The following is a 44,113-nucleotide window of genomic DNA, read 5'->3' as shown; positions in this document are numbered from 1 at the left end:
CGAGGCCAAGCCATTGTTGAGCGTGTAGGTGTAGGTGCCATTGCTGTTGAGGTGCAGCGTGCCGTAGGTGCCGACCAGGTCGGCGCCGACATTGCCGGCCGAACCGTTGACGGCGGTGACGCTGCGGGTATCGCCAGTGTCGACATCGGTATCGTTGGTCAGCACATTGCCGCTCACCGGATTGGGCGCCGTGTCCTCTTTCACCGAATTGATGTCGGCGACCGCGACCGGGTTGTCGTTGGTGCCGTTGATGGTGACGGTTAGATTGGCGGATGACGTGCCGCCATGGTTGTCGGAGTTGGTGTAGCTGAAGACATCGGTGACGCTGGCGCCTGCGGCCAACGCCTGCACCGAGGCCAGGCCATTGTTGAGTGTGTAGGTGTAGGTGCCATTGCTGTTGAGATGCAGCGTGCCATAGGTGCCGACCAGGTCGGCGCCGACATTGCCGGCCGAACCGTTGACGGCGGTGACGCTGCGGGTATCGCCAGTGTCGACATCGGTGTCGTTGGTCAGCACATTGCCGCTGACCGGATTGGGAGCTGTGTCCTCTTTCACCGAATTGACATTAGCAATGGCGACTGGCGCGTCATTGGTGCCAGTAATGTTGACGACGATGTTATAACTCGCCGTGCCATCCGCCGACTTCACGGTTAGAGTATCCGTAACGGGCTGGCCCTGAGTCAGCGGGTCGGCGAGAGTCTGGTTGAGCGTATAGGCCCACACGCCAGTCGTCGTGTCGAAGGTGAAGGTGCCGTAAGTGCCCTGCAGGCTCGGGGGGGCTTGGAAATGGTTCTGGCCGACATCGGGGTCGGTGATGATCAGCTGCCCATGCGCGTTGGGATCGTTCAGTGTGCCATTGGCAACGCCGCCGGCCTCCACCACAGTCAGGTCGGCGCCCGGAACGGCTGTGATGATCGCGCCGTCATTGGTGCCTTGAATGTTGACCGAAACGCTGGCCCAACTCAACGTTCCGCTGCCGAGCTTTATCGCATAGGTGAAGGTCTCGTTGATCTGGTCGCCCGCACCCATGGCCTGCAAGCTTAAGAAGCCGTGCGCCGCAAGATATCCGCTAAGGTCCATCTCGACCTTACCGTTGTTGATGCGGATGGAAACCCCGCCGCCGATGCTTTCCCAAGCTGAGACGCCGGTCGCCGCAACGTCCTGAGTCGTCAGATCGATCGGCGCGTATTGTTTCGTGGCTGTCGATGCGGAAATCCCGTCGTCAACCGAAAAGAGGGACTTTGCGTTTCCACCCTGGTCGTTGGCCATCACATCGAGAACTATGATGGTTTGCGAACCTGAGGCGAGGACGACCGTATCCTCGGTGAGATTGAAAACGTCGTCATTCGCCTGCGGCGTGTTTGAAAAAGACGCTGTGGTTCCACCTGCATCGGCGATTTTAGAAGCCATTTTCAACCCCCTAGTTACTAAAAGGCAGACGCCCAACCATCTGCTTCATTGACATTACTGCACGGCCGGCTGCTTCCAGCCGTAGAAAGTCGCGCGAATCCGGGGCAGGCATGAATTGTCGCTGTCATCCAGGCACACCCCGGCGCTTAGAACAGCAGCCTCAAGCTGGCCGTTCACGGACGGATATTGACCCGATGCTGATGGACGCGACGACTGGTCGTCGCGCTGCGTTCCCTACCCAAATTACATCGTCAAACTCGTGGTTACCGACCACGAGCTTTAGATTGCCCTTATATTAGGAGATTATTAACTCTTGTAGAGAGGAAGCGTCAACGTGCAAGTTTGGAAAACAGTTAATCGTTGAGCATAACGGGGCATGAGCTGTGATATTGGCGGCTCGACCAAAGGTTGGCAGCCGAGTGAGTAAGAATTCTTAGCCTAAACACCGCAAGCCGTGCCCCAAAGCGCGCGTTGATACCAACCGCCGATATCCGGCGCGACATCGTACTCCATACATTTTAGGATCAGACCGAAAAATGATGCCCATCGAGCGGAAAAACCCGCAGGCCGATCGCTGAGCTTCGGAAGGCGCAATCGACAGTTTTACGAAAAGCCTGAAGTTTCGCCATTAGCTAAATCGATCGGCGTTTTCGTGGATGTCTGCTTTTCGGCAAGACCCAAGACACGCTGAATGACCGAAACGGGGCGCAAAGACGCCGTTCATCTCGGATCGTAGGCCTATGCTTCAGGAAATGCGCCGTCGCGCGCGAAGCAATTGGCGATAGCCGCACTCGATCACCTAAGCCCGTCGCGCACGAGCCGATACGTCTGGTAGAAAAGTGGAGTCATGCCAGTCGGCGGCGCTGACCAGCCGCGGACCGAACAATGCGGTCGCGACTTCAAAATGGGATGCCTGCTGGGCGCGGCCATCAAGGCATCGCAGCATGTGGCCTAGGCACCATCATCACCCTAGCTCCACGCGCCGAAGGCGCGCCAGGCAGCGAACGATGATGCAGGCTGCTCGAATAGCGAGCCTATCGACTGATCGCCTGCGGGCCAGCCGGAGGCTGATCGCTTATCGCTTCATGCGTGAGGCACCGCAGATCGGCCAAGGCCGAACGGATGTGCGGCAGCGGAAATTCGCAAAGGTCGGTATTGTCAGTCGCCTCCCGAAGGATGACCGCGAGCTTCGCGACTACGCCCGCTAAGGATTGAGCAGGTGTCGCGGCAATCTCAGCGAGCAACGTGTCGGCCTTTTCAGCGTCATCCTGCTCTTGCTTCGGGAAATCAGGCCAGTCGCGGGAGGCGCCAGCCCCATCCCCGGGGCATTCACTTCGCCGACAGGCAAGAGCGCGCCCCTCTCCAGCAGCTCCCCCTCAACCTGCTGCTGCTGGACACAGGAGGCCAGCATCCCAACGTGAACGTCGATCCAGGCAAGGGACAGGAGAAGTGCTGGATCGGCCGACGGCTGATCCGGCTGTGCTCGCTCCTTTCCTAGCGCCGACCGAACACGAGTGCCACACGTCGTGAATTGTGTGGAATGGCAGTCGTTAGACGAAGCGTTTGTGCGGCAGGGCCGCGCGCCTGGGTCAGGAATACAGATCAAGCCGGTAGCTTGGCGTATTGGTGCGGTATCAGGGATTGGATTAGCGCCGAGTTGGCCTCTGTCGGCTCCTCTCAATTGCGTGGCAGCTTGTGAATTTCCAGCCTGACGGGACCGCCCCCGTCACAACTCGTGCAAAAAAGCGCGCGCTCGACCGAACGTAATAGAGCACCTTTTCCATAGCGCTCGATGAGGGCGGCAGGCTTCAGCTCCCCGTCCCTGCTGAAGGCGTCCAAGCCGCGAAAGAATGCCCCCGAGGCAAGATGCCAACTGTGGACGTGATCAATCGAATGACGAGCGCCTTCGAGCATTTGAGCCTTGACCGCAGATAAGCGATCGGAACGAAAATGACCTGTCGGCGTTCTATGCGTCGTTGCTAATAACCATTCGCCAAAGGGAGGGTCGGCGTGCAGTTCAGCGGGGGCAGCGAGAAGATCACGGAGAGGTTGGACGAACTCAACGCGCTTTATGTGCTGACAGATCGACTGTACCGTGCAAAGACGAACCACGAAGCCTTTGAAGCCGGCCTGGATGCCATTCGTGACGGTCTGGGGTGCCGTCGCGCTTCCATGTTGCTCTTTGATGAAGCAGGCGTCATGCGCTTCGTAGCCTGGCGCGGTCTGTCCGAAAGGTACAGAAAGGCGCTTGAGGGGCATTCGCCTTGGGCTGTGGGCGAACGCAGCCCCAATGCTATCTTCATTTCGCACATTGCTGAAACGGATGAAGCTGCCGCCGTTAAAGAGATCATTGCCGGCGAAGGCATCGTTGGTTTGGCTTTCATTCCATTGACAGTCCAAGGCGAAGTAGTGGGAAAATTCATGACCTACTACGATCAAAGGCATTTGTTTGTCAGCCACGAGATCGATCTCGCTACGACCATTGCCAAACAGATCGGTTTTTATCTCGAGCGGACGCGGGCGGAAGAGGCCCGAAGAGTTGCCGAAGAAGAGTTGCGAGGGTCAGAGCAACAGTTTCGCCTTATGTCCGAACACGCTCCGGTGATGATCTGGACCTGCGACGCTTTGGGCAAATGCACAAATCTGAACATCATGCTCAGGGAGTTCTGGGGCATCGAGAACGAGGATATCCCGACATTCAATTGGCACCCAACCATTCATCCCGATGATGCTGCCGACATCGGGGCCCGCATGATGCAAGCATTGGCAACACAATCGGCCGTCACGGTTCAGGGTCGCTACAGGAATTGCAAGGGGGAGTACCGCGTCCTGCTCACAACTGCTTGTCCTCACTTCTCCCCAAGTGGGCTATTTCGCGGGTTGATCGGGGTAAATGTCGATGTCACACAAAGAGAACTCCTGATGGCTGAACTCAACCACCGCGTGAAGAACACTCTGGCGGTCGTCCAGGGTATTGCGCATCAGACGTTCAGGGGAACGAAAGCCACTGATGCTCATGCCGCGTTCGAGGGCCGTCTCATGGCCCTTTCGGCAGCGCACAACGTCCTCACGCAGACCAGTTGGGAACATGCATCATTGCAGCAGCTAGTTTGCGACAGTCTTCAGATCCGAGGCGCGTTCTCCAACCGCGTGTCCACAGATGGACCTGCAATTCTATTGCAGCCCAACCAAGCTCTTTCCCTAGCACTTGCGTTCCATGAATTGCTGACCAACGCTGTAAAGTATGGCGCCCTTTCCAACGAGGCCGGCAAGATTTCCGTCGAGTGGTTTCGGACTGCCGAACCCCATCCGAGACTCAAGCTGGTTTGGAGCGAGCTAGGTGGTCCCACGGTTTCAGTTCCGGCAAGGCGAGGCTTTGGCTCCCGCCTTCTTGAGCGGGGCCTAGCCGCCGATCTTGAGGCTGAGGTCGCGATGGATTTCCAACCTCAGGGTCTCGTCTGCAGGATCGATGCCCCCTTGGCAGAGGGGAGTGTCCCCCAATGACAGAGTTGTCAGGCCGACGTGTGCTCATTGTCGAAGACGAATCCCTCATTGCCATGCTGGCGGAGGATTTTTTGATTGAGCTCGGGGTCACTGTTGTCGGGCCCGCCACGACCATCGAAGGCGCGATAGCGATGATCGGAAGCCAAGAAATCGACGCGGCTGTATTGGATTTAAATATACGTGGTGAGCGGAGCGACCGCGTTGCCGAAGCTCTACGGCTTCGGGGCATCCCGATTGTGTGCGCCACTGGATATGGTGAGGGGGCGTCAGACTTCGCGAGAGGATCGACGATTATCGCCAAACCTTATTCCAAGGAGAAGCTAGACCATTCGTTGCAGTTCGCTCTCTCAGATGAGCCAGGCAGGACCGAACCCTTCGGCATGTGACTTGAGGTTTGCTGTCGGACCGAAGCCGGGACTACGAGCATGATATGGATTGATAGCCTGTGGCCAATACGAGTCGAGATCTCACCCACGCCGGGCGTTCCCAGCGTGGCCTCGTTGATGCAACCGATGGTAGACATGATCTGCCCCGGTGTGAAATAGCCGTATTGAAAGGCATCTTGGTCGACATAAGCCTGCTGGACGGGATGGAGTTCGCCGCCGGGTCGAAACCAGGCCTTCCACCGCGGTGATCTCGCGGCCCTGGTTCATGACGGCGAAACTCAGGCACGAGAGCGCGCGTTTTCCGTCGACGAGAATGGTGCAGGCGCCGCACCGCCCGTGATCGCAATCTTTCTTTGTGCCGGTCAGGCCAACATGGTTGCGCAAAGCGTCGAGCAGGCTGGTGCGATGGTCGAGCGCGAGGTTGTAGGGCTGTTTGTTGATATGCATTGAGACCGCCGACAATTCACCTGGTTCAGCCGGTTTGGCGGCCGTCGGCTGGTCAGCGCTCTTTGAGGAATTGACAAGCGGCATTGCCGCTACCACCGAAACAGAGGACGTCATGAACATGCGTCGGCTCGGGTCATTGGCAATCTTGGGTTCGTGCATGGCTGGCTCCGGCAGGCCGAGGCTCAAGCGGATCCAACCAACCGCAAGGATCAAAGTGCCCTCTTCACCTCCGTGAGATCGCTGTTTGTCCGCAGCATGGAGGCATCCAGAACTTCAACTGGCGAGCGAACGGTTGTCCTTCGAACGCGCGAAGGAGCGATGATCGGCATGGCACGTACAGCTACGATCGGCCTATATTTTAGGCGGACAAGCGCGCAGGGCGAGATCATCCGCGAACGCGCAAGCGTTCGGATTTACTGTAAACTGCCATCCCGTTCTCCTCTCAACTATCAGAAGTGGCGAGGTTGGGAGGTTGTCTGAATTGCGCACCGGGGCCGATCCGCCGGCGCCATGCCGATCTGATTGGTCGTTCTTTGACGTCCACGAATCCATCTCGGAACAAAGCTTTTTGGTTGAAGTTCTACCCGTTGAAGGGACCGTTTTTCTCAAGGAGAATTTCCTATGAAGCATGTCCTCATCACCAGCATGCTGGCGATCGGGCTCGGCTGTGGAACGGCGATGGCGCAGACACAGCAGCCCGCTGAGAGCCAGTCAGGCGCAGACACCAATTGCACGTCTGGAAAGGCCAACTGCCAAACTGGTTCCAAGATGGGCGAACAGGAACAGCGCAAGGCCAAAGCTCAGACCGGTCAGCAGGCTCAAGGCAAGGTTGGCGCAACCACAGACCAGCAGGCGCAGGGGAAGGCCAAGGTCCAGACCGGTCAGCAGGCTCAAGGCAAGGCTGGCGCAACCACAGACCAGCAGGCGCAGAGAAAAGCCAAGGTCCAATCCGATCAGCAGGCTCAAGGAAAGGATGGCGCCACCACAGACCAGCAGGCGCAGGGAAAAGCCAAGGTCCAGACCAATCAGCAGGCTCAAGGCAAGGCTGGAGCCACCACAGACCAGCAGGCGCAGGGGAAGGTCAACGTTCAGAGTGATCAGGCGCAGGGCAAGACCTCTACGCAAGATAAGACTTCGACTAGTTCCATCACCAACGTAACGATTGAGCAGAAATCGCAAATCACACAGGTGATCAAGGAGACAAAGGTCGAGCCGGTTGCCAGTGTAGACTTCGACATCAACGTCGGCGTTGAAATTCCGCGTCACAAGATCAGGCTGCATCGCTTGCCGGCGCGCATCGTCAAGATCGTCCCAGCCTACGAGAGCTACGAGTATTTCCTGCTCGCCGACGGTCGGATCGTCATCGTGGATCCGGACACCCTCAAGATTGTGTTGATCCTCACCTAGCATTTCTTGCCGGTGGTCCGCCCTATCGAGTGACAGGGCGGACTGACCATACCCGTGCGGGTATAATTCCGAGCCAACGCACAACAGCCGAAATCAACCTGCTTGCGATCCTGATGTGATTTGGAAGAACGAGCTGGCGAAGTCGTACCACCCATCTTGATAGACGCCTTGAACATCTATACTCGAGTGTTATTACGCATTCTGGATTGTTATTTTGATCTTGGTCGTTATCAACCGGCCGTCGCGGGCAAGGTCATTCGATTGATCCCACATTCTCTTGATCCTCCGATTCGAAAAACTGGCCATTCTCATTCGATACCAGGCTATCATTGCCCGACCTTCTGGCACCACGCTCCGAGGTGCTCGACATGGCGGCAGGCCGTTTGACATCCTGATGGCGCCCGGTGGCTCTGTCGACGGCCCAGATGGCGGCCCGCTCTTTTTCGGCCTGGATGCCATTCTCGGTGACGTTGCTGTTGGAGCCGATGCCGACATAAAGCAGCCAGCCGTCGGCACTGGCGACTAAAGAGTTGGTCCAATGATGGTGGATGGGGCCCCAGGCAGCGTCGTCAGCACCGTACCTGGGGCGGTGATCCTGATGTCGCCCGCAGTGCAGGCGTAACGCACGATGGCGTCGGTGTCGGCGACGCAGGAATCGTTGCCGATCAGGCCACGCCAAAGGGCGAATTGAGATGATCGAGGAACACGTCCTGAACGTCAGGCGAACCATCGCCGTCGTGTCGGGCAGCAGCGTGATCCGTTTGCTTCCTTCGGTGCCGCCGCCGAGGTCGCCATGGATTCGATCCAGCCCATGATGAGATCTTTCGACTGCTTGTTTGCAGCACCAGGGGCCCCACGGACTCGGCCACGAGAATGTCGCCGTTGGGCAGCGTGAAGAGCGAGCGGGATTCTTTAGTCGCCTGGCGAGGCGCGGATTTGCAGGGCCTATGGCAACCGTCGGCGTCTCGCCCTGCTTGCAGCCGATAACCGAGGCGACATTCATCGGGGGGACCAGATACTTGGACCGGCTCAGGCAGTGTCTGATGTGCTCCGACTTGGGCACTTGATTCCAGCTCGTTGTCACTGCATGCCGGCGAAACCTGCGATATGGTCACTGGCAGCAGTATATGGGCGTCGAGCACCGTTGCATTACCCTTGTGACGAGCTTGCCGAGCCCAGTCCCATCGACGAGAAAGATCCCGAGACCGGCGTCAAAAAGGATTTATTGGTTCGCGCTCAGCGAGGATCGGCCGCTGTTCTTCTTCGCAGGCCTTTGGACGCGCTGGCACGGCGTGCGGAAGCTCAGGAAGGCCCGGGCGAGCACGCCCAAGCCGAACGCCCTCATCGCGCGCAGCCATGAGAACGCAATGCCGAATCCTGACCACTCGGAAAGAGACCGGGACATAGCTGATCTCGCCTTGGTCCGAGGCGAAGAAGTTACAGCGGACCGCGCCGGACGAAACGCTGATGGTCGTCGAGAAGCCGGCTACGCAGATCAAGATCCCGCAGTCGGCACGGGCACAAGGTTCGCTAAATTAAAGGTACTGTCATGGCAGACCGCACCATCACTCTCTTCAGCCGCCAGGAGGCGGCCTTGCAGGCCGTCGCCGACAAGTTCGCCGCCTTGCACAGGGCGAAACGATGAAGGCACTCAAGGAAATGATTGTTCTCAACGGCCGTCTTCAGGAGCAACTCGACAAGCTCAATGCACCGTCCGTCGGCAAGCGCTACGAATGAGCGACGCAACCGCAATAATCCGGAGGTTTGCCTAGTAAGGCTGCTGACCGAGGAAGGAAAGAGATCCTTCACGCTGACGAACACGGCGCGCGCATGACGGTGACGGCGATGCGCTCGTTCTCGACCCCATCGACGTGCGAGATCTCACGTGAAGCCGAAGGTCGAGCCACTGACAGCTTCGGGAATAGGGCGTACCGCTTCTCGATGGTCTAACGCTTCGGCGATGACTTCAAACACGCTCGGGCCTTCCTCGCTGATCTCAGTGCTGGCAATCCCCTTCTTATGAGCCGCCTCCATCGCTCGGCCCGCAGGGACGCCGATCGCCATCGGATCATCCGTCGCGGTTTCCGGTAGTTCTTCTGCCATCCGATACTGCGTGTGTTCGTCGAGCCTTGAGTTCGCTTGCAGTCTTAAGTTCCACCTTACTCGTGTGACTCGCGCTGTGCGCCAATGCCACCGCCCAGACCAAAGTCTGATACGAACGCGCAAAGGTCCTGGCTCCGGGAACATTTCGTGCAAACAGAGATTTACGGCGGCCCAAGCTGATGCGAGCCCTGCCATGCCGTTGTCGTTTGAATTGCGCGATCAACTTTTCGAACTCCGTTGCCCGACCTGTTCTCATCCAACCCTCAGAAAAGGTTCCTGGGTGACGACCATCCGCAATTTCAAATGCGCAAGCTGCGGAGCAAAGGTTCAGCTCGGCTACCAAGAGAAGGTCAAGATGTTCGAGCAGTGCGCCAAAGAAGCGGTCAACTCGTCAGCTGGCCAACAGTCCGCCAACGAACCTAAACCCGCGTTGGACAGCTCGCTATGACAAAACTATCCGATCTCGGACCGCCGCTCCCCGGCAATCTGCACGGCGGCGGACCGGCCAATGAGGGTCTCGACCATTTCTACAGCCGCGCCGGCGCAACTTTCGCCAGGTGATGTGGCACGAACAGCCAGAGCACGAGCCGATCTCGAGGACGGGGGCAACAATCCTGATGTTAGCCGGAATTAACCCCTGAAGACAAAAAAGCCCGCCGGCCGGAGGTAGCGGGCTTTCGGGCAGTAATTTGCTCGTCTCAGCCTGGGGGGATGACGACAACCACTGAAGGGGTGGAAACTGCCGTAACCTTCGAAAGACGTTTGCGCTTAATCAGCGTAGGCTTTTCATACGACTTTTTCATGTGGTGTCCTCGCTTTTTACCCTCAATGCGAAATTTGTTCGAGCCGGCCATTTGTCAATCCGGGCTCGCCTCCGCCAATGCCGGCATTCCGGGAGACGAAAGCTCGCAGTCACTGGCTCCTGTTTGTCCGGGGCGGTCGAGGAGCCGCCCTCGAGTTTGAGGTGGTGTCGCTACCCCCCTGCTACGTCGAGGCCGCACAGGCGGTGTGCACGCCGGCAGGCGCTACTCGTTTTGTAATATCTCGGTAACCTTGGCTGTTAGCTTTTCCATCACGAACGGCTTGGTGAGCACGTGCATGCCTGGGGCGAGATGTCCGTTTCCAACTGCGGCGTTCTCCGCGTAGCCGGTGATGAAGAGTATCTTCAAGCTGGCGTGGACTTCTCGCGCTGCGTCCGCGAGTTGACGCCCATTCATGCCTCCGGGAAGACCCACGTCGGTGATGAGCAGATCGATCGCTTCGCCGGCATGAAGGACCTGCAGGCCGGTGGCGCCATCTCCCGCTTCGATCGCGCGATAGCCGGAATCGGACAGCACTTCGCAGATCAGCATTCGAATGAGGGGCTCATCGTCCACCACCAAAACCGTGCCGCCGCTACCTTGATGGGCAAGCTCATCAACCATTTGTTCGCCTTCCTCTGCCTTGCCGCTGAGCCAATGACGCGGGAGGTACATCGCCACGGTCGTGCCGTTGCCGACCTCTGTATCAATGCGCACTTGCCCGTTGGACTGGCGGACGAAGCCATAAATCATGGAAAGCCCAAGCCCCGTGCCTTCTCCTGTGGGCTTTGTCGTAAAGAATGGATCGAATGCACGAGCCGCGACGTCTGGAGGCATGCCTGTCCCGGTGTCGCTCACGCTGACCTGGATGTATTGCCCGGGGCGCATATCGCGCTCCTTTGCTATCTTGTCGTCTACCCACTTGTTGGCCGTCTCGATCGTAAGCCGCCCTCCATCCGGCATGGCGTCCTTGGCGTTGATGCAGAGGTTCAGGATTGCATTCTCAAGCTGGTTTGCGTCGCAGATTGTCATCCAGAGACCAATGGCAAGCGCCGTTTGCATTTCGATCGTCGGGCCGATCGTGCGGCGGATCATCTCCTCCATGCCGGTGATCAGATCATTTGCATTGGTGGGCTTGGGATCGAGCGTTTGCCTTCGGGCGAAGGCCAGAAGCCGATGGGTGAGCGCGGCGGCCCTTTTTGCCGCTCCCTGAGCCGACGTGATGTAACGAGGAAGCTCATCGACACGCCCTTGGGCCAAACGTGTTTTCAACAGGTCCAGGCTTCCCGAGATTCCAGTCAGCAAGTTGTTGAAGTCATGCGCGAGACCGCCGGTCAGTTGACCGATCGCCTCCATTTTCTGCGCCTGGAACAACTGCTCTCGGGATTGTTCCAGCTGGCGCTGAATTTCCATTCGTTCTGTTAGGTCCCGTGTGACCTTTGCGAATCCGACAAGCTGGCCACTGTCGTCACGAATGGCGTCAACGATCACGTTCGCCCAGAATTGGGTTCCGTTCTTGCGGACTCTCCACCCTTCAGCTTCATAACGGCCGTCCCTGGCCGCCGCCTCTAAGACTCGTTGCGGCAGGCCAGCCTCGCGATCCTCAGCTGTATAGAAGGTCGAAAAATACTGTCCCAATATCTCAGCGGCGCTATAACCTTTGATGCGTTCGGCCCCGGTGTTCCAGTTCGTGATCTTGCCTTCTGGGTCAAGCATGTAAATGGCGTAGTCTGTCACGCCTTGCACCAGGAGCCGAAAGCGGCGCTCGCCCTCCAAGGCCGCGAGCTGCATCTCACGATTGCGCGTGATATCGCGGGTGACTTTGGCGAAGCCGACGAGCTTCCCGGTCTCGAAAATCGGGTCGATTACCACCATCGCCCAGAACCGCCTGCCATCTTTACGAACGCGCCAGCCTTCGGCGTGAAATCTGCCCTCCTCTGCAGCCTGCTTCAGCGCCACCTCCGGCACTCCCGCGGCCCGATCCTCTTCTGTGTAGAAACGCGAGAAGTGTTCGCCGATGATCTCACCGGCGGTGTATCCCTTGATGCGCTCCGCGCCAGGGTTCCAACTCTGAATCCTCCCGTCGGTATCGAGCATGAATATCGCGTAGTCTACGACACTTTGAACCAGCTGCTCTGCAGCGGTCTGGGAAAGCTTTAGGTTTCTGTGGTCGTTGTTAGGCATCTCACTCAAATCTAGCGCTCTGTGATCACAAAGCCACCTCGCGGCAGACGTCCCAATCAAAATCCCGCGCAGCAGCCGGCTGGCTTCCAGTGCGCGCTTCCTGCAAGGGAGGTTCGCAGCGGTGCAAGGGTTTACGGTCTCCGTGGGGTGCCAGGCAATGGATCGGGAAGCCTGTCGATTTGGACCAGATCATCCAGCATCCGGACGACAGCTTTCGCCGCTTCTGATTTGCACGCATAGTAGCGGCGCGCTCCATCCACCCGCGGCTCCACGATCCCTTGCTCTGTTAGAAGCGCCAGGTGCTGAGACGTGGCTGATGCGGAGAGACCGATGAGCCCGGCCAACGCGCCCACCGTTTTTTCACCGTCAATCAAGTGAACCAGCATCAATAAACGCTTGCCGCTGCCCAGGGTGCTAAGCCAACGGGCAATGTAGGCAGCATCGCTGCGGACGCTCAGACAGGTCGCCGACCGGCGCCGCAACGCCGGGTCCGCCTTAATTTCTGCGAGCCGCTTTCTGACGTAAGACACTAACCGGCGACCATACGAATTCAGTGCAGACGAGCCGCGCACTGGAAAGCCCGCCACCGCGTTAAGGCAGTGACGGGCTCTTTGTTTGTCCGCTCGGTCGAGGGGACGCCCGAGCATTTGCAAAACTTCACTGGCCTCGATCGGTTCCACAAAAAAGCCCGCGACCAGCGGAGCAAAAAGCCCGCCACCTTGAGGTGACGGGCTTTGTTAGCGACCGGCGATGCGCTTTAATCAGTTTGCGCCGCCGAGCTGCTTGGTCATTTTGCAGAAATTGTCATGCGACTTGGCAATGGCCTCGTCTCCGCATTCCTTCATAATCCCCGCGCGGTCTTCTTCCTTCATGGCCATCCAGGCTGCCTTGAATTCCGCCTCGGACTTCATGGTCTTCATGCCGGCATCTGTGAAGAACGGCGACATTTTCGCCGGATCGTCGAGCGCCGAGGTCCCGGTGCTGCCGCCTGCGAGCGCCGAGCCTGTAATCATTGCGAGCGCGATTGCGTCCATAGTGAGCATCTTGATGTTCATGGAACATTCCTCCTGCTGAGGACCGCCCATAGAGCGGCTTGTTCCATCAACTCCGTTCTCGATGAAAAGTTTCGCCCGCGATAACGCGAAAACCAGTTCGACGCGGGCATCTGAAGTGGGCCCGTCCCAATGGCGGAAGAAGCGGGCCCGACCAGGAGCGAATTTCCTTAGCCGCAGCGGAGGGGATTGCTGCACTTCAATAACCAGCCGACGAGTATCAAGTTCCGCTGATGAACAAAAAAGGCCCGCTGCTCTTTGGGGAGAACAGCGGGCAGGTTCTGGAGTCATGCTGGGATCATCCAGCATCGACCAACGAGCGGCGGCAGGGTTGGTTGCGGGAAGCTTGATCCGGCACCGGCCGACACTAGGTACATGCCGTCAGCCCAGCGCAACACGGTCGGCATGTCCTCTTTGCTTCGTATTCTAGAATACGCCGTGCTCATCGCGATCATCGCATCGCACTATGGGTCTTCACCAAGATCGGCGAGACAGTAATGATCTGAGTTCTCCGGACCATTATGCGGTGCGCAGGCCTATGTTTCCAATCAGTCGCCCTACGAGCGAAGCAACCGCAGCGGCCGTCATCCGCGTTATTCCCAAGGCGCCAAGCCCCATCAGCTTCCAGCGTGTCACCTCGGCCGTCACTTCCTTGAACGCTGGTCATGCCGGCAATACGTGCCGCTCGCCCCGGTCCACTTCACCGCCCCGGTCAGGTGCGTGTCGTGGGTCACCGCAGCGATCGGCATCGGGTTGCCGGCGTTGGCGATCGGTTTCTGTTAGGTTCATGACGGCGAAACGACCTCAAAATCAGATGTTGTCAGCCGTTCGTGGCTACGCGCTCGACATGGAAGGCGATGAGCCACGGCCGGCTAGGTGCATTATAGGCCTATTGACCGAGGACGGCGTCGCTTCGTTCGCGCTGAGCAAGGAAGGCGCCAAGATTATGATGCTGGCGCGTCAAACCTTTCTCGACCGAACTGAAGGAGCGAGGGCGCCAAAAAGCCTGCCGGCGGCCGCTAAAAGTCGAACAGGCCAGACGGATCCCGGCCGATCTCCGCAATATTGTCGAGCCCGGTGCGAGTGCCTGATAGCGACGTTGAGAACCAGGGCGTGCCGCCTTCGCGGTGGTCCATTGCTTCAGCGATAACGTCGAACACGCTCGGGACTTCCTCGCTGATCTCAGTGCGGGCAATCCCTTCCTTAGGGGCCGCCTCCGTCGCTCGGTCCGCAAGGACGCCGATCGCCATCGGATCATCGGTAATGGTATCTGGCAGTTGTTCCGCCATCCATCTGTCGAGAAAATTGATACCGCGCGCGCTCATCGAGCGTTAAGCTCGCTCGCCGAATTGAGTATTAGCAACACCTGCTGGGTTGCCTCCTCGAGCCGCAACTCTCTTAGCCGCGCGGTCTTTGCTTCTCTCGGCTGCCTCTCCGCGTCGATCACCAACCTGCTCTCGCGGTCTGCTCTCTTGATCCTTTCGCGATCCACTATGTGCCGGCTCATAACAGCCTCCCTTTGGTCTGATGGGCCAAAAAAGTGCTGATCTGCGAAAATTTTCCCGGCGAAATTTTCGGGTTTCACATCATTCTTTATTGTGATGAAGGCCTAGGGCAAAGCCGACTCGTCAACTTCGGCTTCCATCTGGTCACTGACCGGCCTGGCCTTGACTTCACTATCCAACAGCACGCCGTCGAAGCCCTGCAGCCGACGCGCTCCTTGCCGTCCTTGCGCGCTTGTGCGCCGTACATCCAAGCGTAGTTCGCGCGTTCCTGGTCCTTCTTTGCGACTGCCATGATTGACCTTCAGTGCTATCGCCCGAGCGGCAACTTCGACAGCGAGATCAGTTCAGATTCGTCCCTGACGCCGGCCATGTAGTTTGCGATAATCCGCGATGCGACCGCTTCGTGCGCGACCGACGACCTAGCCTCGGGCTTCAGCCTATCGAAAACCCTGCCGAGAAGCGCCAGTTCCGCCTTGTCGAAAATGCCTACCTCAGGCGCCTTTCGTCGAATCGGCATGATCTTCCTCCTCGAAAGTCTTGGAGCGAAGCTTGCCGTAAATCATCCTCGACGCGCAAGGGCTTCACCCGGCCGGAAGGCCGACGAATGCCCTGGGGCTGGATAAGTCCTTCGGCTCTAGTGTCGGGGGTTCAACAATTTGGCCTCTCGTACGAGCGATGACCAGCTGAGCCCAATAAAGGTGATAAGCTCGATAGCCTGCGCCTCGGTAATGCCGGTTTCCGCTACGAGGCGTTGCACTACGGCCATATTTTGCACCGCGCTTGGCGATGTCGCTACGATTTGAATCATGTTGGATGTTACCTTCCGACTGACCCAACGGCAGGGACAGGGAATAGTTCCGGCGCTGCCGGCGGCGTGCATTAACCACCTCGGTCGATATAATGTACCCCGAAGCAGGTACTGAACGTTGTGCCTATATGGAAAATCACCAGCACAGATTCTACTGCCACCACGAAGGCAAGGGCACTTGGGCCGTGTGGGACTGCGTCACCAACGCACCTGCAAGGTTAGGTGGCGGGGATCTCTTGGGGTGCACTGAGCAAAGAGCCGAAGCCGCCGAGCGCGTGCTAACCACGATTTACGACGCCGGTTTGGATGCCATCGCCATGCGGCTCTCCGGAATTGTGCGGCTCCAAATCTAGCTTTTCTCTTCCATCGGCTCTGTCGGCGCTGGCTTCGCAGTCGTCTTTGTCTCAGCCGCCTTTAAAGTTCCGTCTGAAATATGGGTCGCCGCCGCCAACGGAGAGCTGGCCCTGCGTGATCGGCTTGGCGACGATTTCAGCCGCGCGCGTGCCCACGGCGTCTTCGTACCTTTAAGTCCCATCGGATCCGACAGCAGTCTCGACTGTTGCGTTCATATTTCATGGGCCAATACAAGGTAGATGGCGGGGATTAACATCAACCAGGCGCCGATTCCCAGTATCACCCAAATAGCCGTGCGCTCGGTCTGCCTGATAAGATCGCTAATGTTTTCCTCGTCACTCAAAGATACGGCGTCTTGCCACCAAGGCTCAGGCGCATGATTGTCATTCGCAGGTTCGTTAGCGTCGCCACCCCCATTCGATTTCTGGGCCGACGCCAATTGAGAAATAGAGGACCGGCCAGACCAACTTAGCAGCCTGCGGGTCCTATCAGCACAGGAAGGGCCGTAGCTGTGCCGATCCATGAGATGTCAAAGCATAACGCCCATCACCAGAAAGGTGACGGCTGTCGCGAAAATGGGTGCTAGCAACCAGCGTGCCTGACCAACACTTTTATCCATTCACTTTCTCCGCATTTAGATAAGCAACAACCTGCGCTCTGAGCCGTTCCGCCTAGTCTCGATAGGTAAGACTTTTGCGTTTTGCGAACAGACTTTGGTCTTCGCCGAGATCAGACTGAAGTCCCGGCAGAGGAACGTTTGGCCCATCGACTTGTTTGGATCGCTGGCGCACAGCGGCCCCAGCTGTCGCCAGTTCACAAGAGGAGAAAATGTATGAGAATGCACCTAACCAGCGCCGCTGCGGCGCTCGTTCTGTTTGCCGGCGTCAGCGCAGTGGCGGCCCAAGATGTTATCATTACACCTGAGCAGGACACCGTCGTGCGCGAATACGTGAAGAAGCAGCCTCTCGCTTCAGTCAAGATTCCGGGAGTGGAGCTGAACGTCGGCACGGCTCTGCCGGACACGGTCGAACTCCACGAGGTTCCAAACGTAAAATACCGTTATGTGGTGGTCGACAAACACACAGTTCTTGTCGACCCGGGCACCCGCAAGATTGTCAAGGTCTACGACTAAACCCGAACGAAAGCACGCCCCGCCGCCAACCGTTGCGGCGGGGCAGATCACCAACCGGACAAATGAAGATGCAGAACCCAGAGGTCGAAACGACTGAATCCCTGGTCGCGCGCGTGGCCGATCTCCAGGCGAGAATGCGGGCAGCGCGTATAACCGACGCCGAACTTAAGACCTTTCAAAAGGTCGCGGCCATCATGGACGTCGGTCACGGTCAGATTGCTGGCGACGACTTGATCGCTGCGTCTTTTCTCTCCGAAAGTGCTGATCAATGAGCAGGATGGAGTAACAATCACAAAGCCAAACGACCTGGCCCACCGATGCCCGGCAAGCGTCACGGTGCCCCGGTACCTGACGAGCGCGACCATTCTATCCGTCAGGGCAGATGGTTGACCAGTGCGACCCATGACCAAGAGGTGAGAGAAGTCGGATCGGCGCTCTGGCAAGCGGGTGAAGCGACTATCTCTTTCTGGCGACGACTATGAAATTCTGAGCAAAGCGGGCAAGGATACCGGCTATCCTACTTATCGTCTCAACTGGCCCGACCAACGTTTCACAAAGCCTTGGCAGCAGCCATCCGGGCCGTGGCAAAAACCCATAGCCGATGACCCTTTGGACGACGAAGCCGTTGGAAACGAGCATCTGGCAATATGCTTCAATGCTCAACGTACTCCGCACGACGCGCCCCTGACATCTGTTCAGAAATCGGCAGACCAGCCCCATTGGCGAGGTTGCGTTCATGTGAATGTTCGAGATCAGCAACCCGCCGTGGTTCAAATGCTCATGAATAGCCGACAATGCGTCCCGCCTAAGAGTGTCTTCAGCGTTCAAGAAGAATCGAAAGGCTGTAACCACATCGAATCTTCTAGAAAGGGGGGGCAACCGTCAGATCGGCTTTCACCAGCTTGACGCTGCCCGGAACCCGGGCGCAAGCAAGCATGGATTGAGACACGTCGACGCCAACGACCTCACCAAACAATGGAGCCGCAACAGTTATCACGCGGCCTGTGCCGGAGGCGAAGTCGAGGCAACTGCGACCCGCCCCGCCAAGAGGTCTAAGAATGCTTTCAACCAAGGGGCGTTCGACACGCAACCATAAGGCAGCGTAGTAGCCGGAACAGAAGGTTTTGGTGTAGTCGGTGCCGTAGTCTGGAGTCTGGTGGCTCGATCGGTAATCGCTATAAGCGCTCGCCTCGAATGACCGCCTGGCCAACACATCACTGTGAGAACCGCCCATGACAACAGCCTCCATGCTGGAGCCTGCCAGTAAGACTCACTCCTCCTGATCAATCTTCATGCGTTCACATGACAGGCCGCATAAGCAGCCGGGGCAGAATTTCGAAGTCCTCCAGCGATTCGAGAGAAGCCAGAGCCCCCTGCATGGTCTTCGCAATGTGCCGGAAGATGCGCCAGATGGCTCGATCGGAAGTTAGGGCATGCCGCCCCCATGATGAACGATGGCTTCCAGCACGGTCTCGTACACGCTGCCCGTCTCTTCTTCGATTTCCGTGCTGCTGATCTCCCTAGCTTTCGCGTCCGCGAAAAGCTTTTCGATCGCCTCGGCGACGGATATCACGTCGGCGCTCGCGATGTCCCACAGGTTATCGCTTATCCATTCATGCAGGAAGTTGGCGCCGCGCGTGCTCATCAGAGCAAGAAGCCCAGGATAGAAATTAGGTTCCGCTAATACTTGACGGTCGTAGGAGGCGCCCCAGAATCAGGGAATGGCGCAGGACAGCATCAAAGTCGGCGACGAGGTGGCCATTATGGCGACCGTCATCAAGCGGGTGACGGGAGACCGGGTGAGCGTTTCGATCCCAAGTTACAATTTCCCTTACTCAATCTTCGACCCGACAACGAAGGTTGTGAAGGGACAGCAAATCGAACTGATCGGCGACGTTGCCCGGATCGATGAAGGCAAGGTGACGGTAACATTGGAAACGATGGTCACGGTCGATCTCGACAGGGTGCGCCCGGTTCAAAGCTACGTACCGCCGAAGCGAAAAAGGGCACTGATCGATCAACCGGATTGAAACGAGATGACGAAGCTCTCAGACCTAGGGCCGCCCATCCCTCGCAAGGGCCTTACCGAAGCGCCTGCGCGGGAAGAGGACAATTTCTACCCTTGCCCCTATTGTGGCCAGATAGTCGAACAGCGCGATCTGCGCCAGGTAATGTGGCACGAAGGCCCGGGCCACGAGCCGCTAAAGCCGGATGACGGCGCAACAATCCTGATGTTCGGGCGTAATTTCGTGACTCAGCTTGGGGGGATGACGACAATCACTGAAGGGGTAGAAACTGCCGTAACTTTCGAAATACATCCGCGCTTCACCAGCGTAGGCTTTTCATATGACTTTTTCATGTGGTGTCCTCGCTTTTCCCTCGATGCAAAATGTTTTCGAGGCCGCCATTTTTTTCAATCCGGCTCGCCTCGGCCGATGACGGCCCGCCGCCACTGGAACGCCCGCCACCGCGTGAAGCGGTGACGGGCTGTCCGGTCGAAAACTTGCTTGGAGTGCCCGGCCGGACGAAGCACAATCTGCTGTTTTGCTGATGGCTCCCGGATGGATGGCCCGCGCCACTCGGGGGAGCGCGGGCCGACCAAGATTTGGGTCTTTGGTCAGCGGCCGCCCGCTGGAGACGCCCGCCTCTAGTCAAACAAGCGGTAAACACCGAGGTTCCACCTCACGACGAAAAAGCCCGACACCTTTCGGCAGCGGGCTTGCGCGGTCAGTCGCCTCAATGGCGCGCGATTAGCAGACACTGCTGCCGCAAATCTCGGTCATAGCTCTGCAAGGACATAAGCGCAGCGCTTCTTCATGCGAGCAACGTGGGTGTTCGACGTCTGGGCGACAACGGCTGGCAGGCGGGAATTACTGGTGTTTGCCGGATTGGACGGATCCCCTGGATCGACACCAGGGTCAACTCCTAAGCCAGCACCAGTCGCTCCCCCGACTCTAGCACCTAGACCGGCATTCACGCCGTTCGTGCCACCAATGTTGGCTCCGGCGTCCGCGCTGACGCCGCTGGCTCCGCCAACGGAAGCGCCAGGTCCGGCACCGGCGCCGTTCGACCCGCCCACATTTGCGCCGGCACCAGCATTGACAACGCCGCTGCCGCCGACGGAAGCACCGACACCTGCATTATGCCACAGCCTCCGCCAATCGAAGCGCCGGCGCCCGCGTTGATACCGCCGCCACCACCACCAACTGATGCACCTGCTCCGGCGCCAATGCCCATTGTGTAAGCCGGAAAAGACAATCCAACACACCGCCGGCCAAAGTCTTGGCTAGACTTTTATTGAAGAAATACATGCGATTCTCCTTGTTGCCTAACCGTCGGCAAAGACTGCGTAGGAGCAACTTGCGAGAGGCCTGTTAGACCGATCTTGTAGGACCTTATCCACGGAGATGGCTTGCAAGGCGTTACTGAAACGGAATCAATTTGAACCAACTGAGGAAAGGTCCGCCACGCTATGTCCAAGCCGTAGAATATCAGGTTCTACGCAAAAAAGCCCGCTGTCCTTGGCGAGAGCAGCCGGCAAGTTTGGAAGTGCGCTGTGATCACCAGCGTCGATCAACGAGCCGCGGCGAGGTTGGTTGCGGGAATATTGATCCCACACCGGCCGACCTTAGGTACCTGCCGTCATCCAGCGGAAAGCAGTCGGTATGTCCTCTTTGTTTCGTATTTTGGAATACGCCCTGCTCATCGCGATCATCGCATTCGCGCTATGGGTATTCACCAAGATTGGCGAGACAGTAATGATCTGATTCTTAGGGCTATTCCCCATTCGAAACGCAGGCCTATGTCTCCCGGCAGTAGCGTTCAGGCAAACTCATTCATGCCCAATCCACGTCTTCTAATCGAGTACGCAGCAATCGCTGCGATGATCGCGCTGGCAATATGGTTTGCCCTTCATTATTGGCGGCCTGAACAGTTGATGTGAGGCGCTAGCGGGTGACGAGCGAGGCAACCGCAGCGGCCGCCATCCCTGCTACCCCCAAAGCGCCAAAGCCATGACCTTCCAGGACGTCAACTCGGGCCGCGATCGGTTCCACAAAAAGCCCGCGATCATACGCAGGAGCAAAAAGCCCGCCACCTTTCGGCAGCGGCATAGCCAAGAGCGAGATGCACTCACTGTGGCTGCGCCTGCTTCCGTCGCAACCCTTCAATCTCCCGCTTCATGTCCTAAGTAACATCGCGCGTGCCGCAGACCGCACCGAGGTTGTTGACACCTGCGCTACGAGAGGCGTAAGTCGCGGTTCGCACCCCGCGTCCAGGGCGCGCTTTTACCCGACGAGGTACAGAAAATGGACGACAAATATTCCGATGCTCGTGAACACTTCTTCGCTGCGATCCGAGCGCTGGCAGCTTCCGACGATAGCATTCAGGCCAGGCTGATCGAGGCGAATGGGAACATCCTGAATGTCACGATCGACGAATTCAACGGCGACCGCGAACTCAAAATCAAATTTGCAAGATTGCTGGACCTTTTAGCTATCGATCAGGATGATTTGGAAACGGTCGCTATTGAGAACGCGGCGCACATGACCGACTTCGAAGCCGTGAAAGTCGCCGATCTGATCTGCGATTTCTATTATGAAATCACATAACCGCGATGCGTTGGCTAACCGCCACGCAGCACGCGGCAGATGTCATGCCAATAGGCGGTAATCAGCGACGCCAGCGCCGCCGGTGCCACGCCCGTTACACCCAAGGCACCAAGCCCCATGAGCTTCCAGCGCGTCACCTCCGATGTGACTTGCTTGACGCTGGTCATGTCGGCATTGAGCCTGCTGACCGCGCTTTCCGTGGCGCTGACGCGCTCCACCAGCTCGTCGGTCTTCTGATGCATCTTCGCCCGGCTGGCGGCGGCGCACTGTTCGGATTGCTCGTAGCTTAGGGCGGCGCGGGAATCGCTGTCCTTGATGTCGCGACGGATCTCAGTGATGTCGCGTTGCATGTTCTGCGTCGCCTCAAGGAGACCGCCGATCATCATTTCGAGGCTTCTGTTGGATCGTCCCGGCATGTCCCGCCCCTTCGTTGCGCTATTTCAGTTCGGCACGGCGCGCGGCGCTGGCCTTGGTTTGCAGATCACATCGGCCATTGCCCTGTGACGCCCGAAGTCGAACACGCCGCCAGCGTCAATGCACTCGTCAGAGATATGCGAGCGTCGATGCCCTTGTGAATCGCATCCTGATTTCCTCTCTCGATTTTGGCGCGGACCTCGTCGGCGCCTTTGTGCTTGATGAATTCGTAAACCCCGAGCGCAGCGCCCGAGGCGACAAGGGCGATGGCCGCCCAACCGATGACGCCGCCGACCAGGCGCGCCTAGCTGGTCGCCAAGGAGCGATTACCAAACTCGTTGGCCGAGCCACCAACAGTATGCAATCGCAATGGTGATGGCCGAGGAGAGGATGTGGAACGATTTTCGCCACCACCAGGAACCGCTTGAAGCTGGCGAAGTTCACATCTCTGACACAACAGGAGTGATTCACCGTGAACACCTTAAATACAGACGATCTCTCGGGATCAGGAAATGCCAACGAGAACGAATGGCAGGGCAATTCGGCGACTGAACGTGGCGCGGCCACCAAGGAAGCAATCGGCAATTTGAAAACGAGTGCCGCCGAAACCTCGTCGCATCTGAAAAGTGCCGCCGCGTCGGTGTCAAGCGACGCCAAAGACTACGCTGGAACTGTCGCGTCGGGTGCCGCCGATGCCTTCAAGGACGCTGTCGAGGCCAACAAGACCGCAGGTGCCGATGCGATCGCCAACATCGCCCATTCCGTGAAAGACGCGGCCGATGGCATCGAAAAGCAGTCGCCTCGGATCGCAGGTATGGTGCGCAACGCAGCCGAAGGCGTCGAGCGCGTCTCAAGCGATATCAGAGATCGCAATGTGGGCGAGTTGCTCGATGCCGTCACCAAGTTCGCGCAGCGCCAGCCAGCCGCCTTTTTTGGCGTTGGCATACTCGCCGGCGTGGTCCTAACGCGGTTCATGCGAAGCTCTGATAGATCCTGAAAAGGGCCACTCAAATGGATGATGGTACGCATCACCGGCCGTTCGGGAGCGTGCTCGGTGACGCGATAGGTCAATTCGCTTCATTGATGCGACTTGATCTTCGCCTGCTCGAGGCAGAAATGCGAGCCAAGACCACACCGATCGTGTCATCGGGCGCATGTGGCGTGGCGGCTGCGCTTTTCTTCGTTCTGGCTGGGTTCGCGCTGGTTGAGTTCCTTATTCTTGCGATGATCCATTTCGGGGTCGACGCGATGTTCGCATGTCTCACCGCCGGTGCCGTTCTAATCGGCGCAGGAATGCTGTCCCTATATCTGGCCAAGCGCGCGCTGGTCGGATGGACCATTACCCCTGTTGAGACCGTAAACCAGGTGCGGATAGACCTCGCGGCCTTAAAGCAGGGGATAAGGTATGGCTCAACCCAGCAATGAAATTCGTGACATCTTGGTCCAAAGTCGCGCTGGAAGGCAGGCTCTGTTTGGTCCGGTAAGCGAGTTGAGCCGCAGGCTCCAACCCAGACATTTGGTGCAAGTCTCTACAGACTGCGCCAGACGACAATTCGCAGGGGCAATCGATCGCGTCTCAGGCGCGATCAAGGAAAATGGCGGCACTGCGGCGGCGGTGGCCTTGGGCGCCCTCGTTGTCTTCGATGCCGGAAGGAGAAGTGTGGACGGCAATGCCGGTGGCGACGACGGTGGCACCGACTTCGAAACATTTGCACGCGGAGGGAATTCCGATTCAAGGCCCGGCCGTCACGTTGCGGCAGCGCGCCGCGAGGTGACAGCACTCGATCGAGCGAAGGTAATTGCCGGCTCTGCCATGGCGCTTTCGCTCGGGCACGTCATCGGGCGAGCTTTTCGGACTACGGCCAAAGAACGCGCCCTATTCGGCGCCGCTGGAGACACAGTTCGCGACACGGCCGCCAAATTTGTCCATGAACACAAGCGCGGCGCCAAACTGGCCGCTGCGGAGGCTTTCGGCTTCGCACGATACGGCGCCACGCTCTTGGCAATCCTAGCGGTGGCCAGCGATCATTTCGTGCGAAGCGACGATATTAGAAGTCCGCCTAGCAGTTGCTCGGACTGAAGATTGTGCGGCCGACTCGTTTCCTAGCGGATACTGATCTTGGAGGAAGTGGTGTGGACAAGCGTAGAAAGCAAGGGACAGATTACCATCTGTGGATGGCGACGCATTCCCCCCATCAGAAAGCCAACATCTGCGCTCAAATAAACAATTCTTATGAATTTGGCAAAATTGGGCGAAAAATTTCTTATTAACCTTCGCACCTCACTTTTACCTTCGCACCTAAACTATATAAATAAAGACTATAATGCCTATTGTAACCGGAATTGGCAGATCATCCCCGCGTTGTCGCGGCATTGCAGCGTCATTCGTTAGCGGAGCCTGGCGACACCCCAAAGCACGCTAGTCTACTAGAGGCGCTGCAAGACTTCACTGGCTGCAGATTACGGTGTTTTCCTCTGCAAGGGCGGTCATCGGCCCCGGAAATATTCGGTGCCCGCGCGGCATTGCAGAGAGGCGCTCCGAGGATCAATCTCGCGGCAATCTGCTTTCACCTGAGCACTTAAGATAAGACGCCAGTTAGCTTTGGGGCGTTTCTACGGCATTTGGTCGTCTATGGCGAACCGCTCCATCTGAAGAGTGACCGCAGGGCGCAAGATCCGGCTCATTGCTTGCAGCATCGCAATCTCATTGCGTTGTTATCTTGCGGCCATTTGCGCGCTGACGCCTTCACAAGAGGCCGAATGGCGCATCCAGCTCCTAACAGAATTCTGGCGTCTCGGATGGATAGGGCGAGTGAGTGCGCAACGATTCACGCGGACGAAGGCGCTGCAACTCGATTACCTTCTGAGGCCGAAGAAACTCAGAACTGCGAGGACAACCACGACTAGCCCCACAATGTAGATTATGCTGTTCATTGACTACTCCTAAAACCAGATCAAGCGGCCTGGGCTGCCCTAGTGAACATTTAGACCCGCCTAATGTTCCATCTCGCTTCTCGAATTCCGATTAATTCCGCGCGGCTGGCCGCTACATGTCGACGTAAGACTGGCTCCCTGTCGAGCCGCGCTGAAAGATGATCAAGAGCAATCGACTTTTTATTGCTGGCCTTTCTTGAGCATTCGGGCTTCGCGCATCAGCGACGAATGATCGTAGCGGACCATCAAAATCAATTCCGGCACCTGTTTCTCAGAAATACCTGTCTCCCGTGCGACCCACAATTCGGCTTTCGGATCCAATGTCTTTGGGTTCTCAGGTTTCGATAAGCGTTCGAAACAGCTTAGCGTTCCGCTCGGATACGAAAACCACTCACGGCCAGCACCGTAGGCGTCGTGCGGTTGAGTCGCGGTGCTCAGCTTCTCGATTGGGCGCGAACCCAGAATGTTTAGCGATCGAGACGGATGTAATCCCTGCACGATCGCCGTCAACCAAAACGATCTCGGTATCGATGTCGTGCGGTAGGCGCGGGGACCGGGCTATGGACTTCGCTTTCAAGGGATTGTTAGCATGGAGGTGCCAATCGCCATCAATAGTGCTGGTATCGAAATGCCTCGCGCGGCCCGCGTCTCTTTGGACCGACCAAGCCATTCTAACGACATCTTAAACAAGTCAGCTCGCCGCTGCGGAGCGTTTGAAGACGATGGTGACTTTTGTCCCTTCGATCGCGCTGGATTTGACTTCGAATTGCGCTTTGGCGTTCTCGGTCAAGGAGCGCGCGATCAGCGCGCCGAGCTTGCCGGGTTTCGGCCATGTCTCGCCCTCCGGCAATCCAACCCCGTCATCGGCAATCGTGATGCGGCATCCGTCGCCGTCGACGACGCTGTGGAGCGTTATCGTGCCGCCTTCCCGTCCCCTGAAGCCATGTTTGAGCGCATTGGTCAGCAGTTCGTTCACAACCAGTCCAGTCGGCATAGCGACGTTGATCGAAACGGGATAGGTATCCACCTTCATATCCAGGCGGATGCCTTCGACCGCGTGTGAAGCCATTACCGCGGATGCTATCTGGCTAAGATAGACACCGAGATCGACCTCATCTTTCTGGTCGTCGTCATTCGACAGCGCCTGGTAGAGTATTGCAAGAGCGTCGACACGTCCGGCCAGCCTCTCGAATCGTTTCTGATCGGGCTCCGCCGCGTTGCGTGTCTCCAGCCTGATGAGTGCGGTAATCATCTGGAGATTGTTTTTCACCCGATGCTGCAGTTCCCGCAGCAGCGTATCCTTTTCCCGAACACGCTCTTCGACTGAGGGCGTCTCTTCGCCGTGAACGGATACGTCCACCAAGGCAACCAGTCGAAAGCAAGTCTTGCCGTCGTCGTCTACTATCAAATTGGAATAGGCATCAACGATTGCCGGTGCGTCGACACCGCGCTCCAGGCGGAAAGTGCCCACGAAATCCGATTCGTTGACAACGCTCTCAGCCAGCGCCTTGTCCTTCTGTTCACGAATACCGATACCGGAAAGCGCGGCCCAGTTTCTTCGTGCCAGGCTGGCGGCCGTCAGGCCACAAAGTTTTTCGAATTCCGGATTGGCATAGACGACGCGCTCGGTTTTGATCAGGTCCGAAACGGCAATCGCGATGGGTATCTGGTCGAGAAATCTCTTGAACTGTTCGCTCTCCAGCGCGGTGGCGAGTTCGGGGGTATCGAGCAACTGCTCGACCGCCCCAGGCTTCCCTGGATCCGATGTCATTTTTGCGCCTACACTGTAAAGAACGCCAATCAGTATCAGCGATAGGGCGGATAGGCCACCGCCGAAGCGGCATCACTTTTTCTTGCACAGGTCAATAGGCGGGGACCAGCCTTGTGTCTCGTAGGGGCAAGGCCATGGTGAACTGCAGGCCCTCAGTATGATAGTTCAACTCAACCTTGGCTTGGCACTGCACAGCGACGACTTTCTCTAGCAGTGTCGTACCGAAACCGCGCCGTCGTGGCTTCTCGACCTTTGGTCCGCCTTTTTCGAGCCAATCCAGATTGAGGACTCGTTCGTCGCGCGAACTGTCCACTGACCACCTGACTTCGAGACGGCCGTGCGAGCGGGACAACGCGCCATATTTGGAGGAATTGGACGCGAGTTCGTGAAAGGCCATTCCGATCGGGATCGCGATATCGGCGACTAGCGCTACGTACGGCCCTTCGAGCACTACACGTGACTTATCGCTCGTGTCATAGTGGCGCAGTTCCGACTCCAGCAGCTTGTGCAAGGAAGCCATCTGCCAATAGTCATCGGTGAGCATCGAGTGCGTGTCGGCGAGAGAGACGATCCTGGCTGAGAAATCGCGGACGAAATCATCCACGTTACCACTCGACTTGGCCGTCGCCCCCATCATCGCCCGGACATTTGCGAGCGTGTTTTTGACACGATGATGCAACTCCCTGATCAGCAGTTTCTGTCGGTCTGCGACCTCTTGCTTCTGTTCAATGTAGGATTTTACCTCAAGCTGACGGGCGCGGGCACGCAGAGCGGACCGGACCGAATTTGAAAGACTCGACGCTAGGAAGGGCCTTTCGAGAACGATCAGATAGCGGTCCAGAAAGGCCAGGCGATTGTCGACTTCCGTTCCGCGCATCGTGAGCAACACGATCGGAAAATCCGACCACGCCGGTTGATGATTGAGCCAGGATGCGAACCGATTTCGATCAGAACTGATCAAGGCCTCTTCCGTTACCAAAAGACAATGTGCTTGGTCCAGCAGTGGAACTGCTTCCTCGAGCGTGTCGCAGATCTGAGACTTGATCCCGTTGTCCGCGAGGATAGATGACGCGACCTTAGCGTCGCGCCCGACCGGCGCGAGCACCAGAACACTGCGGTCTGAAAGCATCACGAGGCCTTGTCTTGTAGCAGGTTGCCTCGCCTTCCCTCGTAGGTGGGCACGCCAGTCAGGATCCCTCGGAACTCCTCCAAAGGTTCGCCGACAGCCAGGCCGTCTGCACTTATCTTGAATTCGCGAATGGTGTCCTCGTGCGGCCCGACGCGTTTCTTGACGACGGAAATAGCCCGTCTCAAACGGCCGCCGCTTTCGAAGAAGCGCAGCAGCATTATGGAATCGCAGAGATAGGTCATGTCGACAGGGGCGGACATTTGCCCTATCAGACCATGATTGGCCAACAAGAGGATGGTCACAACGCCCTTGTGATTGAGATATGTCAGGATCTCGTGCATCTGCAGCACAAGGTGCTGCTCCTCCGACATGGCATTGAGATAGCCGGTCAGGCTGTCGATGACGACGATCCGTGCATTTGAGCGCTCGACAGCGGACTGGATGCGCGATGACAATTCACCAGGCGACAATTCCGCCGGATCGATCTGTTCCAGGATCAAGCCGCCGTTAGCGGAGAACGGCCCCAAATCCATCCCCAGGCCTGAAGCGCGCGCCAGGAAAATCCGCTTGGTTTCATCGAACAAAAGCACCAGCACATGTTCGCCGCGCTTGAGAGCCGCATGGCAATAGCTGCACGCTATGGTCGACTTGCCGACGCCAGAAGGTCCCATCAGGAGAGTGCTGGTGCCGCGATCAAGACCACCACCCACAAGCGCGTCAATAGAACCGTTACCGGTTGCCGGCGCTCCGTGCTCCGCCATCTCATGTTCGGAGGCAACCAAGCGAGGAAAGACCACCACGCCGCCCGGCCGAATGACGAAGTCGTGGAAGCCGCCGCGAATTTGGACGCCGCGCATTTTAATGATGCGTAGTCGCCGCCGCTCGCCGCCGTAGATCGGCGATAGCTGTTCCATCCGGATAACGCCATGACTGATCGAATGGAGGTTTAGATCGTCATGTTCAGCGGTGAGATCGTCAAGCAGAAGCACCGTTGCATTGTTGAGCAGGAAAAAGCTTTTCAAAGCCAGGACCTGCCGCCGATAGCGTAACGAACCCTGTGACAAGAGGCGAATTTCCGACAGAGAATCGAACACCACGCGGTCCGGCTTCATCCGCTCGATCTCGGCGAGCGCGGCCCGCACGGTCTCACCGAGCTCAAGATCGGACGAGTGCACCAAGGTCTGTAACTGCGACGGATCAAGGCTTAATTCGGGGGGGACCAGTTCGAGGATTTCGATACCGTCAAGAGAAAATCCATGCCGTTCCGCGACCGAATGCAGTTCACGCTTGCTTTCGGACAGGGTTATATAGAGGCATTTCTCGCCTTCCGCCGCGCCTTGGATTAGAAACTGCAGCCCAAGTGTGGTCTTACCTGAACCAGGCCTGCCTTCTACAAGATGTGAGCGAAATTTCGCATATCCGCCTCGCAGGACGTAGTCGAGGCCTTTTACGCCAGACGGTATTGGTGAAGCGTCGTTTTTATCCACGTTGCCCCGCTTGCTTTATCGTGAGCAGCTAAACGGATTGCATTTTCGATGGTTCCCTCAATGCGCACTTTGGATGCAATACCATCCGATCGGCGAGAAGCATTCCCCAAAATTGGCGACAAATTGCTAAAGCTGGGGTTTGATCGGGAGGTGTCTGACCGGGGCGGCCAGGATACGGCGGATCAACGTTGCCTCGGCTTGGCGAGCGTAGGTTCGCGGTCCGCAACCGTGCCAATGTATAACCTCATTCTTTAGCTCGAGTCGGTGGCTCGCTTCCGGCGCTATCTCCGATTTGAACCGGTCCCGCAGTTCCGCGACCAACTTCTCGTTTTCAAAAAGCACTCCCATTTCCGAATTTAACGATAGGACCGAAGTTGAAGCATGCGACGAAGATGACGCGGTCGTCTACACTGAATGCTTTGGTATGCTGACGCCTTTAGACCCACAGAGATTTTTGCGTGCCGGCGAAAGGGTTGGAGCTCGAAGAGCTGCACGCCCCTTTATCAACAAGCGCTTGCGATAGTTGGCGTAGGCCCCGTGGACGGCCGCGACATCGGTCGCGGCCAAGGATCTTGTTAAAACAACGAGCTGCACCCGACCGTCGACGAGTTCGCCAAGCATTCTTGAGCCCCTCTTGCCTGGGATGAAATACGGGGACACGATTTCGATACACTTGCGCGCCGACTGGGAGCAACTCCTTCATCAGCCAACCGCACGGTCTCCAGCCTCAAACCTTTTCCGAAGAGTCTGAGATCACGCGCGCGTTGTCTACCGTACGCTACGCCCAGCGGCTATAAACTCGGCGATGGAGCCCTTGTCGCCGATACCGCTCAAAAGTGTCGACTCGGTTTTATCGTCGCTTCCCGCAAAATAACGGGTATGCGCGATGGCGCGGTCGAATGGAGTTCTTCCATAGGCCTCGCGTCCTGGCAAAACCGAATGCCGTCGACCCACTTCTTATCTTGCCGAAGTTCACCAGGGCGGTACAACGCACGCCTCGATCGATGTCAACAATGTTCGAAACGACCCTCCTGCCCATCATCGTCTGGAATGGTGGTCGCGTAGTATGGATATCAGAGCCTCCCTAGCAGGATGGGGAACCGAGCTACCGACGCTGCGTTCCTGACCATATGGACGAGTTCATCGAGCGATTTGGGCAAACGACTTGGCTACCCTTTTCCGTAATTTCGGCCAGGGTTTTGCTTGCAGCGCTCCTCGGAGCGGCTGTCGGCGCCGAACGGGAATGGCGTAATCGGCCTGCCGGAATGCGGACCCATATTCTAGTCTGCGTTGCGACGGCAGTGATCGCTATCTTGGCAGTCGAGATCACCCACCTCCATGTATTTGACGGCCAGGAGGTAGCAATTGATCCCCTTCGCTTGATTGAAGCCACTACCGCAGGAGTGGCGTTTCTGGCTGCCGGCATCATTTTCTTCTCGAAGGGAGAAGTTCAGGGGCTTACCACTGGCGCCGGCATGTGGCTGGCCGGAGCCATAGGTTTAGCGGTGGGACTCGGGTTCTGGCAGATCGCGTCGCTAGCTACGTTACTCGCCCTGATCGTGTTGGGGCTTCTGCAACTAGTCCAAGTGGGCAAAAAGGATTGAAAGGGCGACTCTTTGTCGGGGGCGGGCTCGAAGTCGCTTGTCCCGTCCACAGGTCGCAATCTGCCGTATTCCTTCATCCCAAATTCACTCGCGGCGCCCGACCGCCGGGACCATACACGCTGCTTACGGTATCCGCCGCCGGGAAGCCGTATTTGCGCTTACTTCGCGGCGGTCTCCTTGCCGACCTCACCAACGCGTGGGACGGCACCTCGGGCTGTGCACGCGCTTCATGCGCGTTTTTGGGCCGAACATTACGACATCGCTCGGTGTCAGAGGGGTTGAGGGGGCCAGACCGGGCCTGCCGCGGTGGCGTTCACGCGAATTCCCTTGTCCATCAGATTGCCCGACAGCGCTCTCGTAACGGCGTGGATTCCGCCCTTCGTCATCGAGTAATCGACCAACCCCCCTATCCCGGTGATCGATCCGGATTGACGATTACGGAGCCCGGCTTCCTGGCCCGACCATTCCTGCCCATTTGGCCACCCCTTGAACGGCGGGTCGTATAACACGGCTGGTTTGATCTCTGCTCCATTGCCGGATTTTGGATGGTGCTGTTCAGGAAGGGTCGGTGTCGGGTATTTCCGGGCCCCCGCCTCGCCAGTGCAACCAAAACCAAGTTGGGCCGTTTTCACCGGTTCAATATTTTGGGGGGATTTCTTGGAACCATCCAATGAGGGCAAGGCGAGCGCCGTGTTTCGCAGCGCCGGAGAAATGGCTGAACGTATCGGCACGTTTGGCTGGAGCGCCACTTCTATTGGACCGGTCTCTTCGTGGCCAACCGAGCTCAAGACACTCGTTGATCTACTTTTAGGCTCCGCGCAGCCCATGTTCGTCGTCTGGGGCCAGGATCGCATCTGGCTCTACAATGATGCCTTCATCCCAATCCTTGGCCGCAAGCATCCTATGGCTCTCGGCCTGCCCAGCCAACAGGTGTGGGCGGAGGCGTGGCAGACGATCGGCCCGATGTTTGATCGAGTTTACCAGGGCCAGTCCGTCCACATGGATGAGCTCGAGGTCAGGATCGACAAGCTTGGCTCGCCGGAAGAAACACATTTTACATTCTCCTACAACCCGATCACGGAGGCGGGAACCGGGGCCGTCGGCGGACTGTTTGGGGTGTGCACGGACACCACGGCTCGATTTCTAGCCGAAAAACGCGAGCGCCTTGCCGCTGAGCGTCATATCCACCTGTTCGAACAGGCCCCTGGTTTCATAATTATCATGCGCGGGTTCGACCATGTGGTCGAATTCGTGAACGACGCCCATCGCCAGGTGTTCAACAGCGGTGACTGGCTCTCGAAGCCCATACGGGATGCCTTTCCTAGCCTTGAGGGACAAGGTTTCTTTGAACGCCTCGATGATGTCTTCAGAAGCGGTACGACGTTTGAAGCGCAGGGGGTTCCGGCACGATTTCGCCGATCGGCGAATAGCCCCGAAGAAACACGCTACCTGACCTTTATCTGCGCCCCTCTCTACGACGGCGAGAATATAATCACAGGAATATTCTGCGAAGGGTTTGACGTCACGGACACATTTCGTGCGAGAAAACGCAGTGCCGCCCTCGCCGAACTTGGGGACATTGTCCGCCTGGTCGAAGACCCTGACGAACTGGCTTACGCTGCTGCCGAAATCATTGGGCGCGAGCTGGAGGTGAGCCGGGCCGGATATGGCACGATCGATCTGGCGAACGAAACCATCTCCATCGAACGCGACTGGAATGCGCCTGGGATCAAGAGCCTCGCTGGAGTGCTGCATTTTCGTGACTACGGCACGTATATCGATGACCTCAAACGCGGCATTACCGTTGTCGTTGAGGACGCGGACAAAGACCCTCGGACGAGCCAGAACCCGGAGGCTCTGAAAGCGATCAGCGCTCAATCCCTTATCAACATGCCAGTCACTGAACGGGGTGGTTTTGTGGCGCTGCTCTACCTCAATCATGACAGGCCCCGAGCTTGGGCCGACGAAGAGATAGAGTTTGTTCGGGAAATGGCGGAGCGGACCCGCACCGCGGTTGAACGGCGGCGGGCAGAGGCGGAATTGCGACAGAATGAAGGTCGCTTGCGCTTCCTCGACGGACTTGGAAAGGAGACGTCGAAAAGTAAAAACGCGGACGCGGTGCTCGAAATCACGACTAGGATGCTTGGCGAGCATGTCGGCGTCGCAATCTGCGCCTATGCTGATATGGAGCCGGACCAGGACCATTTCACCATCCGGGGGGACTGGCACCGGCAAGGCTCTTTCAGCATCGTTGGATACTACAGTCTCCGCGACTTTGGACAACTTGCCGTTCTGCGGCTCCAACAGGGTCTGCCGCTGATCATCAATGACAATCGCCTCGAACTCGCCCCGGAAGAAGCCGCGACGTTTCAGAACATCGGCATTGCTGCGACCATTTGCATGCCCCTGGTCAAAGAAGGACGCCTGACCGCGCTTATGGCGATCCACGACAGTGCTCCGCGCGTCTGGACACAGAATGAGCTTGCGCTTCTCACTGAAGTGACCGAGCGGTCGTGGGCGCATATAGAACGCGTCAGGTCCGATCAGAGCGCTGCCGAGACTGCGGAGCGCCTGAGCTTGGCCACCCAGGCGGCCGCGATCGGCATCTGGGACTACGACCCGGTCGCTGACCGGTTGCGGTGGGATGCGCGATGCCGCGCATTGTTCGGCATTACGTCGGACGATGCGGTATCGTACGAGGGATCCTTCATCGCCGGTCTCCATCCCGATGACCGCATCCGGGCAGATGAGGCGGTCAGGCGGGCAATTGCTCCAGACAGTCTGGAGGGATTTAACATCGAGTACCGAACCATTGGCCTGGAGGACCACATCGAGCGTTGGGTAGCCGCAAGCGGGCATGCGATTTTCGAAGATGGCAAGGCCGTTCGATTTATCGGCACAGTTGTCGATATTTCCGATCGCAAAAAGGTGGAACGGCACCTCAAGATCATGAACGACACCGGGGCGGCGGTTGCTGCGGAGCTCGATCTCGACAAGATCGTGCAAATCACCACCGATGCCGGCCTGGAACTTTCCGGAGCCCAGTTTGGGGCCTTTTTCTACAATGTGCTTGACGATCAGGGCGGCAGCTACATGCTCTATGCCCTGTCCGGCGCCCCACGTTCGGCCTTCCAGGATTACCCCATGCCGCGCGCGACGGCTGTGTTCGAACCGACCTTCCTCGGGACGGGCGTCGTTCGATCGGACGATATCCTCAAGGATCCACGATACGGAAAGAACGCGCCGCGCAAAGGTATGCCGGAAGGCCATCTGCCGGTTCGCTCCTATCTGGCGGTACCGGTTGTGTCCAACTCAGGCGAAGTTCTGGGCGGTCTGTTCTTTGGTCACGCGGAGACCGGCAAGTTTCGTCTTGAACATGAAAGTGCCCTTCTTGGCATCGCTGGCCATGCCGCAACGGCGATCGACAATGCGCGCCTCTTCCAATCCAGTGAGCGTGAGTTGGCTGAAAGGCGGCGTGCCGAGGCCGCACTGCAGACACTCAACTCCACGCTCGAACAACGGGTCATCGATGAAGTGGCAGAACGCTCGAAGGCAGAGGAGCAACTGCGGCAGGTTCAAAAGATGGATGCGGTCGGCCAGTTGACAGGCGGCATTGCGCACGACTTCAACAACATGCTCGCGGTCATCATCGGTGGGCTCAATCTGCTTCAGCGCAAACTGTCCAAAGGCGAGACTGACGTCGGCCGATTTGTCGAAGGCGCAATGGATGGAGCGCATCGCGCGGCCGCCCTCACTCAGCGGCTGCTTGCCTTCTCTCGACAACAACCGCTCAAGCCGGAGCCCATCAATGCCAACCGCCTGGTTGGTGGCATGACCGAGCTGTTGATGCGCACACTCGGAGAAACGATCACGGTGGAGACGGCGTTCGGAGCCGGTCTCTGGCAGGTCAAGGCCGATCCCAGTCAGTTGGAGAGCGCTCTGCTCAACCTCTCGGTCAACGCGCGGGACGCCATGCCCAGCGGCGGCAAGCTGACCATCGAGACGTCGAACGCCTATGTCGATGAGCGATACGCTCGTGAGTCCGCCATCGCCGCGGGTCAATTCGTGCTGATTGCCGTGACCGATACCGGTACGGGCATGACCGCGGAAGTTCTCGCCAAGGCGTTCGATCCCTTCTACACGACCAAGAGTGTCGGCAAGGGCACCGGGCTTGGCCTAAGCCAGGTTTACGGCTTTGTCCGGCAATCGGGCGGCAATGTGAAGATATACTCCGAGCTCGGCGTGGGCACGACGATCAAGATCTATCTGCCCCGGTATTACGGCAGCACCGATCAAGACTCCCAAAAGCCCAGATCAAAGTCGATCGATGGTGGCCTTCCAAGTGAAATCGTCATGGTGGTCGAGGACGAGGATCGCGTGCGAGCAGTATCGTCGGAAGCTTTGCGCGAGCTTGGCTATACCGTCGTCGAAGCCAGTGGTCCCACCGAAGCGATCAAGATGATTGAAGGCGGGCAGCGACTGTCCCTGCTTTTTACCGACGTCGTCATGCCCGAGATGTCGGGCCGGCAGCTGGTTGATATCCTGCGCAAAAAGAACCCCAAGCTCAAGGTTCTTTACACCACCGGCTACACGCGCAACGCAATCGTTCACAACGGAATCCTCGATCCTGGAACGCAGCTTTTGCCGAAGCCTTTCAGCCTTGAAGACCTCGCCGAAAAGTTGAGGACGATTCTCGACGGTCCTTCATAGCACGCGCCAGCTCAGCATCTCGGCCCGCGCGACGGAACGATTTACATGCACTGTCGTTTGACCTGACCGGAAGAGGATGAATGAAATGGCCGCACCGCGTGCTGTCGGGAAAGGCTTTTTGAAGGTTGGCTCGGTTACCTGCGACATCAAGATTGTGGGCGCCACCCAAAGATTCACTTCAAGATTTTGAACCGCAAGGACGGCCTGCCTGTCAAAAGCGTCTACGCCGACGAGAAGACAGGGAGCCGGTCGAAACGGAAGACCAGGTCAAGGGCTTCGAGGCGGAGACGGACGAATTCCTCCAGATCGAGCCGGACGACATCAAGGCACTCAAGCTCATCTCGGATCACACATTGGAGGTCGGTGAGTTCGTCGCGATCGGCGAGATCGACACCCCCTATCTGGAGAAGCCCTACTTTCTCATTCCAGCCGACGGCGCGGCCGTTGAGGCTTACGGCGTGATCCGCGATGCCATGAAGAACAAGAACGTCGCAGCCCGGTCCTGCATCGTGCTCTATCAGCGCGGTTGTTATTCAGCCCTACGGCAGGGGCATGGTGATGACCGAGCTGCGAACCCACAACGAGATGGTTTCCGTAGAGAGTGTCTTCGGCGGTCTTACCGAGGCGGAATACGATCCTGAGTTGCTCGAAATCGCCGGCATGCTAATCGACAAAAAGGTGACCACTTTCGATCCGTCGGAATTCGAAGACACCTACGAAGATGCGATGATTGCCATGATCGACGCGAAGCGCAGGGGCAAGGCGCCCCCAAAGGCGGCGCCCAAGCCCCAGGAGAACGTCATCAACCTGGCCGAGGTGCTCAAGAAAAGCCTCGCGCAGGAAGGATTGGCGAAGCCAAAGACGAGCACTCCGAAGCGCAAGAGCGCTTAATGCAAACCCACACCGAGTTGATCAAGGAGCCATTTGTGACTCAATTGAGTGTCGAGCAATGTCGGGCGGCGCTAGCTTTGGTGGACTGGTACAAGCCAGGCTCGGCGCCAAAGCGCGAGTCAGTGAGGGAACCGTTCGGGATTTCGAGAAGAGCAAGCGCGTTCCGGCCGGCGACATGCTGGTTGCGATACGATCGGCGCTTGAGCTGGCGGGGGTTGCATTTCTAAGTGATGGCGAGACGATCAATGGCGGACTGGTCGGATGGGTTCTGCCCGTCTGACTGGTGAGTCTTGTCGTCCACCTCATTGACGGGGCGCATCAGTCCAACGCCATTCGTGGGTTTCTTGTTTCCCGCCGCGTCCTGAGAGAACGCATCCGAAGGATCGGCGCCGGTCTTTGCCGGATATTTTGTTGCCCCGGTTTCGCGATGGTTTTCGTTGTCAGACATGTGTTGGTTCTCCATGTGGTTAAAGATAACCACCCCCGGCAGTGCTAGTTCCGCCCAGATGGAACATTCCCTACGGCCGGTCGTTGGCCAGAAAGGAGACACGAAAATGGCCACGATCAAAAACCTCGGCGCGGCGATTGGGCCAGCCGGCGCCGAGATACAGCGTCAAGGCCTGAACGGCAGCGACGAGGATCAAACGTCAGGCACCCCCCAAGCCGGCAGGGGCTTCTCCTACAACAAACGCCCTCTGGCAGTACCCTTTCCCTGCCATACAAATCGATGCGCGGCCGGTGGCCGGCAAAACACCTTGTCCGACCAACCGACCGGGAGAATAATCATGCCGCCCAAACCAGAGCCAAATGAGGAACCGCCGGTAGATGCCCCGGCCTGGACTCCCGACATGCGAGAGCCTGACCCGGATCTTTTGCCGGACGAACTTCCTCTCCCCAATCCCGACGAGAACCGTGATCCCCCAAAGCGAGCGCTGCAATGAGCATCGATGTGGTGCGCAGCGGTGGCTGCCTTTGCGGTGCGGTTCGCTTTTTAGTGAGAGGCGCACCCCTGCGCGTCGGACTTTGCCATTGCCAGGATTGTCGGCGCACATGCGGCAGTGCGTTCACCTTCTTCGGCGTTTGGCCGCGACCTGCTTATCAAGGCGCTGGAAACCTGCGGGCTTTCGAAGGACGGAGCTTTTGCCCAGAATGCGGATCGCGCGTTGCCTCGCTGCGGGAGGAAGAGGCCGAGATCATGCTCGGGACCCTCGATAGTGCCCCCAGCGATATCATACCAGGCTATGAACTTTGGATCGGCCGTCGCGACCCCTGGCTGATGGATTTGCAGTGGGCTGAGCAGTTTGAGCATGACCGAGACCCGCGTGCGATAGACGCGCCATCGATTGAGCCTGAACCCAGCCCCACCTCAGCAGCAGGATAGTTGACTGCAACCAGGCGTGTCCTGCCTGGACAACCATCCAGGTCGACAGCGATCGATGAGCGATGGGTGGTGGCCCATCACATACGGCCACGCATGCACTTGAGGCCCCGTCCCCAACCTCTACTATCTGATTTGCCATTTGACCGGGGACATGATGGGCAACGCGACAGCAAGCAATCTGTTTGTACGCGCCAGGCGTTGGGCTATCGCCTTAACGCAGCAGAAAAGCGTCACCGGAACCGATGGCGAGATGTCGTTCGGGTTGTGGTTCGCCAACATGCTTGGCGCGGAGACTGTGTTTCGAGGCGCAAAAATCTGAACGATCGAGATCGAACCTGGGGACGGCCGCCACTGCGTGGCAATGCTGGTCCGGGGTGCTGGGCGCGGCACCATTGTCCTGACAGGGCACTACGACACCGTCTCGACACATGACTATGGACAATTAGAAGACCTAGCGACCGAACCTCAACAGCTCAGCCTTGCCTTGGCAAAGAGCTTGCACATGGCCGAGACGTCAGCCGCCCAACTGGCGAAAACGGATCTCGCTTCAGGAGAATTTCTTGCCGGGCGTGGCCTCCTGGATATGAAGGCTGGCCTTGCCGCTGGATTGGCCGTCTGCGCGGAATTCGCCGACCGTGTTGGGCCTATCGGCAACTTGCTCTTCATCGCCGTGCCCGACGAAGAGAACAATTCCGCAGGCGCGCGCAAGGCTGTTCAGGTGCTACCCGAAATAGCCAGGGAGCACGACCTGGATATTGCGGCCGCCGTCAACCTGGACGCCATCGCAGACGATGGCGACGGCAGAAAGGGTCGCGTCATCGCATTGGGAACAGTCGGCAAATTGCTGCCCACCGTTTTCGTGGCAGGCGTTCCCGCGCATAGCGGCTTTCCCTTGACTGGGCTCAATGCGGGCGCGCTCGCTGCCGCCATCGCAGCGCGCATTGAATGGGCCCCGGAGCTTACCGACGGTTCCCAGGCGCTGCCGGGAACCCCGCCAAGCCTTCTAAGTATCCGCGATGGCAAGGCCGGCTATGACGTGACCACGCCTGCGACAGCCTTTGCCACGTTCAACGTGCTGAGCTATCGGCGAACGCCAGACGAGGTGCTGGAGCGTTTCGACAGGCTATGCCTCGATGCCGAGAGAGACTATCGGGCACAGCTCACTGGGCGGATCGGTTCGAGGCGCAGCGACTTCATCGAGAGCATCCCCCTGTATCGATACGAAGCCGTGCTGGGCCGCCTCGAGGCGGAAGCGATATCGAAGCTTGACGCCCTCAGCGCTTCCCTCGCCACTGGCTTGCTTCCTTTGCCCGAGCAATGCCGGATCGTGACCGAGGAAGCCTGGAAGCTGAGCCAGCTACCAGGCCCGGCAATCATCACGGGGTTTGGCTCGACCCCTTATCTGGCCACCAACCTTTCAGATACGCCGATAGCAGCGAGACTAAGGGCAATCGCCTACGACATAGCAGCTGGATCGAGCGTCCGTTACGGCAGCGCTATCAGTTGCACGGAGTACTTCGCCGGCATTTCGGACATGAGTTTCTTTGGCGAGGCCGCCGCGTCGGGTTTCGATGTGGTCGGCAGGAACACGCCAATGTGGAGGGACGGGGTTCGATGGCCGAAGGCAAATGGGTTAGCCAACATACCGACCATCAACATCGGTCCATGGGGCCGAGACTACCACACGCCGCTGGAACGTTTGCATACAGGCTATGCGTTCGATGTCCTGCCACGGATCCTCCGGGATGTCTGCGAGGCACTCCTAAGTACCACTATCCGGTGACGTGGAATGCGCGCCCCTGTGACACCATCGATGGCGATTGTCTCATGTCTTCAATATCTGCACGAACGTGCACTGTTTCGGAGCCTTGTCAGGGCGCCACCGCATGAACTTGGTACCGTGTCGGAAGCGATTGCCGGTGACATGGTCGAACTGGATTTCCACCACCAGGTCGGGCTTCAATGGCTCCCACTCTCCGCTCCTCTCGGTGCTCCAACGGCTTGGTCCTCCCGGCGCTTTGCCAGTGAAGCCCGGAGGCGCGCGCAAAGCTTCGAGTTGTCGAGTCAGCTCTGATCGATCCTCCTGCGCGATCGTCGAAGTAAATCCGACATGGTCGAGCTTGCCCTGGTCGTTGTAGAGTCCAAGCAACAACGATCCGACTTCGCGCGCGTTCGCCAAGTAGCGAAAGCCACCGACCACGCAATCGGCTGTGCGCAGCCGCTTGACCTTGACCATGGCGCGCTCGCCGGGCCGATATTCGTCGTCGACAAGCTTAGCGACAACGCCGTCTGTTGAACCGCGACCGGATTCGCGAAGCCATTGCGTTGCCGTTGTCAAATCCCGTGTGCAACGCGACAATTCGAGATCGGCATGTCCCGCTGACTCGACGAACGCATCCAATGCCTCGCGCCGCGCAGAAAGCGGTTGACGCATCAGGCTGGCATCCGGACTTGCCAGAACATCGAACAGGATCAGTTTGGCAGGTGTTTCGACAGACAGTTTCTGAATCCTCCTTTCCGCTGGATGCAAGCGCATTTGCAGCGCGGCGAAAGAGAGCTAGCCGTCGATGTCAATGACGATCTCACCATCGACCACGAAGTCTTTGGCCTTCAGCTCACGCAACATCGAGACGACTTCCGGGAAGTATCTGCCGAGTGGCTTGCCCGATTTTGCTCGCAAGTCCACCTCATTACCGGCTTTGAAAGCCAAGCAGCGAAAGCCATCCCATTTGGGTTCATACTGCCATTTGCGTCTATCACTCGGCAACGCGTTCGCGGTCTTCGCCTCCATCGGCTCCGTCACCACCGGAATGGCGAAAGATAGCTTTTCTTTTTTCGAATTCATGCCGCGAGCTTCGCAGAATCAAGCCGTTTGATGGCAGTGCTGCTTGACCTCCCGAACGGGTCGTAATCGGCCCGGTTGAGCGACCTCTGCAGGAAGCCAAGCACGGTAGACTGTGTATATCTTTGGATCACGCCTCGATAAGCTCGATTGGAAAGTTTAGTTCCATCGTGTCTGATGGGCTACGGCCCGGTTGCTATTTCCGCCTAATTATCGTCGTCGTCGATACGATCGAAAGAGACAAATTGGACCGCCTGCCTTCCCTGCAATGGGCCGGGTGCTTGTCCAAGGATTACGCTCGCTCTTGTCGCTATGTCTCTAAGGCGGCGCTGCAGAACAGCAACAAACATTGGAAATGACAACGCGAGCGGCGCGCCGCGCATTTGAACAGCTTTTCGAAACCGAAAAGAAAATCGATCACAGCTGATTTCCGCAGGAACCCGCCGCGACCATCCAAGTTGGATTAGCACCCGAAGGGTGATGTCAACCAAAGGAGATTGTCAGATGGCACCCACGAAGAAAGCCAGTGGCGGCACCAAGAGCCTGGAGGATCTGTTCCTCAATGGCCTCAAGGACGTTTACTACGCCGAAAAGAAAATTCTCAAAGCTCTGCCGAAAATGGCCAAGGGCGCGGAGGACGCCCAGGTGTCCGCCGCTTTCGAAAAACATCTTGTCGAGACCGAGGGCCAGGTCGAGCGGCTTGAGCAGGTGTTCGATATCCTTGGCGTTGCCGCGCGCGGCAAGACGTGCCCTGCCATCGACGGCATCATCGAGGAAGGATCCGAGATCCTCGAGGAATACAAGGGCTCGACCTCGATCGACGCCGGCCTTGTCGCCGCCGCGCAGGCAGTCGAGCACTATGAGATCGCGCGCTATGGCACGCTAATCGCCTGGGCGACATCGCTTGGCAAGAATGACATCGTCGAGCTGCTGAACGCAACACTTGAAGAAGAGAAGGCCACCGATGAAGCCCTGACCTCCCTGGGTGAGTCGGGCGTGAACGACAGAGCGGCCGAGCAGCAAAAAGCGGCCTGAGCCCAGACAGACAAAGAAGGGCCATGGCGACATCGCCGTGGCCCCTACCGTGTAGGTAGGACACCACCTGTCCAACGGGGTACAAGTTGCTCAGTGGAGGCGGTCTCAATATGCTGCCCGTATCGACTGCTGAAGAGCCCGATCATGGCATCATGGGCCTGATCGGAGGCGCTGCAGAGCGCATCCTGGACCACAATGGTCCGCAAGCCATAGTCTGCCGCGCCCAACACGGTCGAAAGCACGCACATATCTGTTTCGCCGCCGGTGACGATAACGGTGCCGCAGCGCCGCTGCGCCAGTAGAGTGCGAAGGTCCGAACCAAGCCATGGAGAATATACCGGCTTGTCAATGACTGGCGCAGGGGGCGAAAACGCTCGAGGTTCCGGCACCAAGTGCACCTGTCCCGGCCAATGCGCTCAAGCGTCATGTCTGTCCATCGTTGATAATCGCGTTTCCAAGTACCCTGCCCGTCCAGGGGAGCCTCGCTGGTATAAACCGCGTGAAGACCAACCTTGACAGCTGCGTAGTGCACAGGTCCACGATCCTGGGAAGCACACGTTCCATCCACGGCAATGACCACGGCCACGGCTCTCGGAACATTGCCTACATGTCGACGCAGATATGCACTGCATTGCCGTCGATGGGTTCCTCTCGAAAGGTAGGGGCGGCGGCCATGTCAGCGCGAAAATTGCGACGGGGATTGCTGCGCATCGAACGCAACACCCAGGCCGTGGGCCACGGCGCTTGCGGCGATCATGGCATCCAGTTCGCTTCTGGAAACAGGACAGGCTTTCATAACAGTCAGGACAGCCGCCGCTGCCTGCCTCACCGATACAACGTCGTGCCGCTTCTTGCGCACCTCGACGTACTGCTCGATAAGCATTTTGAGGCGACGCTCCTCTACCTCGTGTGACATCTTGATCCTCCACCTTCTACCAGATCGACCACCGCAACAGTGCCCCTGGTGGCACCCTGCTAGGATTTCAATCGCTGTTAATTTGCGGCTCTGATCCTTGTTCCCCGCCCGGGCACAAGGCGTCGAATTTCAACGATTTCGCGGGAGTTGAACCAGCAATGAATTCGCCAACGGTCGGCAACGCTTTAGCGTTATTGACGTTCAAGTTAGTCGGCAGTCGAGGAAGCGTTAATGAACGAAAAAGACCTATCCCATATTCATGGTGATCAGCCGGCGGCAGTCACGCCGGGCGCGCTTCCAGACCGAAAGGAGGTGCCGGCCACAGCGTTTCAGCGGACACGGATGCCGATGGTGGTGACCCGACGCCACACAGCATGATTACCCAATAGTTCTTGCAACGAATCCTTCCTGAAATTGACAGGATACAATGCTGAAGAGGTTCTTGGCAGAAACTGCCGGTTCCTGCAGGGGCCCAGCAACTTCTAAAATCGCCGTTTCGGAAATACGAGCTGCGATAAGAGAGGAGCGGGAGGCCAGCGTCGAAGTCCTTAACTACCGCAAGGATGGATCGGCCTTCTGGAATCAGATCACCTCAGCCCAATTCACGATGATAGCGGTCGAGTTGTGTATCACTTCGGCTCCCAAATCGACCGCACAGACCATCGGAGGATCCAGTCTTTGGAAGAATCCGAGCATCGGCTTCTTCTTGAGGTAGACCATCGCCAACAACGTACTTGCCATTGTTGACAGCATCGTTCGGCTTACTCGATCGGACGATCGCTGCCCTGTATGCAGCCTCGGTACAGCAGCGTGTGCAGTCCCTGGCCCGAGCCCACGGCTTGCTTTCCCGACGCGGCTGGCATTACGTTCCGCTGCGGGAGACCATTCGGACCCAGTTGGAGCCCTACGGCGCGACACGGGCGGTCTTGAATGGCCCGGACGTCATGCTTGCAGCCCACGCCGTCCAACCGCTTGCATTGTTCCTTCATGAGCTCGCCGTGAACGCAGCATCGCATGGGTCGCTGTCCCAGGACACTGGGCAAGTCGCCATCAGTTGGAACGGTTCCGCAGACCAAAGGTCTTGCGCTCGTTTGGGAAGAAACCGGGGGCCCGCCCGCGGATTTCCGAAAGGCAGGTTTTGGCACCGTGATCGCCGAAGCTACGATCAGGCGACAGCTTCAGGGGTCTACAGAGCGGCAATGGTCAGATCGCGGCGTAAGAGTCGTCGTTGAGGTGCCAAACGTCACGAGCGAGACATAGCAACCCCTACCGCACATGACTTGCGGGCTCTTTTTTT

General features: G+C 58.0%; 44 protein-coding genes and 4 pseudogenes. 22 read left to right on the top strand and 26 right to left on the bottom strand.

Annotated elements, in window-relative coordinates; all coding sequences use genetic code 11:
- Both AC07SZ_RS30210 and AC07SZ_RS30205 read right to left on the bottom strand, forming a co-directional pair.
- Positions 1-1,410: VCBS domain-containing protein (locus AC07SZ_RS30210; RefSeq protein WP_494917160.1), on the bottom strand; the 1,410-nt coding region annotated here is incomplete at its 3' end.
- 799 nt (positions 1,411-2,209) lie between these two features.
- A complete protein-coding gene (locus tag AC07SZ_RS30205; protein WP_494917158.1) occupies positions 2,210-2,356 on the bottom strand; it encodes a DNA -binding domain-containing protein in 147 nt (48 codons plus the stop codon).
- A 1,064-nt stretch (positions 2,357-3,420) separates the two neighbouring features.
- Between AC07SZ_RS30205 and AC07SZ_RS30200 the strand changes: the two genes are divergently transcribed.
- Positions 3,421-4,914: a sensor histidine kinase gene (locus AC07SZ_RS30200; protein ID WP_494917156.1), complete on the top strand. Its 1,494-nt coding sequence runs from the start codon at positions 3,421-3,423 to the stop codon at positions 4,912-4,914.
- A complete protein-coding gene (locus tag AC07SZ_RS30195; protein ID WP_494917155.1) occupies positions 4,911-5,300 on the top strand; it encodes a response regulator in 390 nt (129 codons plus the stop codon). Before AC07SZ_RS30200 ends, AC07SZ_RS30195 begins: the two co-directional genes overlap by 4 nt.
- Here AC07SZ_RS30195 and AC07SZ_RS30190 read toward each other — a convergent pair.
- Both AC07SZ_RS30190 and AC07SZ_RS30185 read right to left on the bottom strand, forming a co-directional pair.
- Positions 5,219-5,464 (bottom strand): annotated as a pseudogene (locus AC07SZ_RS30190) (hypothetical protein); the annotation flags it as partial. The gene AC07SZ_RS30195 and the pseudogene AC07SZ_RS30190 overlap by 82 nt on opposite strands.
- Complete coding sequence (locus AC07SZ_RS30185) at positions 5,382-5,747, bottom strand: 2Fe-2S iron-sulfur cluster-binding protein (RefSeq protein WP_494917173.1); 366 nt, start codon at positions 5,745-5,747, stop codon at positions 5,382-5,384. The pseudogene AC07SZ_RS30190 and the gene AC07SZ_RS30185, both read right to left, overlap by 83 nt.
- A gap of 621 nt (positions 5,748-6,368) precedes the next feature.
- On the opposite strand from AC07SZ_RS30185, the gene AC07SZ_RS30180 reads away from it, so the two are divergent.
- On the top strand, positions 6,369-7,154 hold the full coding sequence (locus AC07SZ_RS30180) for a DUF1236 domain-containing protein (RefSeq protein WP_494917154.1): 786 nt from the start codon (positions 6,369-6,371) through the stop codon (positions 7,152-7,154).
- A gap of 253 nt (positions 7,155-7,407) precedes the next feature.
- On the opposite strand, the gene AC07SZ_RS30175 is transcribed toward AC07SZ_RS30180, so the two are convergent.
- Both AC07SZ_RS30175 and AC07SZ_RS30170 read right to left on the bottom strand, forming a co-directional pair.
- The gene (locus AC07SZ_RS30175; RefSeq protein WP_494917153.1) at positions 7,408-8,157 is read right to left on the bottom strand and encodes a hypothetical protein; all 750 of its coding nucleotides are present in this window, start codon (positions 8,155-8,157) and stop codon (positions 7,408-7,410) included.
- An 878-nt stretch (positions 8,158-9,035) separates the two neighbouring features.
- A complete protein-coding gene (locus AC07SZ_RS30170; protein ID WP_494917152.1) occupies positions 9,036-9,257 on the bottom strand; it encodes a hypothetical protein in 222 nt (73 codons plus the stop codon).
- A gap of 193 nt (positions 9,258-9,450) precedes the next feature.
- On the opposite strand from AC07SZ_RS30170, the gene AC07SZ_RS30165 reads away from it, so the two are divergent.
- Positions 9,451-9,705 (top strand): hypothetical protein, encoded by a 255-nt coding sequence (locus tag AC07SZ_RS30165; protein WP_494917150.1) that lies wholly within the window; start codon positions 9,451-9,453, stop codon positions 9,703-9,705.
- Between the two features lie 577 nt (positions 9,706-10,282).
- On the opposite strand, the gene AC07SZ_RS30160 is transcribed toward AC07SZ_RS30165, so the two are convergent.
- The 6 genes from AC07SZ_RS30160 to AC07SZ_RS30135 form a co-directional block, all read right to left on the bottom strand.
- On the bottom strand, positions 10,283-12,241 hold the full coding sequence (locus tag AC07SZ_RS30160; RefSeq protein WP_494917149.1) for a hybrid sensor histidine kinase/response regulator: 1,959 nt from the start codon (positions 12,239-12,241) through the stop codon (positions 10,283-10,285).
- A 131-nt stretch (positions 12,242-12,372) separates the two neighbouring features.
- Complete coding sequence (locus tag AC07SZ_RS30155; RefSeq protein ID WP_494917147.1) at positions 12,373-12,921, bottom strand: ArsR/SmtB family transcription factor; 549 nt, start codon at positions 12,919-12,921, stop codon at positions 12,373-12,375.
- An 81-nt stretch (positions 12,922-13,002) separates the two neighbouring features.
- The gene (locus AC07SZ_RS30150; RefSeq protein WP_494917171.1) at positions 13,003-13,296 is read right to left on the bottom strand and encodes a hypothetical protein; all 294 of its coding nucleotides are present in this window, start codon (positions 13,294-13,296) and stop codon (positions 13,003-13,005) included.
- 516 nt (positions 13,297-13,812) lie between these two features.
- Complete coding sequence (locus tag AC07SZ_RS30145) at positions 13,813-13,941, bottom strand: DUF1515 family protein (protein WP_494917145.1); 129 nt, start codon at positions 13,939-13,941, stop codon at positions 13,813-13,815.
- 371 nt (positions 13,942-14,312) lie between these two features.
- Positions 14,313-14,618, bottom strand: coding sequence for a hypothetical protein (locus AC07SZ_RS30140; protein WP_494917143.1), 306 nt, complete (start codon positions 14,616-14,618; stop codon positions 14,313-14,315).
- Positions 14,619-15,105: 487 nt separating this feature from the next.
- Complete coding sequence (locus AC07SZ_RS30135; RefSeq protein ID WP_494917142.1) at positions 15,106-15,315, bottom strand: hypothetical protein; 210 nt, start codon at positions 15,313-15,315, stop codon at positions 15,106-15,108.
- Between the two features lie 1,477 nt (positions 15,316-16,792).
- On the opposite strand from AC07SZ_RS30135, the gene AC07SZ_RS30130 reads away from it, so the two are divergent.
- Positions 16,793-17,092 carry a DUF1236 domain-containing protein gene (locus tag AC07SZ_RS30130; protein ID WP_494917141.1) on the top strand — a complete coding sequence of 100 codons (300 nt, stop codon included), beginning with the start codon at positions 16,793-16,795 and terminating at the stop codon, positions 17,090-17,092.
- 47 nt (positions 17,093-17,139) lie between these two features.
- Here AC07SZ_RS30130 and AC07SZ_RS30125 read toward each other — a convergent pair whose 3' ends face one another.
- The 3 genes from AC07SZ_RS30125 to AC07SZ_RS30115 all read right to left on the bottom strand — a co-directional run bounded on the left by AC07SZ_RS30125 (position 17,140) and on the right by AC07SZ_RS30115 (position 18,737).
- Positions 17,140-17,457 (bottom strand): hypothetical protein, encoded by a 318-nt coding sequence (locus AC07SZ_RS30125; protein WP_494917140.1) that lies wholly within the window; start codon positions 17,455-17,457, stop codon positions 17,140-17,142.
- 497 nt (positions 17,458-17,954) lie between these two features.
- On the bottom strand, positions 17,955-18,326 hold the full coding sequence (locus AC07SZ_RS30120; protein ID WP_494917138.1) for a methyltransferase domain-containing protein: 372 nt from the start codon (positions 18,324-18,326) through the stop codon (positions 17,955-17,957).
- Positions 18,327-18,518: 192 nt separating this feature from the next.
- Positions 18,519-18,737, bottom strand: coding sequence for a DUF768 domain-containing protein (locus tag AC07SZ_RS30115; RefSeq protein WP_494917137.1), 219 nt, complete (start codon positions 18,735-18,737; stop codon positions 18,519-18,521).
- A 76-nt stretch (positions 18,738-18,813) separates the two neighbouring features.
- Here AC07SZ_RS30115 and AC07SZ_RS30110 point away from each other — a divergent pair, with 76 nt between their 5' ends.
- On the top strand, positions 18,814-19,122 hold the full coding sequence (locus AC07SZ_RS30110) for a hypothetical protein (protein ID WP_494917136.1): 309 nt from the start codon (positions 18,814-18,816) through the stop codon (positions 19,120-19,122).
- A gap of 6 nt (positions 19,123-19,128) precedes the next feature.
- Positions 19,129-19,575, top strand: coding sequence for a hypothetical protein (locus tag AC07SZ_RS30105; protein ID WP_494917135.1), 447 nt, complete (start codon positions 19,129-19,131; stop codon positions 19,573-19,575).
- A gap of 657 nt (positions 19,576-20,232) precedes the next feature.
- Here the strand turns inward: AC07SZ_RS30105 and AC07SZ_RS30100 are convergent.
- The gene (locus tag AC07SZ_RS30100; protein WP_494917133.1) at positions 20,233-20,403 is read right to left on the bottom strand and encodes a hypothetical protein; all 171 of its coding nucleotides are present in this window, start codon (positions 20,401-20,403) and stop codon (positions 20,233-20,235) included.
- Between the two features lie 996 nt (positions 20,404-21,399).
- Between AC07SZ_RS30100 and AC07SZ_RS30095 the strand changes: the two genes are divergently transcribed.
- Positions 21,400-21,702 carry a hypothetical protein gene (locus AC07SZ_RS30095; protein ID WP_494917132.1) on the top strand — a complete coding sequence of 101 codons (303 nt, stop codon included), beginning with the start codon at positions 21,400-21,402 and terminating at the stop codon, positions 21,700-21,702.
- A 14-nt stretch (positions 21,703-21,716) separates the two neighbouring features.
- Here AC07SZ_RS30095 and AC07SZ_RS30090 read toward each other — a convergent pair whose 3' ends face one another.
- Positions 21,717-22,118, bottom strand: coding sequence for a DUF1515 family protein (locus tag AC07SZ_RS30090; RefSeq protein ID WP_494917131.1), 402 nt, complete (start codon positions 22,116-22,118; stop codon positions 21,717-21,719).
- 155 nt (positions 22,119-22,273) lie between these two features.
- Here AC07SZ_RS30090 and AC07SZ_RS30085 point away from each other — a divergent pair, with 155 nt between their 5' ends.
- The 4 genes from AC07SZ_RS30085 to AC07SZ_RS30070 all read left to right on the top strand — a co-directional run bounded on the left by AC07SZ_RS30085 (position 22,274) and on the right by AC07SZ_RS30070 (position 24,196).
- Complete coding sequence (locus AC07SZ_RS30085; RefSeq protein WP_494917130.1) at positions 22,274-22,492, top strand: hypothetical protein; 219 nt, start codon at positions 22,274-22,276, stop codon at positions 22,490-22,492.
- Between the two features lie 96 nt (positions 22,493-22,588).
- Positions 22,589-23,113, top strand: a complete 525-nt coding sequence (locus AC07SZ_RS30080; RefSeq protein ID WP_494917129.1) for a hypothetical protein — start codon at positions 22,589-22,591, stop codon at positions 23,111-23,113.
- Positions 23,114-23,127: 14 nt separating this feature from the next.
- Positions 23,128-23,541 (top strand): phage holin family protein, encoded by a 414-nt coding sequence (locus AC07SZ_RS30075; RefSeq protein ID WP_494917127.1) that lies wholly within the window; start codon positions 23,128-23,130, stop codon positions 23,539-23,541.
- Entirely contained in the window at positions 23,522-24,196 is a 675-nt protein-coding gene (locus AC07SZ_RS30070; protein ID WP_494917125.1) for a hypothetical protein, read from the top strand. Before AC07SZ_RS30075 ends, AC07SZ_RS30070 begins: the two co-directional genes overlap by 20 nt.
- Positions 24,197-25,230: 1,034 nt before the next feature.
- Here AC07SZ_RS30070 and AC07SZ_RS30065 read toward each other — a convergent pair.
- The 4 genes from AC07SZ_RS30065 to AC07SZ_RS30050 all read right to left on the bottom strand — a co-directional run bounded on the left by AC07SZ_RS30065 (position 25,231) and on the right by AC07SZ_RS30050 (position 29,437).
- Entirely contained in the window at positions 25,231-25,560 is a 330-nt protein-coding gene (locus tag AC07SZ_RS30065) for a hypothetical protein (RefSeq protein ID WP_494917123.1), read from the bottom strand.
- A gap of 181 nt (positions 25,561-25,741) precedes the next feature.
- Positions 25,742-26,821: a sensor histidine kinase gene (locus tag AC07SZ_RS30060; RefSeq protein WP_494917122.1), complete on the bottom strand. Its 1,080-nt coding sequence runs from the start codon at positions 26,819-26,821 to the stop codon at positions 25,742-25,744.
- Positions 26,822-26,912: 91 nt separating this feature from the next.
- Positions 26,913-27,953 (bottom strand): sensor histidine kinase, encoded by a 1,041-nt coding sequence (locus AC07SZ_RS30055; protein WP_494917121.1) that lies wholly within the window; start codon positions 27,951-27,953, stop codon positions 26,913-26,915.
- Entirely contained in the window at positions 27,950-29,437 is a 1,488-nt protein-coding gene (locus AC07SZ_RS30050) for an ATPase domain-containing protein (protein WP_494917120.1), read from the bottom strand. Before AC07SZ_RS30050 ends, AC07SZ_RS30055 begins: the two co-directional genes overlap by 4 nt.
- A 1,130-nt stretch (positions 29,438-30,567) precedes the next feature.
- Between AC07SZ_RS30050 and AC07SZ_RS30045 the strand changes: the two genes are divergently transcribed.
- Positions 30,568-31,041 carry an MgtC/SapB family protein gene (locus AC07SZ_RS30045; protein WP_494917119.1) on the top strand — a complete coding sequence of 158 codons (474 nt, stop codon included), beginning with the start codon at positions 30,568-30,570 and terminating at the stop codon, positions 31,039-31,041.
- Between the two features lie 210 nt (positions 31,042-31,251).
- Here AC07SZ_RS30045 and AC07SZ_RS30040 read toward each other — a convergent pair.
- Positions 31,252-31,492, bottom strand: a pseudogene (locus tag AC07SZ_RS30040) (SDR family oxidoreductase); the annotation flags it as partial.
- A 260-nt stretch (positions 31,493-31,752) separates the two neighbouring features.
- Between AC07SZ_RS30040 and AC07SZ_RS30035 the strand changes: the two are divergent.
- The 3 genes from AC07SZ_RS30035 (at position 31,753) to AC07SZ_RS30025 (ending at position 36,642) form a co-directional block, all read left to right on the top strand.
- The gene (locus tag AC07SZ_RS30035; protein ID WP_494917169.1) at positions 31,753-35,751 is read left to right on the top strand and encodes a GAF domain-containing protein; all 3,999 of its coding nucleotides are present in this window, start codon (positions 31,753-31,755) and stop codon (positions 35,749-35,751) included.
- Positions 35,752-35,876: 125 nt separating this feature from the next.
- Entirely contained in the window at positions 35,877-36,392 is a 516-nt protein-coding gene (locus AC07SZ_RS30030) for a Ku protein (RefSeq protein ID WP_494917118.1), read from the top strand.
- Positions 36,310-36,642 (top strand): Ku family protein, encoded by a 333-nt coding sequence (locus tag AC07SZ_RS30025; protein WP_494917175.1) that lies wholly within the window; start codon positions 36,310-36,312, stop codon positions 36,640-36,642. The genes AC07SZ_RS30030 and AC07SZ_RS30025 overlap by 83 nt, the downstream gene beginning before the upstream one ends.
- 223 nt (positions 36,643-36,865) lie before the next feature.
- Here AC07SZ_RS30025 and AC07SZ_RS30020 read toward each other — a convergent pair whose 3' ends face one another.
- Positions 36,866-37,090, bottom strand: a complete 225-nt coding sequence (locus tag AC07SZ_RS30020) for a hypothetical protein (RefSeq protein ID WP_494917117.1) — start codon at positions 37,088-37,090, stop codon at positions 36,866-36,868.
- A 106-nt stretch (positions 37,091-37,196) separates the two neighbouring features.
- Here AC07SZ_RS30020 and AC07SZ_RS30015 point away from each other — a divergent pair, with 106 nt between their 5' ends.
- The 4 genes from AC07SZ_RS30015 to AC07SZ_RS30000 all read left to right on the top strand — a co-directional run bounded on the left by AC07SZ_RS30015 (position 37,197) and on the right by AC07SZ_RS30000 (position 39,806).
- Positions 37,197-37,583 (top strand): hypothetical protein, encoded by a 387-nt coding sequence (locus AC07SZ_RS30015; protein ID WP_494917116.1) that lies wholly within the window; start codon positions 37,197-37,199, stop codon positions 37,581-37,583.
- Positions 37,580-38,023: a GFA family protein gene (locus tag AC07SZ_RS30010; protein ID WP_494917115.1), complete on the top strand. Its 444-nt coding sequence runs from the start codon at positions 37,580-37,582 to the stop codon at positions 38,021-38,023. The genes AC07SZ_RS30015 and AC07SZ_RS30010 overlap by 4 nt, the downstream gene beginning before the upstream one ends.
- 154 nt (positions 38,024-38,177) lie before the next feature.
- Positions 38,178-38,342, top strand: coding sequence for a hypothetical protein (locus AC07SZ_RS30005; protein WP_494917112.1), 165 nt, complete (start codon positions 38,178-38,180; stop codon positions 38,340-38,342).
- Between the two features lie 42 nt (positions 38,343-38,384).
- Positions 38,385-39,806 carry a M20/M25/M40 family metallo-hydrolase gene (locus AC07SZ_RS30000; RefSeq protein ID WP_494917167.1) on the top strand — a complete coding sequence of 474 codons (1,422 nt, stop codon included), beginning with the start codon at positions 38,385-38,387 and terminating at the stop codon, positions 39,804-39,806.
- A 42-nt stretch (positions 39,807-39,848) separates the two neighbouring features.
- On the opposite strand, the pseudogene AC07SZ_RS29995 reads toward AC07SZ_RS30000, so the two are convergent.
- A pseudogene (locus AC07SZ_RS29995) lies at positions 39,849-40,868 on the bottom strand (ATP-dependent DNA ligase).
- A 501-nt stretch (positions 40,869-41,369) separates the two neighbouring features.
- On the opposite strand from AC07SZ_RS29995, the gene AC07SZ_RS29990 reads away from it, so the two are divergent.
- On the top strand, positions 41,370-41,900 hold the full coding sequence (locus AC07SZ_RS29990; protein WP_494917110.1) for a YciE/YciF ferroxidase family protein: 531 nt from the start codon (positions 41,370-41,372) through the stop codon (positions 41,898-41,900).
- Between the two features lie 44 nt (positions 41,901-41,944).
- Here the strand turns inward: AC07SZ_RS29990 and AC07SZ_RS29985 are convergent, their stop codons facing one another.
- Together AC07SZ_RS29985 and AC07SZ_RS29980 are read right to left on the bottom strand one after the other, a co-directional pair.
- Entirely contained in the window at positions 41,945-42,289 is a 345-nt protein-coding gene (locus AC07SZ_RS29985) for a cysteine hydrolase family protein (RefSeq protein ID WP_494917165.1), read from the bottom strand.
- Between the two features lie 287 nt (positions 42,290-42,576).
- Complete coding sequence (locus tag AC07SZ_RS29980; RefSeq protein WP_494917109.1) at positions 42,577-42,816, bottom strand: hypothetical protein; 240 nt, start codon at positions 42,814-42,816, stop codon at positions 42,577-42,579.
- Between the two features lie 231 nt (positions 42,817-43,047).
- Between AC07SZ_RS29980 and lov the strand changes: the two are divergent.
- Positions 43,048-44,076, top strand: a pseudogene (gene lov, locus AC07SZ_RS29975) (blue-light-activated histidine kinase).
- The last annotated feature ends 37 nt before the right edge of the window (positions 44,077-44,113 follow it).

The organism is Mesorhizobium sp. GW821-FHT07A06, assembly GCF_059419085.1.
Note: the sequence above shows the minus strand (reverse complement) of the source record. Positions and strands in the feature narration are given on the sequence as shown.

Bases quoted from the DNA above. Each gene is read 5' to 3' on its own strand.
- AC07SZ_RS30000 (WP_494917167.1), top strand. From the start codon at position 38,385: ATGCTGGTCCGGGGTGCTGGGCGCGGCACCATTGTCCTGACAGGGCAC.
- AC07SZ_RS30165 (WP_494917150.1), top strand. From the start codon at position 9,451: ATGCCGTTGTCGTTTGAATTGCGCGATCAACTTTTCGAACTCCGTTGC.
- AC07SZ_RS30125 (WP_494917140.1), bottom strand. From the start codon at position 17,457: ATGGTCGCGCTCGTCAGGTACCGGGGCACCGTGACGCTTGCCGGGCAT.
- AC07SZ_RS30130 (WP_494917141.1), top strand. From the start codon at position 16,793: ATGAGAATGCACCTAACCAGCGCCGCTGCGGCGCTCGTTCTGTTTGCC.
- AC07SZ_RS30060 (WP_494917122.1), bottom strand. From the start codon at position 26,821: ATGACATCGGATCCAGGGAAGCCTGGGGCGGTCGAGCAGTTGCTCGAT.
- AC07SZ_RS30110 (WP_494917136.1), top strand. From the start codon at position 18,814: ATGGCGCAGGACAGCATCAAAGTCGGCGACGAGGTGGCCATTATGGCG.
- AC07SZ_RS30195 (WP_494917155.1), top strand. From the start codon at position 4,911: ATGACAGAGTTGTCAGGCCGACGTGTGCTCATTGTCGAAGACGAATCC.
- AC07SZ_RS29990 (WP_494917110.1), top strand. From the start codon at position 41,370: ATGGCACCCACGAAGAAAGCCAGTGGCGGCACCAAGAGCCTGGAGGAT.
- AC07SZ_RS30175 (WP_494917153.1), bottom strand. From the start codon at position 8,157: ATGAATGTCGCCTCGGTTATCGGCTGCAAGCAGGGCGAGACGCCGACG.
- AC07SZ_RS30150 (WP_494917171.1), bottom strand. From the start codon at position 13,296: ATGAACATCAAGATGCTCACTATGGACGCAATCGCGCTCGCAATGATT.
- AC07SZ_RS30205 (WP_494917158.1), bottom strand. From the start codon at position 2,356: ATGCTGCGATGCCTTGATGGCCGCGCCCAGCAGGCATCCCATTTTGAA.
- AC07SZ_RS30135 (WP_494917142.1), bottom strand. From the start codon at position 15,315: ATGCCGATTCGACGAAAGGCGCCTGAGGTAGGCATTTTCGACAAGGCG.
- AC07SZ_RS30035 (WP_494917169.1), top strand. From the start codon at position 31,753: ATGGCTGAACGTATCGGCACGTTTGGCTGGAGCGCCACTTCTATTGGA.
- AC07SZ_RS30075 (WP_494917127.1), top strand. From the start codon at position 23,128: ATGGATGATGGTACGCATCACCGGCCGTTCGGGAGCGTGCTCGGTGAC.
- AC07SZ_RS29980 (WP_494917109.1), bottom strand. From the start codon at position 42,816: ATGTCACACGAGGTAGAGGAGCGTCGCCTCAAAATGCTTATCGAGCAG.
- AC07SZ_RS30140 (WP_494917143.1), bottom strand. From the start codon at position 14,618: ATGAGCGCGCGCGGTATCAATTTTCTCGACAGATGGATGGCGGAACAA.
- AC07SZ_RS30025 (WP_494917175.1), top strand. From the start codon at position 36,310: ATGACCGAGCTGCGAACCCACAACGAGATGGTTTCCGTAGAGAGTGTC.
- AC07SZ_RS30045 (WP_494917119.1), top strand. From the start codon at position 30,568: ATGGACGAGTTCATCGAGCGATTTGGGCAAACGACTTGGCTACCCTTT.
- AC07SZ_RS30095 (WP_494917132.1), top strand. From the start codon at position 21,400: ATGGACGACAAATATTCCGATGCTCGTGAACACTTCTTCGCTGCGATC.
- AC07SZ_RS30100 (WP_494917133.1), bottom strand. From the start codon at position 20,403: ATGTATTTCTTCAATAAAAGTCTAGCCAAGACTTTGGCCGGCGGTGTG.
- AC07SZ_RS30105 (WP_494917135.1), top strand. From the start codon at position 19,129: ATGACGAAGCTCTCAGACCTAGGGCCGCCCATCCCTCGCAAGGGCCTT.
- AC07SZ_RS30180 (WP_494917154.1), top strand. From the start codon at position 6,369: ATGAAGCATGTCCTCATCACCAGCATGCTGGCGATCGGGCTCGGCTGT.
- AC07SZ_RS30090 (WP_494917131.1), bottom strand. From the start codon at position 22,118: ATGCCGGGACGATCCAACAGAAGCCTCGAAATGATGATCGGCGGTCTC.
- AC07SZ_RS30120 (WP_494917138.1), bottom strand. From the start codon at position 18,326: ATGGGCGGTTCTCACAGTGATGTGTTGGCCAGGCGGTCATTCGAGGCG.
- AC07SZ_RS30005 (WP_494917112.1), top strand. From the start codon at position 38,178: ATGGGCAACGCGACAGCAAGCAATCTGTTTGTACGCGCCAGGCGTTGG.
- AC07SZ_RS30015 (WP_494917116.1), top strand. From the start codon at position 37,197: ATGGCCACGATCAAAAACCTCGGCGCGGCGATTGGGCCAGCCGGCGCC.
- AC07SZ_RS30010 (WP_494917115.1), top strand. From the start codon at position 37,580: ATGAGCATCGATGTGGTGCGCAGCGGTGGCTGCCTTTGCGGTGCGGTT.
- AC07SZ_RS30115 (WP_494917137.1), bottom strand. From the start codon at position 18,737: ATGAGCACGCGCGGCGCCAACTTCCTGCATGAATGGATAAGCGATAAC.
- AC07SZ_RS30160 (WP_494917149.1), bottom strand. From the start codon at position 12,241: ATGCCTAACAACGACCACAGAAACCTAAAGCTTTCCCAGACCGCTGCA.
- AC07SZ_RS30070 (WP_494917125.1), top strand. From the start codon at position 23,522: ATGGCTCAACCCAGCAATGAAATTCGTGACATCTTGGTCCAAAGTCGC.
- AC07SZ_RS30170 (WP_494917152.1), bottom strand. From the start codon at position 9,257: ATGGCAGAAGAACTACCGGAAACCGCGACGGATGATCCGATGGCGATC.
- AC07SZ_RS30185 (WP_494917173.1), bottom strand. From the start codon at position 5,747: ATGCATATCAACAAACAGCCCTACAACCTCGCGCTCGACCATCGCACC.
- AC07SZ_RS30020 (WP_494917117.1), bottom strand. From the start codon at position 37,090: ATGTCTGACAACGAAAACCATCGCGAAACCGGGGCAACAAAATATCCG.